The following is a 57,671-nucleotide window of genomic DNA, read 5'->3' on the forward strand; positions in this document are numbered from 1 at the left end:
TCAGTCAGTGGAACGTGAGCCGGAGTCAGCTCCGTCTGCGGTACAAATGCGGGTGTCAGTTCGGTCTGCGGCACAAATGCAGGCGTCAGCTCCGTCTGCGGCACTTCTGCTGGCGTCGGCGTAGTAAGCGGTGTCTCCACTACATGAGCCACAACTTCGGCCAGGGGAAGGTCATCAGAAATACTTAAGGAATCGTTTGCTGGAGAAATAAACGTATCAAATTGGTTGTGATCGTGAACAAGAGAACCGAGACCCGCTGTTGGAAAACCTGAAGTAGCATCAACTACTTCGCCAGTCAGCTCCACTCGTTCAATAAAATGCCCGCCGCCACCAGTTCCAGCTTCGATTGGCGCTTCATTACCCGCAGCAGTTGCATCCAGGGCTTTAGTCGGGTCAACACCATCTGTAATTGCCTGCTGTAGTGCTGCGACATCATCAGTCGCGTGCTCAGTATTAGCTGCGGCAGTTACGCCGCTTTGATCACTCCAGTGGCTATTACGCCCCATATCCATTGTATGACCATCGGATAAGTTCACCGTTAATGCGCCGTTAGCACTGGTTACGATTTCTTCTCCAGCGAAGATTCGATCCCCTTCATGCAGTTCACGCTGAGTTCCATCAACAGCAATAGCAAAAACCTGTCCAATGACTACTTTGACGATACCGAGAATGTTGTGCAAACCACTTGCCCCTGAATATTGATATTACATATACCCGTCATACTTCAAGTTGCATGTGCGTTGGCAATACTCGCTCCCACCAGTCACTTACTTGATTAAGCTCCCGGGGATTAATGAGAGACTCCTGTCTCTCACCGGAGGCCAGCCTTTGGCTGGTCAAATTCGTTCCCGACGAATTTGTCACTGCGTCGCCGCCTTCCTACAACTCGAATTATTTTGGGTATAGATGCAACAAAATAAAAATTTCGACGTGTCACTTTGTCTAAAAATGAACATCTTTCTTTAATTAAAATATTAGTATTAACTTTTTATTCACAATGAGTTCTGTATAAAATACGCGCTACAGCCAGCTACATAATAACTTACACTAAAAAATATAGTGAGGAACATCTCAAATAATAAAAAATTCATTTCCCAGAAAGAAATCAGGCTGATTCATATGCAAGCCTATTAAAATAAAAAACAAAACATCCACTTTTGAATAATCATGGCATTTATTATGCAAAATCGCTCTAAGTGCATAAATAACACAGTGATATTATATATTTGTATCCATGGTGTTAAGATGTTATCACTAAAGAAATAATGTCCATTATTCTACATTCCAAATCAAACTCACTCAGATTTATCGTAGGCAATAAATTAAACAGCAGTTTTAAAACCTACAAAGATATAACTAATAAGATATTCACTCTGTAATTATCTAATTTAAAAGTGCTTCGTTCACTGCCAATATTGATGGTTATTTCAACACCTGTCGCATAACCTTGATTACAGTATAAATAATTTCATTCTCTCTCTTGCCGGTGAACTAAACTTTGCAAGAAGCCCGTACAACAGCAGCCCCATCATTTACATAATGAAATTATCTGTAAAGATTTGAACGGGACAGACATTTTGGCAAGAATGAGAATACCCACGCGCTCACCACTTTTGGGAAACTAGATGAGACCAGACCGACAGTTTGCTGCACTCTGCTCCCTGCTGTTAATAAGTACATACGCGAAAGCCGAAGTTGATCTTGGCTCCTTAGACTTATTCGCCAAGGACAATGTCACCAGCCCCATCCCTAAAGGCCTGGTCCTGGGCGGGGCTGTCATTAGTGGCACGCCACGTTACGAGGCGCAGAAAAATGATACTTATATCATCCCCGGCGCTGTCTATTTTGGCGAACAATTTATGTATCTGGGCGACCGTGCGCGCTACTACTTTCACCTGGACGATAAAGTAGCTGCTTATGCATATGGCAGGTTCCGCTTTGGTAACCTTGACCCCGATGATGAAGATGCATTCGACGGGATGAACAAGCGAAAATCAGAGTTAGAAGCTGGTGTCGGTGGAACTCTCATTACCCCTTACGCCCTGCTTAGTGCGCGAATTAGTTCAGATGTAACAGGCCGTAGTAATGGTCAGGAATTATTGCTGTGGGCTGATTTTCCAATCATTAAGGGAAATTTGTTGGTTATGCCCGGCATGGGGATGATGATTCGCAGCGATAAGATGGCGAACTATTACTTCGGCGGTGTCTCGAAAAGCGAAGCAACACCTGAACGCTCGGAATGGGATACCGGTACTACCTTCTCCCCAATGGCTGCAGTAATTACCAGCTATCGCTTCAATTCCAAATGGCTAGGAATGTTTGCTGCCAACTATGAATTTTATGACAAAGATATCGCTGATAGTCCAATCGTTCAGCATAACGGAGAGCTGTATGGGCTCCTTGCCGTCGGCTATATCTGGTAGAGATAAATATGCTGAGTCAGGTTCTAATAAATAAACTGACTCAGCAATAGTTTTTGCTTATATCTCAGCAACCGTGCAATTTATTATCTCCGGTTGATGATAATATTTTATAAACTTTAGCCTCTCAAATAAATGGCATTACCCATTGAGTTTGCAGCGTGATTTATTCAACGCAGAGGCCAGCACAAGGTATTGATATTTACTGGGTGCTTCGTGTGCTCAATGCCATTACCGCACTGGCTACGGTGAACAAGCCAATAATCCAGGCCATTGTCCACGGCGTTCCATCACTGAGCAGTGCCAACAGCAACGAAGAGATAATCCCGCTGCCGTACTGCAATGACCCCATAAAGGCGGATGCGGAACCAGCAACGTTTGGTACTGAATCCAGCGCGGCGGCGGTAGAGGTTGCGGCAATAATGCCGTTCATCGAGAAGAAGACAAAAACGGCCGCCACAATCAAAATCAACCCACCAATTTCTAGCTTCGCAGCAGCGGCCAGAACCAGAGCGGCAACGGCGGCAGTAACGACGGCGAATTTAAGCAACACTTCCAACGGATAACGCTGCACCAGACGGCGGTTTATCACGCTCATGCCCATCAGCCCAACAATGTTCAACGCAAATAGCCAACCGTAGTGCTGCGGCTCCACGCCAAAATAAGTGATGTAGACAAACGGCGAGCCGGTAATAAACGCGTAGGCCGCGACGTAATAGAAGGTCAGGCACAGGGTAAAACGCATGAAAGTAGTGTTCGTTAGTAGCGCGTAGTAGTTACGAAATGCGCTGGGTAACGAGGCTTTTACCCGCTTTTCTTGCGGCAATGTTTCAGGCAACCAGAACAGTGAAATAAACATCATCCCGCCAATCACTGCCAGCAACCAAAAAATTGCGTGCCAGGAGGTGATTTTAATCATCTGCCCACCGAGCAGTGGCCCGGCAATGGGTGCAATCGCCATAATGATCATTAATGTTGATAGCATTTGCGCGGCACGCGTCCGGCTAAACAAATCGCGGATCATCGCTCGCGCCAGCATCGGCCCGGTGCAGGCACCCAGAGCCTGGAACACGCGCCAGAAAACAATCTGCGAAATGTCGGTGGAAAGTGCGCAGCCTACTGAGCCAATCATAAACAGCCCCATACCAATAAATAAGGGCAGGCGGCGGCCAAAGTGATCGCTTAACGGCCCCCAAATCAACTGGGCGACACAAAAGCCCATTAAGAACCCGGTTATCGTCAGTTCTGCATTGCCGTGCAGGTCCTGGGCCATTAACGGCATGGCTGGCAAATAAATATCAGTCGATAAAGAAGTGAACGCCATTAACGCGCTAAGAATAATCACGAAAGAGAGGCCGGCCGTTTTACTGGCTGCGGTCTGCACGCGCGCCTGAGAGTCAATCATAGAATTTCGTACCCAAATAAGTCAGGCGCTTATAGTAACGACTGCGCGCAAAAAGATAATCCAGGATAATCGGATAGCCATTATGAATCGTGCTCATGAATGTATTTAACGCCAGGGGAAATCCTGGTTGCTCTCCAGCCTGCCGAGTTTGTCCTAAGCTTACTGTCTGCGTTTGAAATGCCAACAGGAGAAAAGTATGAGTGATAACAAAAACATACCCGCAAACCGTAACGAAACACACGCAGATCAATTCCCTACCCCACCCTTTCCCCATCAAAAACAGCCTTTCCCTGGGCTTGCCGGGAAAATGACGCCGCGCCCCGATCACGGCGAAACATCCTATAAAGGCAGTGGCCGTCTGGCGGGGAAAAAGGCACTGATAACCGGTGGTGATTCCGGGATTGGCCGGGCGGTAGCTATCGCCTTTGCGCGCGAAGGTGCGGATGTTGCAATCAACTATCTGCCTGAAGAAGAGGAAGATGCTAAAGAGGTTATCGAATTGATTCGCGAGGCTGGGCGTAAAGCGGTTGCCATTCCCGGAGATATTCGCGAAGAGTCATTCTGCCAACAGCTGGTGAAACAGGCTGCGCAAGAGCTTGAGGGATTGGATCTGCTGGTGAACAATGCGGGTCGTCAGCAGTATTGCGAGTCGATTAAAGATCTCACTACAGAAGCCTTTGATGCGACGTTCAAGACCAATGTTTACGCCATGTTCTGGATAACTAAAGCCGCGTTAGATTATCTGCCGCGCGGTGCATCTATTATTAATACCTCGTCGGTTCAGGCATATCTCCCCAGCGAAATTCTGCTCGATTATGCCCAGACCAAAGCGGCCATCGTGGCATTCACTAAGTCGCTGGCAAAACAGCTTGGGCCAGAAGGCATCCGGGTGAATGCGGTCGCTCCCGGCCCTTACTGGACGGTTTTGCAGTGTTCCGGCGGTCAGCCACAAGAGAAAATTGAAAAATTCGGTGAGTCCGCGCCGCTTGGCAGACCAGGGCAGCCTGCAGAAATTGCCGGGATGTATGTGACGCTTGCCTCGCCTGAGTCGAGCTTTACGTCAGGCCAGGTGTGGTGTTCAGATGGTGGTACCGGGACGCTGTAAAGTGCGGCCACAGAACGGGGATGCCTTTCTCCGTTCTGGCACTTTATTTGGATTCTGGGACGATGGAGATATGACCGTTGGTTTCCAGGATCGCAAACTTAATTTCATCAAGCCGGGTAATGCCGTGGTCAACTCTCGCCATTAACAAAATATCGTCGCAGGAAATATCGGCTTTTTTCATTTTGTCCTGAAAAAGGTAGCCATTTTCCACCAGAATAACCGGCGTTCCATCAAGTAGATCATCCGCTCCCGGCAGATATTTTTTAATCATGCCAAACAGAATATCCACCACAATTAAAGTGACGATCGTAATCATCGCGCCGGTCACTGAAAAATCATTTCCCAGCAGTGCCTGTTGGGTGGCCTCACTAATAATCAGCAGTAATATCAGGTCAAAAGAGGTCATTTGCAGCAGGGCACGCCGACCCGCAATCTTAAAAACCACCATCAATATCAAGTAAATGGCAAGAGCCCTTAATACCATATCCATTGTCTGGCCACCTCAGGGATAGATAATTTGCCGGAATGTAATATCCGGTCCGCCATCAACCGCTATCGTGCTTTTAATCAGGCCTGCTTTCATCGGGGTAAGACTTAGCCACAGTGTTTGCTGCGCACCTGCTGTAGGTTTGTCATATTCAACGATCATTTCTCCATTAAGGCTGTACATTTTATCCGGCTGCGGTTGCAGAGAATCAACGCGAAAACTCTCCATAAAATCACCGCCAAAAATAATACGGTTGTGATCACCAAGGGATGAGACTGAAACAATTTTCATGTCAGCATCACTCATCAGCCGATTGAATTTTTCATAATGAAGGGAAAGCGAGCCATTGGTATTGGAAAGGTGAGAATCACTCAGATATCCCTTTGAAAATATCCCGCACAAGGCGGCAACAACAATCAGCAACAGCAGGACAAAACCATAGCGCCGCACCTGAAAGTCAAAGTTAAGCCAGAACGGTTTTTCGACAACGGGTGAAGATTTATCGGCGGGTGTTATTTTCATTATTTCAATCCAGCCAGAAGAAAAGATTTAGCCACACCATGATGAAAGTAACATCACTCAATTGAGCTTAGTCAAAGGGAAGAACCTCCGCCATGATTCGGAAAACGGAGAGTCCCTAAGTGGTTCATTTTTTAACCAGAACTGAACATAACTCTTGTAATGGAAGCGGTCGGTGAAATAAGAATCCCTGCGCATAGGATACACCGGCAGAGAACACTTTTTTTCTCTCGTCCTCAGTTTCAACGCCTTCAATAAGAACCATTGCATTTGTTCCCTTGCAAAGAGTCACAACATTTTTTAGAAAGCAAAATCCATTATCTTTATTAAGATTTTGCACTAAGCTTCTGTCTAATTTTATTTTATCAAGATCATATTCATTGATATATGAAATAGTTGAGTAGCCAGAGCCAAAATCATCAAGAGAAATTTTAACCCCCAAGGCTTTAATTTCGCTCAAACACTTTGAAAGCATTTTCGGATCACTTATTTTTTGCGATTCGGTTATCTCAAACTCTAACACCCATCCATTTGGCAAAGGCTCACTTAAACATTTTTTAATGATAGAGTGTAGTCGATTATCACTCAATGTTTGTGGCGACATGTTAATACACATTGTATAGCCTTTGAAGCCTAAAAGCTGGGTGCGGATTATATTAACCACAGTCTGTAAAACCCAAAAATCTATTTCAGGCATTAAATTTAAACGTTCATAATATTCAAGAAAAACAGGAGGTGTTATTGTGCCATCTTTAGCTTTATGACGAATAAGTGCTTCGCAACCAATGATTTCATTTTCAGGGAGTTTCACCTGAGGTTGAAAATATAAAATGAAATCACCATTTTTTCTGAGATTATTTATTTTATCTTGTGCAATGAAATGATCATTCATTTCTGCCAGGTAGTTATTGCTACGGACGGAATTAAATTCAGCGGGATGATTAATCACTTCATTTTGTGATAACAGACTGACATTTAAATCTTGCAGTATCTTATCATTAAAATTAATTCGAGACTCCATGACCTTCAGAAAAGCGTGATAAATTTTCGCACCAATAGCAATAACCATTATTTGTAACACGACCATTCTTACCGACCCTCCGCTTGCCAGCCATGCATTCATCAGTGGTGGCGTAACCCATGAAAATTGACTCTGCAAAGGTGGAATGAGCCCGACGATGGTTGCTACATAGGCCACTGTATAGTTCATCATAGGCACTAAAATAAAGGGGATAATCATTATCGGATTGAGGACGATGGGCACGCCAAACAGTAGCGTGTCATTGGTGTTAAATATTGATAAAGGCGCAGAAACGCTGAGTAGTTTACGATAATATTTTTTATCGCTGAATAGCATCGCTGCAGCAAGGCTAAGCGTTGAACCACTGCCACCAATATTGCACCAGACGTTAAAAAACATACTACTGATCACATTTAACGTTGCATGGCCTGCATGCCAGGCAGCAATGTTATTGTTAGTGGAAAGGACTAATGAGTGTAATTGTGTTTCTAATAAATTTTCGCCGTTGAGGCCAAAGAACCAGGAAGCCCCACAGAATAATAAATATATCAACCCGTGAAAATAATCACTCGGGTATAAAGAGCGCGCCACTCCACTAACAATAAAATATAAATCCCCTTTCCATAACTTGATAAGCGAACCACATAAATAAAGCAGTATAAATGCCAGCGCAGCGCCACAAAATAAATACCATGCGAAAAACCTTTCATGTTTACGATCATGAATATAGTTAATTGTTTTTTCGCATACTATACCGGTTGTCGCACCAAGAAGCATGGATGCAGAAATATTAACATCCAGAAAGAAGTAAGGTGACTCGCTAAAAAAGCTACTCACTATAATTAACACACCTAAGTTAATTAAAGCCAAACTCATTGGGGGTATTCTGTTACGCCTTGCAAAGTGCATAGATAAGAAGACATTCAACATTATTGGAGCTATTTTTACCAAACCTTCTTTTAAAAGCGACAACCATGAATATATATTTTCGAACCCAGCAATTAAGGAGACACTTGAAATAAGCTCTAGCATACCGCATGCAACGAAAAGCGGGACCATTGCCATGGTGCTTGAGGCGATAGCATTAAAAAGTCTGCTATTAACGATACAACTCACCACCTGCGAGCCCGCCCCCTCTTTACAAAAGATAAAAAACTTTCTCACTACCACCTCAAAGAAAAACAGGCTGAACACCTAGCTGTCAGAATAATTTATATAAATTAAACAATCAGATTATTCGTAAAACATTAATGATATTTCGTTGTAAGCTACTCATTAATCTGGTTAATTTAGTGTTTGTTTTTTGTTAATTTAATTTTAGTCAAAAACACTTTTTTAGTCTTGAACGATTAATCATGACATATAACTCTTGAACAACGATCGACAATTACCGCAGTATAATACAATATTATTTAATATTCAGACACACTCTAAAATAGCCAATAAAATACAATCCACTCTTTAATGTCAATGTTAAGCACAAATTGAGAAAGCAAAAAAAATTTTATTAGAATGTTTTTTTGCTTTCCATATTGCTGAGTGAGTTGTGATTTTACGTAGCTAACTACTTCAAGAGAGTTTTCGGGATTTATTTCAAACGATAAATGAATGGATAGCAATGCCCTTCTCTTCCAGAAGGTTACGAATCTGACGAGCCATCTCGATAGCGCCTGGGCTGTCGCCATGTACACAGATGGAGTCGGCTTTGATAGGGGTAAACTGGCCTTCGATGGATGTCACGCCACCCTGGGTAATTAGTTGCAGCATACGTTGTGCTATGAGCTTCGCATCATGCAGTACGGAGGCGGCCTCACGGCGAGAAACCAGCGTACCATTAGCGTGATAGGCCCGATCGGCAAAGGCTTCAGCAATAGTTCGTAGCCCTTTTTCCTGTGCCAAATCCAGCACACGGGAACCCGCAAGGCCCACCAGCGGTAAACGAGGGTCAATGGCAAGGATAGCGTCGATGACCGCTAAAGCCTGCCGCTCGTCCTGGGCAATAGTGTTATAGAGCGCACCATGTGGTTTTACATAACGCACTTCGGTGCCCGCCGCTTTCGCCAGGCCTTGCAGTGCGCCAATCTGGTAAATCACATCAGCGATTAATTCATCTCGGGCAACGTCCATATTACGACGACCAAACCCCACCAAATCAGGATAGGAGACGTGCGCACCGATTGCCACGCCTTGTTGGGCTGCCTCTCGCAGTGTTAATAACAGCGCAGCCGGTGAACCAGCATGGAAGCCGCAGGCAACGTTGGCACTGCTAACAAGTTTCAGAATCGCGGCGTCATCACCCATCGTCCACGCGCCAAAACTCTCTCCTAAATCGCTATTTAAATCTATCGCTGTGACCATCGCTGCCCTCTTCGCCCAATCACTTATCTATTGATAATTAGCATACATTATTTGCGTAGCGGGACATCTTTCATCAGCAATGAGAGCACAAATGCGAGCACTACTACACACGCCGAAATCATGTACACCGAGTGCAAGGCCGAACCAAATGCCTGCAAATAATCATTCTGCAGCGCTGCCGGAAGTTCATGTACCGCTTTCGCACCCAGTTGGTGTGGCAGTTGGACATCCGGTGGGATCAGCTCAATAAGTTTGTTTTGCAGCACGTTAGTAAAAATCGCACCGAAAGCCGCGACACCTATCGAGCCACCAATCTGGCGGAACAGCGTAGTACTGGAGGTCGCAACCCCAATCAGTTTCTGCTCAACGCTATTTTGTACCGCCAGTATCAGCACCTGCATCACCATCCCGAGGCCAAATCCCAGCAGTGCGATATACATATAAAGAATATGAATCGACGTATCTATTTTAAGCGTACCGAGCAATGCCATGGCAATGAACGTCACCAACGTGCCAAGAATGGGGAAGATACGATAACGCCCAATTTTGCTGATGATGCGCCCGCTAATAATCGAAGTCAGCATGAGTCCGCCCATCAGCGGTAACAACTGAATCCCCGCTTCCGTCGGCGTGGAAGACTTCACCACCTGCAAATAGAGCGGCAGGAAAGTCATCGAACCAAACAGCGACATGCCGATGATAAAACCAATCAGGCAACTTAATAGGAAGGTACGGTCGCGAAACAGGCCGAGCGGAATGATTGGCTCAAAAGCCCGCTGTTCTTCATAGATAAAACCACCAAGCGTCACCACGAAGAAAGCAAATATGCACCACAATTGGGGATCGGACCATGCCATTACCGTGCCGCCCTGGCTGGTAAACAGAATCAAACAGGTCAGCGACGCCGCAAGATAACCTGCGCCGAGGAAGTCAATTTGGTGGCGAATACGTGCCGTTTGCGGTTTTAACACAGCTCCAATCACCAGCAAGGCGAAAATACCCAACGGCAAGTTGATGTAAAAAATCCACCGCCAGGAAAAATGCTCTACCAGAAAACCGCCAATCAGCGGACCAATGACCGTAGCGAGCCCAAATACCCCGCCAAACAAGCCCTGATATTTCCCACGCTCAGCCGGAGGGATGACATCACCCACTGCCGCCATTGTCACGACCATCAGGCCACCGCCGCCCAACCCCTGCAATGCACGCATTAGAATCAGTTGCGTCATATTCTGCGCCAGGCCGCACAATGCCGAGCCAAGTAAGAACAGTACAATAGCGACTTGCAGGACGATTTTCCGCCCAAGCAAGTCGCCAAATTTACCGTATAGCGGCACCACAATTGTTGAAGAGAGCAAATAAGCCGTCACCACCCAGGAGAGTTTTTCCAGCCCACCCAACTCGCTGACGATCGTCGGCAAGGCGGTAGACACGATGGTCTGGTCGAGTGCCGCAAGCAGCATGACCAGCATCAGCGCGGAAAACAGCAAACGAATCGATGTCGTTTGCTGTTGCGTTTCTGTCTGGGGCGTTTCGGTGACTGTCATTTTATCTGCCGGGTTGTAATTAATTAACTGGGTAATTAATATAGATGGAATAGTTTCATACGGTCAATGGAGTGCGCACAAAATGTCACCTGTAAACGGCCCTGATAAATCCGAAAATAATATTGATAATGGCCAAAAACGTCGCCGCCCTGGCCGCCCAGCAGGCACCAGTAACAACACCGATAAGCGTGAGCACTTGATTGATATCGCGCTGAAGCTATTTTCAAATCAGGGGATTGCACAAACCCCTCTGAGCGCCATTGCCGCGGCTGCAGGCGTGACACCAGCCATGCTGCATTACTATTTCAAGACCCGCGAACAATTGCTGGATGTATTAATTGATGAGCGTTATATGCCGGCGCGGGCATCAATGGGTGGCGCTTTTGAGCTACACCCAAACGACCCGGTGGGTGCGCTGACCGCGTTGACGCAGAAATTCATTGATGTCTCGTTGCTTTACCCGTGGTTTGCTCCGCTTTGGATAAGAGAAGTATTGAGTGAAACCGGGTTATTGAAGCAACGAATTGATGCCCGTTTCGGCACAAAAGAGAAACAGTCGGCGGTGAACTGGATTCACAAATGGCAGGATGAAGGCCGCTTAAACCCAGATCTCGACCCGGAGTTTCTCTTTATTTCGCTGTTCGGTTTAACGCTAATGCCTGTTGCCCGCTTGCAACAGGAAATTCGTAATGGCGATTCCCGCCTGAGTGCTGAAAGGCTTTCACGCCATATTGCTGCACTGCTGAAATCTGGGGTGGGTAATCAGCACCTGGATTAAAAATCAAATATTTCCGGCACCATTCATAACTCATATCAATGATTAGGCTTTTTCTTAGTTTACCCGTATTAAAAATGATGGATTATGCTCGCGCCAGATTATGGCGTTTCGCTTCGGCGGCTTCTTCTCAATTTTGGGTTAAACAGCAATGAAAAAAGTAATGTTGATGTTGGTTATGGCCGCAGCACTGGCTGGTTGTAGTTCTCCTGCTCAGCGCATGGCTGAATGCCAGGCACAGGGAATCAGTAAAGATACCTGTTATCTTTCTGAGCAGAACCGACAAAACTCAGTTAATAACGCAGCGATGAAACAGGCAATGGAAAATGCCCACGACGCAGTAAAATAAGTCTGATAACCATCGTTAATACAGGCTCAAAAGAGCCTGTTCTTCATCTCATCCCCGCCAGACACCAACCCACATAACCAATTGAATTTAGTTGACTTTATAACCACTTATTTATGTGAAATGTAAAGTTTAAAAAATGAATGTCTTAGCCGTTTGTTGACGCTTGTATTTAGCCTGATATGGGGAGTACATTAGCGCCGGCGAATCGATGAATCGTTATCAAAATGCAATATGAAACGGCTTTATCGAGTGAAGTAAATCCCAAAACACCCGAACTGCGGTTTCATCTTTCTATACTGAATTTTTAGCACGATTGCGCGGAAACACGCGCGGAGCAATGTAACGTGAAATATTTCATGATGGGCTTATCGTTCATTTTGTTAGTGTGGGTGGGTACGTTTGTGATGATGGTTGAATAACCTGAATATCAAACTATCAAACAATGAGAGACAGGAGCCATAAGGCTCCTGTTTTCGTTTTTATTCGGCTAAATCTGAAGAAGATTTCTGCGTGGTTGGTAATAAACCGTCCGCACGGAACATGGCTTTAATGCCTCGTACTGCCTGGCGAATGCGGTCGCGGTTTTCAATCAGAGCAAAGCGAACATGCGTGTCGCCGTAATCACCAAACCCAACACCTGGCGAAACGCACACTTTCGCATCCTGAAGCAGCTTTTTAGCAAACTCCAGTGACCCCATCTGCGCGTACTGCTCAGGGATTTTCGCCCACACATACATTGACGCTTTTGGGCACTCAACCATCCAGCCAGCTTCATGCAAGCCCTTAACTAAGACATCACGGCGGCGTTTGTACTGCTCGGCGATATCACGTACACACTGCTGATCACCTTCCAGTGCCGCAATTGCCGCGACCTGTAGCGGGGTGAATGTGCCGTAGTCATGGTAGCTTTTGATCCTGGCAAGCGCGTTGACTAACTCTTTATTGCCCACCATAAAACCAATGCGCCATCCCGCCATATTGTAGCTTTTCGACAGCGTGAAGAATTCAACGGCCACATCCCGTGCACCTGGGACTTCCATTATTGACGGGGCTTTCCAGCCGTCATAGACGATATCGGCATAGGCCAGGTCATGCACCACTAGCACGTCGTAGCGTTTTGCTAAAGCGACAACCTTTTCGAAAAACTCCAGTTCAACACACTGTGCTGTTGGGTTCGACGGGAAGCCGAGGATCATCATTTTCGGTTTTGGATAGCTTTCGCGAATAGCTCGTTCAAGCTCGGCAAAGAAGTCGACGCCTTCCACCAGCGGCACCGAACGAACTTGCGCACCGGCGATGACCGCACCGTAAATATGAATGGGGTAACTTGGGTTTGGCACCAGTACCATGTCGCCATGATCAAGCGTTGCCAGCATCAGGTGTGCCAGTCCTTCTTTCGAGCCGATAGTGACAATAGCTTCGCTTTCAGAGTCGATTTCGACGTCATAGCGGTCTTTGTACCAGCGCGAAATCGCGCGGCGCAAGCGCGGTATGCCTCGGGAAGTCGAGTAACCGTGGGTGTCTTCACGCTGTGCGACGGTGCAGAGTTTCTCAACGATGTGCGGCGGGGTTGGGCCGTCAGGGTTGCCCATACTGAAATCGATAATATCTTCGCCGCGACGACGCGCCGCCATTTTCAGCTCAGCGGTGATGTTGAATACATACGGAGGGAGACGATCGATACGCGAAAAACGACGCTTTGGACTGGAGTCAGCCATAAATTCCTCAGATTAACGTTAGCGCCCGGACCGTCCGAGCGACGCTGCCACGCGATATGGCCTGATTAGAAAATAGCCTGAATAAAAAACATCTGTCGAGAGGAAAAACGAAATATTTTTATGATGCACAAAAAGAGGATACTTCATTTGAAGCTAATCCCTATTTTATTTGATAACCATCGATTACATTAACCATGTCGCAACATTCATATAACCTCTTTCTAATAGACGTGGAGTTTCGCCATGACCCTACACATTGATGACTTACCGCGTGCAATCCGTGAGATAAAACAAAAGCTTCGCCACGAATTGCCGGACTACAAAGCTGTGTTTGAACAACTCGAAGGCGATATGCAGCACCAGATTGACGCAATCCGTGATGAGATGGCCCGTGGTGAAAACCCGGTACCACAAATCAACGCCGACGATATCGTCAACAATCGCGTCAGTGATCAGCAAAAAGCCCTGATTCGCCAGCGCGGTTGCTGCACTGTAAAAGGTGTATTCCCACAATCCCAGGCTCAAGCCTGGAATGAAGAAGTAGGAAATTACCTGGAGCGGAATAACTTTGTCGAAAAACTAAAGAATGCTGCAGAAGATAACTACTTCGGCAATCTTGCCGCCAGTAAGCCGCAAATTTACGGTATTTACTGGTCTAAACCACAAGTTGAAGCTCGCCAGCATGCCCGTATGAAAGCGGTACAGGTTTTCCTGAATAATTTATGGGAAACCGAAAGCAACGGTAAGCAACATTTCGATCCGAATCGTGTTGTGAGTTACGCTGACCGTACTCGCCGCCGCCCGCCGCGCTCTAACTCTTTGGGCCTCTCGCCACACGTCGATGGCGGTTCAGTTGAGCGCTGGCTGGATGAGAATTTCCGCCATGTTTACCGCCATGTGTTTACCGGTGACTGGCAAAATTACAATCCCTTTGCTGCGGAAGGCCGTACCGAAGTGCGTGAGTTCCCATCCCCAGCAGTGTGTTCCATGTTCCGTACTTTCCAGGGTTGGACGGCACTTAGCCCGCAACGCAAACATGGTGGCACGCTAACACTACTGCCGATCGCAAATGCAATGGCCTATATCTTACTGCGCGCACTTCAAGACGATGTGCCGGAAGAATCCTTATGTGGAGCAAAGCCAGGGCGAGCACTATCCATTAACGAGCAATGGCATCCCCTTTTATTAACAGGGATTTCCTCAATTCCAGATATGGAAGCAGGTGATACCGTGTTCTGGCACTGCGATGTGATCCATGCCGTTGAAAATGAACACCTTGGAGAATTCGACAGTAACGTGATGTATATCGCTGCAGCTCCGTGGTGTGAGAAAAATGCCGCCTATCTCGAGCGCCAGTGGCCAGCATTTGTTGAAGGAAAATCACCACCAGACTTCGCGGCCGATGATTTCGAAGTGGATTTCACGGGGCGAGCCACGCCTGCGGATTTAACTGACGCAGGGCGGGAGCAATTGGGCGGGAAGTAATCGATTCAGTTGTCGGATGTCACTAGCTTAATCTGACCGACAAAAAGCTGTAAGACCGTTGTGGGGGGGATTAGCGCAAGCGACATCCACCCTCTTTTCACCAAAAGATACCTTTCTGGTAACCGCTGGGTAATTTCCTTATCATTGCCTTTCCATTCTTTGTCACGCGAGTCACCCGTGCACGAAATTTTTAACATGCTGCTGGCGGTATTTGACCGGGCGGCGTTGATGCTTATTTGCCTGTTCTTTCTAATTCGCATCCGCCTTTTCCGCGAGCTTCTGCATAAAAATGCCCACACGCCCAAAGAGTTATTAGCAGTCACCGCTATTTTCTCCATGTTTGCTTTGTTCAGCACCTGGTCTGGTGTACACGTTGAAGGCTCGCTGGTGAACGTGCGTATTATTGCCGTCATGGCCGGCGGGATCTTATTTGGCCCTTGGGTAGGTATCATCACCGGTATTATTGCTGGGACACACCGTTATCTAATTGATATTGGTGGCATAACGGCTATTCCCTGCCTGATTACCAGCATCGTTGCGGGCATTATTTCAGGGTGGATAAACCGTAAAATACCCAAAGAGAAACACTGGAGTGTCGGCATAATCGCCGGGATGCTGTGTGAAACTATGACCATGATTCTGGTGGTGCTATGGGCGCCATCTGTCGGGCTTGGAATAGATATCGTTTCGAAAATTGGTATTCCGATGATCCTCGGAACGGTCTCTATTGGCCTGATAGTGGTGCTGGTGCAAAGTGTTGAGGGTGAAAAAGAGGCCAGTGCCGCACGCCAGGCCAAACTTGCACTAGATATTGCCAACAAAACACTGCCACTGTTCCGCAACGTTAACAGCGAGTCATTGCGCCAGGTCTGCAATATCATTCGCGAAGATATTAATGCCGACGCGGTGGCGATTACCGATATAGACAAAGTACTGGCCTACGTCGGGTTTGGAGAGAATAACTATAAACAGAACGACGATGGTATCAGCCCAAGAACGCAACTCGCGATTCGAGAAGGCAAAATCATTATCCGCAATGATGATGAGGCTTATCGCACCCCGGAAATTCACTCGCTGATAATTATTCCGTTATGGGAAAAAGGTGTCGTCACCGGCACGCTTAAAATCTATTACCGCCACGCGCACCAGATCACTTCCACATTACAAGAAATGGCGGTCGGGCTTTCGCAGATTATTTCCACCCAACTGGAGGTTTCCCGCGCCGAGCAGTTACGCGAAATGGCAAATAAAGCTGAGTTACGCGCTCTACAAAGCAAAATTAACCCTCATTTCCTGTTCAACGCGCTAAATGCGATTTCATCCTCTATTCGTATGAATCCAGATACCGCGCGCCAGCTTATCTATAACTTGTCGCGCTACCTGCGTTACAACATTGAATTAAAAGACGATGAGCAGATCGACATTAAAAAAGAGCTGTATCAAATTAAAGACTATATCGCTATTGAGCAGGCGCGTTTTGGCGACAAGCTGACGGTGATTTATCACATTGATGAAGAGGTTAACTGCCTGATTCCAAGCCTGCTGATTCAGCCGCTGGTTGAGAACGCGATCGTGCATGGCGTGCAGCAATGCAAAGGCAAAGGTGTCGTCACCATCAGCGTGGAAGAGAGCGGGAATCGTGTGCGTATTGCGGTGCGCGACACCGGGCATGGTATCGATCCGCAAGTTATTGAACGCGTAGAGGCCAACGAGATGCCAGGCAATAAAATTGGTCTGTTAAATGTGCATCATCGCGTAAAATTACTCTATGGAGAGGGGTTGGTTATCCGACGCCTTGAGCCGGGGACGGAAATTGCGTTTTACATTCCTCACGCCGCTACTGTCGTTCCGCCGTTATTGTCGCAGCAAGGAGGAAATGCATGAAAGTTCTCATCGTAGAAGATGAAGTGCTGGCGCAGCAGGAGCTTAACTGGTTGATAAAAGAACATAGCCAGATGGAAGTGGCTGGTATCTTTGACGATGGTATGGATGTACTGAAATACCTGCAACATCACGAAGTTGACGCTATTTTTTTAGATATAAACATCCCTTCTTTAGATGGCGTGTTATTGGCGCAAAACATCAGTAAATTTGCCCATAAGCCGTTTATTGTGTTTATCACTGCCTGGAAAGAGCACGCAGTGGAGGCCTTTGAACTCGAAGCGTTCGACTACATTCTGAAGCCTTACCAGGAATCGCGCATTATCGGCATGCTGCAAAAACTGGAAGCTGCTTACCAGCAACAGAATGCCCCTGCCTCTGCCAACAGCCCAAGCCGTGAAGCGCTAACCATTAACCTGGTGAAAGATGAGCGAATTATCGTCACCGACATCAACGATATTTATTACTCCGAAGCGCACGAGAAGATGACGTTTGTCTATACGCGACGCGAAGCCTATGTGATGCCGATGAATATCACCGAGTTTTGCCACCGATTGCCAGAAAGCCACTTCTTCCGCTGCCACCGTTCGTATTGCGTTAACCTGAGTAAGATCCGCGAGATAGAACCGTGGTTTAACAATACTTATATTTTACGTCTGCGGGATTTGGATTTTCAGGTGCCGGTGAGTCGCAGCAAAGTGAAAGAGTTTCGCGCGTTGATGCGCTTGTAGAGCGTAATGTCGGATGTCGCTTGCGCTAATCCGACCTACGAAAGCCGTTAGAGGATTTGCCCCAGCGTCTGACGCAAATGAGCGCCAGCGCCGAGCAGCCCTGGTTGATCGTGAACAATCAGGTACACCGGGATGTTCTGCACGTACTCTTTGAAACGCCCTTTATCCTCAAAACCGCCACGGAAACCGGAAGCTTTAAAGAACTCGAGGAAACGTGGCACGATGCCGCCCGCGATATATACGCCGCCGAAGGTTCCCAGCGTCAAAGCGAGGTTGCCCCCAAAGCGCCCCATGATCACGCAGAACAGCGACAGCGCACGGCGACAATCGGTGCAGCTATCTTCCAGCGCTTTTTCAGTGATGTCTTTCGGCTTGTAATTTTCCGGCTCGCGTTGGTCAGACTTGACAATAGCGCGGTACAGATTCACAAGCCCTGGGCCTGAAAGCACACGCTCCGCAGAAACGTGGCCGATTTCGGTGCGCAGTTCTTCGAGAATAATCCCCTCTTCTTCACTGTTTGGCGCGAAGTCAACGTGTCCGCCTTCGCCAGGCAAGCTCACCCAGCGTTTATCGACGTGAACCAGATGTGCGACCCCAAGACCGGTGCCTGCACCGTAAACCGCGATAGGTTTGCCTTCGACCGGTTCATCACCGCCAAACTTGATCAGGTGCTCTTTTTTGAGCGCCGGAATAGCCATGGAAACGGCGGTAAAGTCGTTGATAATTTCCAGATGTTCAAAGCCGAGATTCTTTTTCATCTCCGCCGTGGAGAATGCCCAGCTATGGTTGGTCATCGCCACCCAGTCACCGGTAATCGGGCAAGCAATGGCGATACAACCATCGGTTACACTGACATTGTGCTCTTTGAGATAATGCACCACGACCGCTTCCAGGCTTGGAAAATCGAGGCCCGAGTAAGTTTTTGCCTGGGTGATGTCACCATTTTCAACGTTGCACAGTGCCAGACGTGCATTGGTACCGCCTACATCTCCTACCAAAGCATATTTTGTCATTCTTCCACTGCTCCGCTAAAGTCAAAATAAGTCCTGACAACACTGTAAAATTAGCTAGCCTAAACAACAACGACCAGATGAGAAGTGCCTTGGGATTATAGATCTTCGTCACAGATTAGCTTGAGCGTTTCAGCCCATATTGCTGAAAGGCAAGATGTGTTATCTGGCAGACTGTATGTCGTGGCGATTTTGCGTTAAAAAAATTTCAGTTAAGGAAAAATCATGCTCCATCCGCGAGCCAGAACCATGCTGGTGCTTTCCATTCCGGCACTGGTCATTGGGATCTGTTCCAGCCTGGTATTAATTGTGGTGATGAAAGTTGCCGCTGTCTTACAAAAATATTTATGGGTGTCACTGCCCGCCCGTTTCGATCTCGATATGAATTCACCGATGTGGATTTTATTGATGCTGACCTTCACCGGGATTGCAGTTGGGTTGGTGATTCGCTATATGCCAGGACATGCAGGCCCTGACCCTGCCACTGAACCGTTGATTGGTGCGCCAGTTAGCGTAATCGCGTTGCCGGGTTTGATTATTGCGCTATTGCTAGGGCTTGCGGGTGGTGTAAGCCTCGGGCCTGAACATCCTATTATGGCGGTAAATATCGCGCTGGCGGCGGCTATTGGCGCACGCTTGTTGCCAAAAGTCGGGGCGCTCGACTGGACGATTCTTGCCGCAGCCGGAACCATTGGCGCATTGTTCGGCACGCCGGTGGCAGCGGCGTTGGTATTTTCCCAAACGCTCAACGGCAGCAATGATGTTCCTTTGTGGGACCGACTTTTTGCACCACTTATGGCAGCAGCAGCCGGAGCAATGACCACAGACTTGTTCTTCCACCCTGATTTCTCTTTGCCTTCTTTGCAATACACGGAACTGCGCCTGGTGGATATTTTCAGTGGCGCCGTGGTGGCAGCTATCGCTATTGCATTGGGTATGGTTGCCGTCTGGTGCCTGCCACGTATGCATCGTTTAATGCACCAGCTCAAACACCCGGTGTTAATCCTTGGTGTAGGTGGCTTCCTGTTAGGCGTATTAGGGCTGATTGGTGGTGAAGTCACGCTATTCAAGGGGTTGGATGAAATGCGCCAGCTCGCCGCTGGGCAGCATTACTCTGTAGCAACATTGCTGATGTTTGCGGTGGTAAAACTGGCTGCATTGGTGATTGCTTCTGCATGTGGATTCCGTGGCGGACGCATATTCCCAGTGGTATTCGTTGCGGTCGCACTTGGGATGATGCTCCACCAGCATGTTGAAGCGGTTCCGGCTGCCATTACGCTATCTTGCGCCATCCTTGGCCTGGTGTTAGTCGTTACGCGCGATGGTTGGCTCAGCCTGTTTATGGCAATGGCCGTGGTGCCCGACATCAAACTACTCCCACTGCTGTGCATCGTGATGTTGCCAGCCTGGCTGATGCTTGCAGGTAAACCGGTAATGATGGCGGAGAAGCCTAAGGTTTAATCCTTAGCGGCATTGCGCTTAGCAAGCGCTGCCGTAACGGCCTGCAATAGTTCGGGTATATCTTGTTTCGGCAGAACGACCTCCACAAGCGTAAGTCGTTCTGCCAACGCCACCTTCTCCATCACTTCTTCAAGCTGCACTTGCTCAGTCACTCGCCAACATTGCGCAGGGTTGTGAATATTCATCGCCTGCGGAATTTGCGTCCAGTTCCAGGACGCTATGTCGTTATAACGCTGCTCGGCACCATGAATTGCACGCTCAACGGTGTAACCGTCGTTATTGAGCAAGAAGATCACCGGGCGTTGTCCATCGCGCATCATCGAGCCAATCTCCTGAATCGTAAGCTGCGCCGACCCATCCCCCACCAGCAATACTACGCGACGATTGGGGCAGGCGGTTTGCGCCCCAAACGCGGCCGGGAGGGTAAAACCTATCGAACCCCACAACGGCTGGCTGATAAAAGTCACCCCGGCGGGTAGGGTCAGCGTCGCCGCGCCAAAAGCGGCGGTTCCCTGGTCTGCAAGGATGATATCTCCCGCCCGCAGGAATTTTTGAATTGATTGCCAGAACGCATGCTGGTCTAGTTTTCCGCTAGTCGCTTCGGGCAGTGCTGGCGGCTTTTGCTCTGACCCGGGCCAACCGGAAACCTGGTGTTTGCACAACTGATGCAAGACCGACACGGCTTGTGCCATCGCAATGCCGCTGAACCAGCGTTCACCGATTCGGGTGGCATTTAGTTGAATGTCGATAGTCTGCTGAAGGGTAAGATGCTGAGTGAACCCAGCGGTAAGCGTATCGGTAAACTTAACGCCCACACAGATAACCAGCTCGGCCGTTTCAATCGCCTGAATCACCTTTGTATCGCTGGCAGCGGCACTGTAAGTGCCTACAAACCCCTGCTGACCTTCATCAAATAATCCTTTGCCCATTAGCAACGTTGCGTGAGGCATCGGAGTGTCATCCATCCACTGTTGCAAGGCTTTTTGCTGTCCAAAACGTAGCGCCAGAAAATCCGCCAATAAGGCCACACTGCGGCTTTCAGCCAGGCGTTCTTGTACACAGGCACGAAATTCCGCCAGTAACGCGGGATCGGTTGACGGTTGCGAAGTAAGTAACGGTTTTGTTGGGCGAGTAGCTGGGGCCTGAGAGACATCGCCAGGTAATAACAAATAACCTGGACGGCGTTGGGTCAAAGCTTGCTGCAAAACGCGGTCGATTTCATAGCACGCATTTTCTACAGTGAGTGAAGCCTGGGCCACTGTCACTTCCTGCGCCATGCGCGCAAAGTGCCGGAAATCACCGTCGCCTAATGTGTGGTGCATTAACTCACCGCGCTGTTGCGCCCCAAGGCATGGCGCGCCGACGACATGGATAACCGGTAAATATTCAGCGTAACTTCCAGCGATGCCATTAATAGCACTTAGCTCTCCTACCCCAAAGGTAGTGAGCACAGCCGCAGCACCATTACAGCGCGCGTAACCATCCGCAGCATAGGCTGCATTAAGTTCGTTGGCGCAACCCACCCATGCCAGGGTTGGGTTATTAATGACGTTATCCAGAAACTGTAAGTTGTAATCACCGGGGACACCAAATAGATGGTTAATCCCAACCTCAGTGAACCGGTCCAGCAGATAGTCCGCAACACAGTAAGACATGAGTCATTCCTTCTCAGAGGGCTTACAGTGAGTATTGGACATCTGTGATCGCTGTCGAGGAACGAGGAGAATAAGGCCGTGGAAAGAGGGATTTACACTTAACCGCGGTGTAGTCTGAAGCCCGTAATGTTGTGAAAACGTATACACTAAGTTGGCATTATTCACTTACCGGGAAACTAATATGGTCTATCAGGCAAATCCTGCGCGTTATGAATCAATGGAATATCGTCGTTGTGGGCGCAGCGGACTCAAACTACCCGCCATTTCTCTAGGTTTATGGCACAATTTTGGCGACAGCACGCTACTGGACAACAGCCGCCAGTTGTTGCACCGCGCATTTGATTCCGGGATTACCCATCTGGATCTGGCCAATAACTATGGGCCGCCTCCGGGTTCTGCTGAAGAAAACTTTGGCCGTATCCTGCGTGAAGATTTCCTTCCATATCGTGATGAATTGATTATTTCCTCCAAAGCGGGGTACACCATGTGGGATGGGCCGTATGGAGATTGGGGCTCGCGTAAGTATCTAATTTCAAGCCTTGATCAAAGCCTGAAGCGTATGGGGCTGGAGTATGTTGACATCTTCTACCACCATCGCCCGGATCCAGAAACACCACTTGAAGAAACCATGCGCGCACTGGATACCGTGGTGCGTCAAGGTAAAGCACTCTACGTTGGCGTCTCAAATTACCCAGCCGAACTCGCCGCTCAAGCCATTGATATTTTGAACGACCTCGGTACTCCATGTCTTATCCACCAGCCACGTTACTCGATGTTTGAGCGTTGGGTTGAAGGCGGTTTACTGGACGTTCTGCAAGAAAAAGGCGTGGGTAGCATTGCCTTTTCTCCCCTGGCTGGCGGCCAACTGACCGATCGCTATCTTGATGGTATTCCTGCTGATTCCCGTGCCGCAAGCGGCAGCAAGTTCCTTAATGCTGACCAGCTCACAGATGAAAAACTGGAGAAAGTTCGTAAATTGAATGATATCGCGCAACGTCGCGGGCAGAAACTTTCCCAAATGGCGCTCGCATGGGTGCTGCGTGGTGACAAAGTTACATCAGTGCTGATTGGCGCCAGTAAAACCAGCCAGATTGATGACGCAGTCGGCATGTTAGCCAATCGTCACTTTACGGCAGAAGAACTGGCTGAAATTGAAGCCATCTTAGTGTAACCGTTATCACTATCTGATTTAATTACGAACTAAATTAGCAAAAAGTGCTCTCCTCAGCGAATTAGGAGTTGTGGTGATGAAACACTTAGTTACCACAACTTACTATACCGCTAACAAGCCGCTCTGGCGGTTACCGTGTAAGGGGAGAGAGTATGTTCAGGTCACTGATTCTTGCGATAGCATTACTGGCATCTGCACCAATGATGGCGAATGCGGGCGAAATCACCCTGCTGCCGTCAGTTAAGCTTCAAATTGGCGATCAGGATTATCGCGGTAATTACTGGGATGGCGGCGGCTGGCGCGACCGTGATTACTGGCATCGTAATTATGAATGGCGTGACCGTGGCTGGCATCGCCATGATAACGGCTACCATCGTGGCTGGTATAAAGACCGCGGCCGTAACAGCTTTGAGAAAGGCTATCGCGCGGGCTGGAATGATCGTGACGATCATCGTGGCCGAGGCCGTGGCGATCATGGACGTGGGCACGGTGGTGGCCATCGCCATTGAGGCTAATGATTTAAAAATGGGAGCTAAGGCTCCCATTTTTATTACAGCAATCGATAGTTTTTATCCGGGGTGATTTTTCCAGGAAGCCTCCCATCATGGATCATTTCCCGTAAATCAATTTCAATGGTGTTGCAGATAGCATTCAAGGGTAAATCATTATCTTCCCGGCCAAAGGGGTCCTCAAGCTCAGTTGCAATCGCATCGAGCGCAAGGAGTGCATAAGTGGTAAATAATGAAAAAAGCAGTGAAAGAAACCCAAAGCTGTCGATGATCAGCAATGGATAAATCGCACAATAGATATAAATAGTGCGATGTAAAATTAAAGAGTATGCAAATGGGATTGGCGTATTACTGATACGTTCACACCCCCCCTGAATAGTGCTGATATTATTGAGGTAATGATTAAAGTTCTGGTAATCCAGGGAATTTCGCTTATAGCGAAAAAGCCATTTGCCAATCTCCTGAAGCAAAGCATTACATGGAGTGGCAACATTTAGCCTCTCAAGCATAAATGGGGCTTGCGATGTAATCTCCACAGGCATTTTTTCATGCCGCAGCATCGATTTTAATATGTTGCAATAACATACGATAAAATTGAGCACGATTCTCATCTCATCTTGGCTAGCTTCTGTTGTGCTTTTTATTTCTCGCATTAAAGATCGAGTGGTAATCAACAAGTCTCCCCAAAGCTTTCTGGCTTCAGAATAGCGGAGCCATGCTGCATTGTTACGGAAGCCAAGAAAAATCGAAATAGATATCCCAATAAAACCAATTGGATTTTCTTTTGCTTCAATACCATGCATATGCAAGAGCGGGAGTAGAAATAGATAAGCCATATTCAACATAGCGAAAAAAAGCAACTGGCGAGAAATCTTCCTCATAATAGACCCTCTCCATGAGAACAATCTTCTAAACCAGTGTTGCTCAGGCCTGACTATCATTCTTTATCCTTTACACACAAATTTGCCATATATTCATAAACGGGAAGCAATTTTTGCAAATAATGCTCAAAAACCTGTTTTTTATCAGAAAGTGGTATCACTCCGTCAAGGAGGCCTTGTTGATTAATATATGAAGAGGGTATATCTATAATGCTATCCCCTTGTATAAGAGGATGATAGCTAATCATAACAGGACCTAAAAAAACGGTGCGGATAATATTTAGTTGCATTGTACCAAAAAGCTTTATAGATAAATTATTACTTTGGCAAATTGCCACCTGGTGATGATATAAACGCTCAGTTAATGTAATATTCTTCAGCAAAACCAATGTATAGTTATTCCATAAACTATCCATACTTGTTTTTTTACTATGAATATCAGAAGCGTACTCTTTTAAAGATAGGTATTGCGGCATACAAAAAGCTCTCCCACTTAAAATTGAGATTAAATATGGCTAATAAAAGGTAATGAATAATGAATTAACTAGTCAGTATTTCCTGTTTTGCTTAGTGCTTTGATGACATCATTATGAAGAATAAAGTCAATGTAATTACGCAGCGTTAAAGTGTTATTTTTATTACTGGGATAAATCATCCACAATTCAATTTTCTGCACACTCCAGTCGGGAAGAGCAATTTTAAGCTGACCATTTTTTAGATAAGACTCCACAATGTACTCAGGCAAAATTGCCATCCCTGTACCTTGTAAAGCTTGTTGCAATATATAAGTCAGATTATCGCTGGTATGCCGAGAGGTCATTACCAATTTATAACTGCTAGTTTCTTGAGAAAGAGTGACGCTTTTCCATGTTTTATGAGTAATTAAATCACATGTAAGCAATTCATCAGGTGAACTGACATTATGCTTTTCTGCATACTCCGGCGTCGCAACAATAAATCGGTTAAAGGTTCCCAGGAAGCGTCCAATGAAAGAGTCATCTGAGGGCTTACCTATTCTGTAAGCGACATCAAAAGTATCGTTAACCGAACCAAAGAATGAGTCCGCAGTGACCAGTTCAAGTTCAACCTGCGGATTTGCTTTCAAAAACTCATGGTGAGGAGCAGGTAAGGCACTGTACATGAACCCCGGAGGCGCTATTATTCTTAATTTGCCATTTGGGCTTTCACGTAATAGCTGAATGAGTTCATCAGCTCTAAATGCAACATCTATCACTTCCTGACAGTATCGCAAATAACTTTCACCTGCATATGTCAACGAGATCTTTCGCGTTGTTCGATTGAGCAAACGTAAACCAAGATATTCTTCGAGTTCACTTATTTGCTGGCTGACGCGAGATTTCGTCATATTCAATTCTTCAGCGGTTCTTGTAAAATTGCCGTTTTTTACCAGCGCGGCAAAAAGAGCCATATGATTAAAGTGCTTGAACATGACAAAACCCTGATGTTTCTAAACGTCAGCATAAATCATACATAACATAATGCGGGATGGACAGTGCTGATTGTTCAACAAATCACACCTATTTGTTCTTAAAGTAGTAACTAATCAACAGAGTCTTAATAGGTATGATTACCTGTGCTCGGGGACCAATATACAGGGGGGTTTATAAATAATGTGGACCACGATAGCGAATAGAAAACTACTGAGCATTCCGCTTTTTGGAATATTAGTGCTCAATACGATTATTGACATTTTCTTAGGTGCTATTGCACTAGGGCATCACAACTTTATGATTGTCGGTGTATTGGCAATCGCATTTGCGATTCAGGGAATGTTTATGTTTCGAGTTAACAGGAACATATTCTTTTAACTCATCAGGGGAAGCGATATAAATAAACGCAACTACATGAATGAACTTATAAAGATGTAACCCGCGACCACAAGTGTGTGGCCGCAGAGCACTATAAATCTACAGTCCCAAAGCCGTACCAACTAGCAGCCACAGGTTAAGCGCCACCACTATAGCCACAATCACCCACCCCACATGTTTTACCAGCCGGGTATTGACGAGATCGCCCATCAATTTTTCATTGCTGGTGAAAATCAGTAGCGGCACCAACGCCAGTGCGATACCAAAACTGAGTAGTACCTGGCTCATCACAAGGACGCGGGTTGGGTCAAGCCCCATCAGGATGACAATAAATGACGGTGCCATAGTGACTGAGCGGCGCACCCACAGGGGGATGTAGAAGCGAACAAACCCCTGCATCACAACCTGCCCTGCCAGAGTACCGACAACGGTTGACGACAGACCCGCCGCGACCAGACTCAAACCGAATATAGACGCCGCTGAATGACTCAAAAGAGGTTCCAGCGTGAGGTATGCCTCATCGAGATCGGCAACGCCGGTATGACCTGTGAAGTGAAACGCCGCGGCGGCGGTTGCCATCATCGCCAGATTTACAAACCCGGCGATCGTCATTGCGATACCCACATCCCATTTGGTCGCGCTGTAACGTTCGGCGCGATTGCCTTCGTGCATATGTTGGGTCAGCGATGAATGAAGATAGATCACATGCGGCATAATTGTCGCCCCCAGAACCCCGGCGGCCAGAAACACCGCTTCGCTGGTCGGCAAGCTTGGGATCAGCATCCCTTTACCTAGTTCAGCCAGTTTGGGCTGCGAGAAAATCAATTCAACAATGTAAGCCGCAGCCACAAACAGCAGCAAACCACCGATGACTTTTTCCAGCGGTTTCTGGCCGCGCCGTTGCAGCATCAGTATAAGGAACGTTGCAATCCCGGTCAGCACTGCGCCCTGGAGTAACGAAACGCCCAGGATCAATTTAAAACCAATCGCAGCACCAATAAACTCCGCCAGATCGGTCGCCATGGCAATGATTTCGGCTTGTATCCAGTACAACCACACCACCGGGCGCGGATAGTGGTCACGGATCTGCTCCGCGAGGTTCTTGCCGGTGGCAATCCCCAGTTTTGCCGAGAGAATTTGGATAAGCATCGCCATCAGGTTTGCCCACACCACTACCCATAGCAATTTGTAGCCAAAACTTGCCCCGGCCTGGATGTTGGTCGCAAAGTTGCCGGGATCGATATACCCGATAGCAGCGATAAAAGCCGGCCCCATCAACGCCAGGCGTAATCTGCGCGCTGTGCGGGTACCACTGTTGTCAACGCGACTGTTTGTCATCATCTGCCTCTGAGATATAGCCTTTGCTATGTTTCAAGCTATCAAAAATGAGAATGATTATCAAATCCATTTAAAATGCTTAAACCGATTATTTTGATAGACGGAAACAATGAGGAATTTGCAGTGACAATTTTATTGCCAGTTAACTTTCATGAACTGCGGCAAGCACTATGTTAGAGATATGTGCGTTGACGCAACTTTTACCTTCTTTACTTAACATAGCAGAAATGTATGGTTGATCACTAATTTTGAGTTTGGTCACAGGACATCACTATAGTGTGCGATTAGTCTCGTTTTCTTATTGCTTGTTTCATAGAATGTGCAACGAAATTAAACCTGCCTCATGTTTGGAGCAAATATGTCCCGCGTTCTTCACTTTGTCTTAGCGCTTGCCGTGGTAGCGCTACTTGCTTTATTGCTAAGTAGCAACCGTAAGCAAATTCGTATTCGCTTTATCGTTCAACTGTTAGTGATTGAACTCATTCTCGCCTGGTTCTTCCTGAACTCAGAAATCGGTCTGGGCTTTGTGAGAGGTTTCTCAGAAATGTTTGAGAAACTGCTGTCGTTCGCTAACGAAGGGACAAACTTTGTATTCGGTAAGATGAATGACGAAGGACTCGCCTTCTTCTTCCTGAAAGTACTCTGCCCAATCGTCTTTATCTCCGCGCTGATCGGGATATTGCAGCACATCCGTGTTCTGCCGATTGTTATCCGCTTTATCGGTACCGTTCTGTCTAAAGTGAATGGTATGGGTAAACTGGAATCCTTTAACGCCGTAAGCTCGCTGATTCTGGGACAATCAGAAAACTTTATCGCCTATAAGGATATTCTCGGCAAGATGTCGCGCAACCGCATGTACACCATGTCCGCTACGGCCATGTCTACCGTGTCCATGTCGATTGTCGGTGCTTACATGACGATGCTCGAGCCAAAATATGTGGTCGCCGCGCTGGTGTTGAACATGTTCAGTACCTTTATCGTACTGTCGCTGATTAACCCTTATCGCGTTGATGAGAGCGAAGAAAATATCCAGATGTCTAACCTGCACGAAGGCCAAAGCTTCTTCGAAATGCTCGGTGAATACATTCTGGCAGGTTTTAAAGTTGCGATTATTGTTGCAGCGATGCTGATTGGCTTCATTGCCTTGATTGCCGCACTGAACGCACTGTTTGCAGCAATCTTCGGCATCTCCTTCCAGGGCATCCTGGGTTACATCTTCTACCCGGTAGCCTGGGTGATGGGTGTTCCGTCGCATGAAGCATTGCAGGTTGGTAGCATCATGGCCACCAAACTGGTTTCCAACGAATTCGTTGCGATGTTGGATCTGCAAAAACTGGCCGGTACGCTTTCCCCACGTGCGGAAGGTATCCTGTCAGTGTTCCTGGTGTCGTTTGCCAACTTCTCTTCTATCGGGATCATCGCTGGTGCGATTAAAGGCCTGAACGAAGAGCAAGGTAACGTGGTTTCTCGCTTCGGCCTGAAACTGGTTTACGGCGCAACTCTGGTGAGTATTCTGTCAGCATCTATCGCTGGTCTGTTCTTGTAATTCTCACAATAAAAAGCCGGGGCAATTTGCCCCGGCTTTTTTATGCCTAATTTCTATGCCTGGCTAACACCATCATCCTGCCAGCAGACCTGGTTTCTGCCTCGTTGTTTAGCGGTATACATCCGCATATCTGCAAGCGACTGGATTTGCTCAAGCGAGCACTCTGGAAGCTCACTGTAGGCCGCAACCCCTAACGAGGCAGTGATTTGTAACTGCGTACCGTCATCGAGGAGCAGAGGCGATGATTCAAGCTCCCACTTAATTCTTGTCGCGACCATAATCCCCGCTTTGAGGTCGGAATTTGGCAGGAAAATGCAGAACTCTTCACCGCCGATACGCCCCAGAATATCCTGGCTGCGAACCGCACGCTGAATGCGCTGAGTCGCATGCACCAGCACATTGTCACCGACCTGATGCCCGTAAACATCGTTCACTTTCTTGAAGTGGTCGAGATCTAATTGCACAAGTGTGTAATCTACATAATCAGGGCTAATTTGTGATGTTTTCTCAAAGAAGCCACGGCGGTTAAGTGCGCCGGTCAAGTCATCGTGAAGCGCATGGTGCTGCATTTCACGCTGCAAGTTCCCCATATTGCGCACCAGGCGGCAAATAACTCGGTGCGATCCCCAAAGGAAAAGCACGAATATTCCCCACATCGCGATCAACAGGATACTGAAACGGCCAAAATCTTCATGTAAACCCTGGCTTAGGGTTTGGGTACTGATCAGTACCGAGCGCGTGCCAACAACTCTGCCAAAAGTGATGAATACCGACCCATCGCGCATCGTGCCGCGCGATGAGACTTCAAGCATCTGGCGAATAGTTTGTAGATGCTTAGCAGTGAGTTGAAATTGATTGCTCGACCCAACGGTACCGGTGAGTGGGATTAGCCGTTCATCAAACAGTTGGTAAGCACTCTGCGTATCTTCCGGTAATGACGCCGCAAGGAATTTTTGCACCGCATCATTTTCAAACGCAATCCCCAGAAGACCTATCCATTCACCACGAAAATCGACAGGAATGGCGGCATTAACCAGAGTGTCATCAGTTTTAGCGATATTCTGCCGTGTCCAGAAAGGTTCTCGCTGTGGATTGAGCAATGGCGAAGCCAGCACGAAACTACCCTGCTCTACTTGCGGGTTGTAACTGCTCACTAATAGTGAATTCATCTCCTGGGATAGCGAGACAATAAATTCGCCATCGCGTGAGATGTAGTACAAATCTGCAGTCAGTTCATTGGCCCCTGTCGCTAACGGGAAAAGACCTTGAATCTTCCGCAATGCATAGAGCTGCTGGCGGACTTGTAGCGCGTCCTCGCCGTGAAATGCGCTGTCTTCGGTAAGCGTATCGGGCAAAGGTAACTCGCGGATCCACAATGGTGAATCACCAACATCACCTGTAATTTCCGAAGGAACAGTTGCCACACCAGGGAACAAAGGATCGTCCATCGCTTCAATAAAAATTCGTTTTAGGTAGCGAAGGTTATCAACTTTGTACTGTGCTTTACTTTCGATTCTGGCAATCACACTTTCGAGGTGACTAAGCTGGCTTGTACGGTAGCCATGGCTAAATAGCTGTCCTTGCTGCCAGAATAAAAAAGTGGTCAGCGCAAAAACAAAAATGAAAACCAGATGGATAACCCGGAGTGTTTTTGCCATTGGCAGGCGAAATCTATTCGCTAAAGAAGTGCTCACAAATCAGCCCCTTGATTATATGCTCGCAACATACTGCTACCTTAATGTATGGACTAAGGCCAGAGGCTCTGGCTTGCCTATCAGATACCCTTGTAAAAAATGTACGCCGAGTTCGCATAACAGCCTGCGCTGCTCTTCCGTTTCAACAAACTCAGCCACAACAATCAATTGCTTCGCTCGAGCCATATCACATATAGATTTAACAATCAGTGGGTCAAGCGAGTCGGTGGTGATGTCTTTAATGAAGCAACCATCAATCTTAATAATGTCCGCATGCAACCTTTTCAACCGCTCGTAGTTCGCATAACCGGTACCAAAGTCGTCGATGGCAATTTTAAACCCATAATCACGCAGTAATGTAATGTTCTGCATTGAAGTTTCTGAGTCTGAAAAAGCCTGTTCCTCGGTGACTTCAATAATCACGCTGCTGGCTGGCACCTGAAATTGCGTAAACAATGAAATAATATTCTGCGCAATATCCTTTTGCATCAAGGTCAACGGCATAAGGTTTACCGAGAAACGTGACTGCTCGCCCTTCTCTGGGTGAAGATACAAATAATTCACCAGCTTCTTCACCACTAACATATCGAAGTGCGTGCTGAGGTTAAACTCGGCAATAACAGGAATAAACTTATCCGGGGTAATTAATTCATCATCAAAAGTGATGCGGCTCAGTATTTCGTGATATCCATGTCCCATCTTATTCACAATAGGTTGTGCATAGAGAGTGACAGGTTCTTCTTCATTTAAGGCCCGTTTGATTTTTTGCAGTAACAAAACACGCTCTGTCGTTTTGTCAGAGACATATTCAACTCTGGTATTCAAGCTGAGCACGCGTAACGATTCACTCGCCTGTTCGGAAAGAAAACTTAATTGCCCTAAAGTGTGGTGTAATTCTTCAAGGCTATTGTCGATAACGCTATAGGATGCGCCGTACTCAATTTCCAGCATGGTGTTATGCCATGTTATTTTTTTGCTATTGAGTAAATCAACAATATGTTCGAGTCGCGCATCGGTATGTTGTCCGCGGAGGAAAATTAATAATTCACTGCCGGGTAACTGAAATATTTGTTCGCCTTCATGCAGGAAAGGCGTTATCTGGCTGGTAACCATGCGCTTACAATGAATTCGCATCATCATGCCGTAATGGCGGCTTAAAAATTCCAGGTTCGACATCCGTAGGCAGCAAAGCGTCCCTTCCGGATAACATTGCACATGATGTTCCAGCGCACGTAAATTTGGTAATTGTGTTAACGGATCGGTTAGTGACTGCGAATGATAAATGCGTTTCATCCATTCGTTTTTCTTAAACATCATCGTCATGTACAACATACAGACGGAAAAAGAGATGAAAACAGAAAGAATGAATGACAGGGCAAATTCTGTATTAACCCCGTAAAGGAAACCATCGTTATATGTCAATAGTAGCCATACGGATATAGCCCATAACAGCCCCATTAAACGCGGGCCAAAATGGCGGATACCCAGCGTAAATAGCACAAAAATAGCGGGCACGAGGTAACCTGAAACCTGCAACATGCCCCACGACGAGCACAGCACAACCAGCAGAGTTATCAGGCATAACATCCAGGTCAAAGAATAAAAACGGCGTGGACCAATGAAATCGCGCATCACGCAACGACGCCAAAAGGCTCGGACGTAATTTGGATTCAGGATCATTCTGAGTGGATAGTAAAACAGGAAAGTAAATATCAGCGAGGCGGCAATTAAATTTTGAAAATCCACTACCATAAACATGAGTGAATTGTCACCAAAGTACGCAGCCACTGCTTCTGGAAATTGAATATATCGTCCCGCCAGATACATCAATAATTTAGTGCTAAAAGGCGCGACAAACCCTAGCCAGAATATCCGAGTCCCCATTCCTTTATCGGTCAGAGCATAGCGCCACCTCGTCCCAAGATAATGACGGGCAATTATGCTACAAACTATTATTGGAAATATCAGGCAAAAAACAAATGATACTAACGCCACAAATGACAGATGTAGTACGCATGAGAATGTCACTGCTGATGAAATTATTAGAGGAATAATCGCAGTCCGGCCATAGATAAACACCATGGCTATCAACAAACCCATTGGGAGATAAGCGAGATAAACCTGAACACCATCAATTGTCGTTAACGGTGAAATGTAGCGAGAAAAAGGGACAAGCAAGAGAGATAAAACCAGTGCTGTGACGAATTTCTTGATAGATTTTTGAAAAATCATAAGCCCTGGTCTGAGTATTCTGTAATGGCTTTGCAGCATTATTCGGTGATAAATAATACGTTTATTTGTTGCGCAAATCAAGTTTGCGAATTATTGCATGTAGTTAAATTTATTGGTTTTTTATACAACCCAACAAAGAGAAATAGTTTGATATATTCATATTGAGAATACATCGTATTTATATATTCACTAAATTGATGAAAATCGTGCTCAGATCACTATTTTGTGAAGTTATTCTGGCGCAGAAACGAAAAAACCCCCGCCATTAGGCGAGGGTTTCATATTTTGGTGGAGCTAAGCGGGATCGAACCGCTGACCTCTTGCATGCCATGCAAGCGCTCTCCCAGCTGAGCTATAGCCCCACGAATGGGTTTGGTTTAAACGATTCAAATCTTGCTGGTAAAGATTTGGTGGAGCTAAGCGGGATCGAACCGCTGACCTCTTGCATGCCATGCAAGCGCTCTCCCAGCTGAGCTATAGCCCCGTACCGTGAAACCGTGTCGTATCGACGGGCGGCATCATATGAAACCCATTCAATAGTGTCAACGTCAAATTCAGCTTCTGCGATTAATCGCCGAAAAAGCAAACAATACAAGTAAAAGCAGATGCATCTCGTCTTCCTGTAGTTAATCCTGTCACAGTTTCCAGTAAAATGATCCTCTAAAATGAACCACTAATAACCCCTTTGGATTTAAGGAAAAAACTGTGCTCAAGGAACGTATGACCCCGGAAGAGCTGGCGATGATTACTGGTTATAGTCGCCAAACAATCAACAAATGGGTACGCAAAGAAAGCTGGCTCACAACTCAAAAACCCGGTGTTCAGGGAGGTAAAGCTCGCCTGATTCATGTGGATGAACGTGTTCGCGATTTTATTAATAGTGCAAAACGCGTTTCGGAGAAACTCAGCAGCTACCACGTTAATGACACTTCACTGGAAGGGCTTTTGCTCAATTCGATGAAACAGATGTCTATCTCGGAACAAGAAAAGATGTCTGCATTGATTCTGCGAGAAGGCATTGCTGGGGTGTTAAAGCGTTTAGGTATTCGTGATGAGTAAAACGAGTATCAAAAAGCCGGCATAAGCCGGCTTTTTAGTCACAACACTTTATAACGCGGGGCGTTATTGTTGTGCTTCGCGCGCAGCAATGAATTCCAGAGCCTGATTAATACGAGCAATCGAACGTTGCTTACCAATCGCGTGAACAGTGACATCAAGACCAGGTGACTGCCCTGCCCCTGTAACAGCGACACGCAACGGCATACCAACTTTACCCATACCTACTTCCAACTCATCAGCGGTTGCCTGAATTGCATTATGCACATTCTCTGCAGTCCAGTCGGTCAATGCTGCCAGTTTATCGCGCACAACTTCCAGCGGCTGACGAGCAACCGGACGAAGGTGTTTCTTCGCAGCATCCGCGTCAAACTCACTGAAATCTTCATAGAAGTAGCGGCAAGTTTCAGCCATCTCTTTCAGCGTTTTGCAGCGGTCGCCCAACAATTTAACCAACTCAGCCAGTTGTGGGCCGTTGCGGGTATCAATATTTTGCTGCTCGATATGCCATTGCAGATGGGTCGCAACATATTCAGGAGCAAGGTGGTTAATGTAGTGGTGGTTAAGCCACTGCAATTTTTCAGTGTTGAATGCACTGGCCGATTTGCTAACGGAGTCCAGTGTGAACAATTTGATCATCTCTTCACGAGTGAAGATTTCCTGATCGCCATGAGACCAGCCCAAACGCACCAGGTAGTTCAACAGAGCTTCTGGTAGATAGCCATCGTCACGATACTGCATGACACTAACTGCACCATGACGTTTGGACAGTTTTTTACCGTCGTCACCATTAATCATGGAAACATGCGCATAAACCGGAACTGGCGCATTCAATGCTTTCAGGATGTTGATCTGACGCGGAGTGTTGTTGATATGGTCTTCGCCACGAACAACGTGGGTGATTTCCATATCCCAGTCATCCACTACAACACAGAAGTTGTAGGTTGGGGATCCATCGGTACGGCGAATGATCAGATCATCCAACTCCTGGTTGCTAAATTCGATTGGGCCACGGATCTGGTCATCGAAAATAACAGAACCTTCTTGCGGGTTGGCAAAACGCACAACACATGGTTCATCAGCAGTATGATGCTCATGGCCATGACGGCAGCGCCCGTCATAACGCGGCTTGTCGCCGTTCGCCATTTGTTCTTCACGCAAAGCTTCAAGGCGTTCTTTAGAGCAGTAGCATTTGTAGGCTGTACCAGCTTCCAGCATCTCGTCGATAACCGCGTTATAGCGATCAAAACGCTTGGTCTGATAGTACGGGCCTTCATCCCACTCAAGGCTCAGCCAGTTCATGCCATCCATAATAGCTTCGATAGCTTCTGGTGTTGAACGCTCAAGGTCTGTGTCTTCTATACGAAGCACGAACTCACCGTCGTGGTTACGAGCAAAAAGCCATGAATAGAGAGCAGTACGAGCACCACCAACGTGCAAATAGCCTGTTGGGCTTGGCGCGAAGCGAGTTTTGATTTTCATTAAACGGCCTTAATTACGCAAAAGTACCGGGGAACCGGCAAATGCCAGGGAATATAGAGTGGGCAACATTCTACCACTGTGTACTGATTCCTCAATGTCGATACCCTTTCTTGTCTTCAATCCACATATTTTGATGACAAATCAATCACCAATGCGTAATTCGCGATCGCATTGTTTATTTTTACGACGAACGAACAAAATCTTTAGAAAAGGCGTTGACTCATTTTCAACTCTCCCTATAATGCGACTCCACACAGCGGGGGTGATTAGCTCAGTTGGTAGAGCACCTCCTTTACACGGAGGGGGTCGGCGGTTCGAGCCCGTCATCACCCACCATTCATTAGTGAGTGATTCCGCAGTGTAGCAAGAGATAAGATTTGGGTGATTAGCTCAGTTGGTAGAGCACCTCCTTTACACGGAGGGGGTCGGCGGTTCGAGCCCGTCATCACCCACCATTATCTACTCTTGCAATAGAAGTACCGAAGTTTGGGTGATTAGCTCAGTTGGTAGAGCACCTCCTTTACACGGAGGGGGTCGGCGGTTCGAGCCCGTCATCACCCACCATTCGGGGCGTTAGCTCAGTTGGTAGAGCAGTTGACTTTTAATCAATTGGTCGCAGGTTCGAATCCTGCACGCCCCACCAAATTTAGACAAAAGCGCCTTCGGGGCGCTTTTGTCGTTTCTAAGGCTCGATCTTTTTCATGCTGGGTTCGAACCTGCTGCAGGTTTGACAAAATCGTCGGGAACGATTTTACATCACCGCTTGCGGTGAACCTCAGGGCGAGTCTCAGGATGAGACGAGTGATATCCTGCACGCCCCACCAATGTATAAAGGCGCCTTTTTGCTATGCGCGTTTCTAATACATCACCTGGCGCCCTGCCAAAATTAATGAATACCACCTTCTTCTCTCAAGATTTTCCCGCGTTTAGCCGATAACTGCTTCATCTAATCCCTCGAGGAACTATTATGAGCAACACTATCAACACCTCTACACCTTCACCGCAAGCCAGCACAGGCAGTTCTTCAGCAAGTTCTGGTAACAACCTGGCTTCACAAATCAGCCGTATCACCCAGCAAATAACTAAACTAACTCAGCAAGCGAAAGATATTGCCAATGGCAGCGGCACAACAGAAGAAAAGCAAAAACAGCAGGAACTGATTCAGGCACAGATTAAAATGCTGCAGGCGCAACTTGCACAACTACAGCGCCAGCAAGTAGAAGCTGCAGAGAAAAAACAGGAACAGCAACAATCCCGAGTGGAAGGTGTGAATAAACCATCCGAAGATCATCAGATCGATATCTACGTCTAATCTTTATTAAACAGTGGGTCGCTCAGGCGAGCAGTAGTTAACTGCTGCGCCTGTTGACGAACAACCTGCCAGATAGCCTCAGCAGCACGAGAAAGTGAGCGATTTTTCCGCCGCACCAACATTAATTGCCGATCGACAACCGGAACTAGCGGCCTGACAACCAGAGGGCGCTCTTTAGGTAACGGCAATGCAAGTGCTGGAAGAACGCTAATGCCAATTCCGGCCTCAACCATTGGAAACAGTGTTGCCGGGTGGCCAATCTGCTGAACAATATTGGCCTCAATACCCTGACGCATTAACGCATCATCGATCAACGGGCGGCTGCCTGATGCGTAATCCTGTAGCACCAGGTTTTGACCTTGTAATGCCTGCCACGAAACACACGACTGAGCGGCAAACTGATGGTCATTACGGCAAAGCAATAAAAACGGCTCGGAAAGCACGACTTCACAATCCAGATCATTTGCCTGAATAGGGTCGATAACCATGCCAAAATCGACTTCCCCCTGACGAATGCTTTGCAGCACCCACTGTTGCGGGCGGTCGTGGAGCACAAAGCGGATCGCGGGAAACTCAAGCGCTGCCGCAGCGATAGATTGCGGCATTAAGTGGGCTGAGATAGTCTGGCTCGCGGCGACCCGCACAATTCCGCTTAGCTGATGGCCAACGCTACGTGTATCCAAAAGTGTGCTGGTCAACTCTTCCAGCAGCCGCTCAAGCCTGGACGCCAGTTGTTGGCCCGCATCCGTCAGCACGACTTCTCGTGTTGTGCGGTCAAGCAGCTTTACGCCTAGCTCACTCTCTAACTCTTTTACGCTATGGCTAACCGCCGATTGGCTCAAACCAATTTGCTCCCCTGCCCGGCTAAAACTCCCGGCATGAGCTATGGCGACAAACACTTTTAACTGACGCAGTGAATAATTCATCTATTAAATTCATTAATGCATTCAATAAATCAATTTTATTTCTAAAACTAATGAAAGCACAATAGCCCTACAACAGTTTGAGGAATGATGATGAAACTCTTTCGCGTACTCGACCCCTTCACGCTGACGCTAATTGTGACCGTATTACTGGCGTCTTTCTTCCCCGCTCAAGGCAGCTTTGTTGGCTTTTTTGAAGGGCTAACGACCGCCGCAATTGCACTGTTATTCTTTATGCACGGCGCAAAGCTTTCGCGCGAAGCGATTATTGCTGGCAGCAGCCACTGGCGTTTACACCTGTGGGTAATGTGCAGCACGTTCGTGCTATTCCCGGTGCTAGGCGTGTTGTTCGCCTGGTGGGCACCAGTCAATGTCAGCCCTGAGATTTATACAGGATTCTTGTACCTGTGTATTTTGCCTGCCACGGTGCAGTCCGCTATTGCGTTCACTTCGCTTGCAGGAGGCAACGTGGCAGCAGCCGTGTGCGCCGCATCGGCTTCTAGTCTGCTTGGTATATTCCTGTCGCCACTTTTAGTGGGCATGGTGATGCATGTTCATGGCGCGAGTGGCAGCTTGCAGCAGGTCGGCAGCATTATGATGCAGCTACTGGTGCCGTTTGTGGCGGGTCATCTTTCTCGCCCGTGGATTGGTAATTGGGTCGCAAAACATAAAAAATGGATTGGTAAAACGGATCAGACTTCCATTCTGCTCGTCATTTACACGGCATTTAGCGAAGCGGTAAGGCACGGAATTTGGCACAAAGTCGGCCTGGGTTCACTGCTGTTTATCGTGGTGGTAAGTCTGGTATTGCTGGCTATTGTCATCACCATCAACATGTTTGTGGCAAGGCGTCTGGGCTTTAGCAAAGCTGATGAAATTACCATTGTGTTTTGCGGTTCGAAGAAGAGTTTGGCGAATGGTATTCCGATGGCAAATATCTTATTCCCGGTCGCAACAGTCGGGATGATGGTGCTGCCGCTTATGATCTTCCACCAGCTGCAGTTGATGATATGCGCGGTGCTAGCCCGCCGTTATCAGAAAGAGACGCAGGTGGCAGCCAAAGCCGCCACCGATAACACTTAGTTAATGCCTTTTGAGGGGCTTCACCAGCCCCTCCAACCCTTCGGTCTTAATCAGCAAAGTAAGCCTCATTAGCTCACCAAGATGCCCTTGAGGAAATTCATCTTTACGCGCAAACCACAGCAAGTACTCTTCCGGTACATCAATCAATACGCGACCTTTATACTTGCCGAACGGCATTACTGTATTAGCTATCTCAATAAGCTGCTCTTTATCCATCTCATTCACCTAACAAGCGAATCATTTCAGCTTCATCAATCACGTCGATACCCAATTCCTGTGCTTTGACGAGCTTAGAACCAGCCGCCTCACCCGCAATCACCAGGTCAGTTTTCTTCGATACGCTGCCCGCAACTTTCGCGCCTAATGCGACCAGGCGTGCTTTGGCATCGTCACGAGACATAATGGTCAGTGAACCTGTGAGTACCACCGTTTTGCCGGCAAATGGGCTGTCGATCTCTTCCGCTTTGATAATCACCGGAGCAGGCCAGTGAACGCCCGCTTCTTCAGTCAACTGGCGAATCACTTCACGGTTGCTCTCTTCAGCGAAGAAGTTGAACGTATGAGTAGCGACCACAATTCCCACGTCAGGTACTTTTTGCAGATCTTCGATGCTTGCCGCAATCAGCGCATCCAGCGTAACAAAGTGCGCCGCTAAACCGGCGGCTGTCGCTTCGCCGACTTCGCGAATGCCAAGTGCATAGAGGAAGCGTGCAAACGTGGTTTCTTTTGCTTTCTCAAGCGCAGCAACTACGTTTTGAGCAGACTTCGGGCCCATACGGTCAAGCCCGGTAAGTTTACCGGCAGTCAGACGGAAAAGATCCGCAGGCGTATGAACGTATTCTTTCTCAACCAACTGGTCGATTATCTTATCGCCCATGCCATCAACATCTAGCGCGCGACGAGAGACAAAATGTTTAAGTGCTTCTTTACGCTGCGCACCGCAAATCAGGCCGCCGGTACAACGCGCAACTGCCTCGCCTTCCACACGTTCAACGTCAGAACTACAAACCGGGCAATGCGTCGGGAAGACAATCTCGGTGGTATTTTCCGGGCGTTCAGACTCCACAACACCAACAACCTGCGGGATAACATCGCCCGCGCGGCGGATAACCACGCGATCGCCAATTCTTAAACCCAGGCGCTCAATTTCATCAGCATTATGCAATGTGGCATTGCTGACCAGCACACCTGCAACCTGAACCGGCTCCAGACGAGCAACAGGGGTAATCGCCCCGGTGCGCCCAACCTGGAACTCAACGTCACGAACAAAGGTCATTTGTTCCTGAGCCGGGAACTTGAATGCCACCGCCCAACGCGGTGCACGGGCAACAAAGCCCAGAGTTTCTTGCAGCGCGAGCGAGTCAACTTTGATAACAACACCGTCGATATCAAAACCTAATTTCGGGCGATCGGCTTCAACCTGGTGATAAAACGCCAGCACTTCTTCAGGTGTATTACACAGACGAATGCGGTCGCTCACCGGCAACCCCCACTCTTTAAACTGCTGCAAACGCCCATGATGGCTGGCAGGCAATTCGCCGCCTTCAAGCAAACCCACGCCGTAGCAGAAAAAGGTTAATGGGCGCTTTGCCGTAATGCGAGGATCGAGCTGACGCAGAGATCCGGCTGCAGCGTTACGCGGGTTAGCAAAAATTTTCCCGCCTGTGCGGCGCGCTTCTTCGTTAATCTTTTCAAATCCCGCCTGAGGCAGGAATACCTCGCCACGAACTTCCAGGCGGCGGGGGATGTTCTCACCACGCAGTTTTAGAGGGATAGAGCGGATGGTGCGCACGTTAGCAGTGATATTTTCGCCCGTCGTACCATCGCCACGAGTTGCGGCGCGAATCAGTACTCCATCTTCGTACAGCAGGCTCACCGCGAGGCCATCGAGTTTCAGCTCGCAGCAAAAAGTAATGGCTTCTGGGCTTTTTAAACGGTCCTGAACTCGCTTGTTAAAGGCCAGGTAGCTAGCTTCATCAAAGGCGTTATCAAGCGACAGCATCGGTACTTCGTGGCGAACCTGGGTAAATTCACTTAAAGGTGCAGCACCTACGCGCTGTGTCGGTGAATCAGGGGTGATGAGTTCAGGATGCGTGTCTTCCAGAGAACGCAATTCAGCCATCAGGCGGTCATACTCCGCATCCGGGATTTCCGGAGTATCAAGCACATGGTAAAGGTATTCATGATGGCGAAGCGTGGTTCGCAGTTGAGTAATTTTTTGTTCGATTGTGTCCATATCGCACCATCAATATAAAAAACCCCCGGAATCCGAGGGTTCAAAGAAAAACATGTTCAGAGCGCGTATCAATGGCTGATGTTAGCTTCAACCACTTCGCGGATACGGTCCTGGTACTCACGCATTTTTTGCGGCGTCATCATACGACGTTGGTCATCAAGCACAACACCACCGACTTCATCGGCAATGTGCTGAGCGGACTGCAGCATCAATTTAAAGTTTTGCGTTGGGTCGCCGTATGACGGTACTTGCATGAAAATTGTCACGCCAGGCGTTGCAAAATTCGTCATGCTTTCTGGGTCAAAAGAACCTGGCTTAACCATATTCGCAAGACTAAAGAGAACCGGACCACTGCCATCAGGACTGAGATGACGGTGGAAAATGTTCATTTCGCCAAAGATAAAGCCCGCTTGCTGAATACTGTTTAACAGCACATCACCGTTAATCATGCTGCCAGCATGAGCCGATACGTTCAGCACAATCACCGTCTCTTTACGACGTGCCGGAGGTTCCGGTGTCAGAGCAGGTTGTACCGCAACTGGCTCAGACGCAGGTTCAGAATGCTGCACCGGTTGGACCGGCGCTTGCGGTGCCACTGGCTGAGGCGGTTGAACAGGCTGTTGTACCGGTTGATGGACAGCAGGTTGCTGTGGCGCTGGCTGATGTGCCGGCGCAACAGGAACTTCCTGACGTGGAATAACCGGTTCAGGCTGACGCACTGGCGCACCCTGACGCGGCTCCGCAGAGGCGTAAGGTGGCTCATACTGATGTTGAGGAGCTTGCGGCTGCCGAGGCATTTCTGGCTCGCGAGTCGTTGTTTCTGGCGCAGGATTAACCCGACGCACACGCACCTCACCTACTCCATCATCTTGTTCATCGTCAGCCTCGTCGTCATCCGATTCGTATTCGTCACGCTTAGACTTCAGGCGCTTCATTGGACGATCACGAAAAATGGAAGAACGCTCCTTACGACTTGTCCACAGGCCGTGAACCAGTAAGGCTATTATGGCGATCGCGCCAACAATGATTAATATCAGACGCAAATCCTGCATCATTATATTCTCTGTTGTTCTAACACCTTGCCACCGCGGCAAACATTTACTCACTAAGAGTATTTGCCCATCTGCTCAAGTGCAAGTCCGCACACTGTTTTCTCAGCATAAAGATGTACCAAAATCGATTTTTCGCTGTTTTTTCGACCATTTCTTAATAAGTTTTTCTCCTGGCACTCAGTTATGATAACTCTGCACGTCATTGTAATGACCAAAAAGGAGTTCGTTCAGATATGGTTTCAACTTCAGGAGCCGGGCCACGTAGTGGCGTTTATTACTTTTCGCAAGGCTGGAAGCTGGTACATCAGCCAGGGATCAGGCGCTTCGTGCTCTTGCCATTGTTGGTCAATATTTTATTAATGGGTGGAGCATTTTGGTGGTTGTTTACTCGCCTGGATGTTTGGGTTCCCACACTTCTTTCTTACGTTCCAGATTGGTTACAGTGGTTGAGCTATCTCATTTGGCCACTGGCAGTCGTGTCTATCTTGCTGGTGTTTGGCTACTTCTTCTCAACCATAGCCAACTGGATTGCTGCCCCCTTCAACGGATTACTGGCAGAACAACTCGAAGCTCGTCTGACTGGCGCAACACCGCCGGATACCGGCGTGTTAGATATCATGAAAGATGTTCCACGTATTATGAAACGCGAATGGCAAAAGCTCTCCTGGTACCTACCGCGAGCGCTTGTATTGCTGGTTCTCTACTTTATCCCTGGCATCGGCCAAACCGTCGCGCCAGTTTTATGGTTCTTATTTAGCGCCTGGATGCTGGCTATCCAGTATTGCGACTACCCATTTGATAACCATAAAGTGCCATTTAAAGAAATGCGCATCTCACTGCGTGAGAAGAAAATCATTAACATGCAGTTTGGCTCACTAGTCAGTCTGTTTACGCTTATCCCATTCCTGAATCTGGTTATCATGCCAGTCGCTGTATGTGGTGCTACCGCCATGTGGGTCGACTGCTATCGCCCTAAACACGCCATGTGGAAGTAAATTTGCAGGAGCGGCTTATGCCGCTCCTTATTCCTTCTGGCTTCTGCTTATTTCCCTTCTACATATAGATATGCGATTTCTTTACTTCCGCATAACTTCTAAGCAGGTATGCTGGAGAGGTTTCCCAAATTTCATACAGTTAAGGACGGGTTATGAGCAAGATCTATGAAGACAACTCTCTGACTATCGGTCATACGCCGCTGGTTCGACTGAACCGCATCGGTAATGGACGCATCCTGGCCAAGGTAGAGTCCCGTAACCCGAGCTTTAGCGTAAAATGCCGTATCGGGGCCAATATGATTTGGGATGCCGAAAAACGCGGTGTGCTGAAGCCTGGTATAGAGTTAGTTGAGCCAACCAGTGGTAACACCGGCATTGCACTGGCATATGTCGCCGCAGCACGTGGTTATAAGCTGACGCTAACCATGCCTGAAACCATGAGTATTGAACGCCGTAAGCTGCTCAAAGCCCTGGGTGCTAACCTGGTATTGACTGAAGGCGCGAAAGGCATGAAAGGCGCGATTCAGAAAGCAGAAGAAATTGTTGCCAGTAATCCTGAGAGATTCCTGTTACTGCAACAGTTTAGTAATCCAGCAAACCCTGAAATCCATGAAAAAACTACTGGCCCAGAAATCTGGGAAGATACCGATGGTGAAGTGGACGTATTCATCGCTGGTGTTGGCACCGGTGGTACGTTGACTGGTGTTAGTCGCTATATTAAAAACACCAAGGGCAAAACAGACCTTATCAGTGTGGCCGTTGAGCCGACTGACTCCCCGGTTATTGCTCAGGCTTTGGCGGGCGAAGAACTCAAACCTGGCCCACATAAAATTCAAGGTATCGGTGCTGGTTTTATCCCTGGAAACCTCGATCTGAAACTTATCGACAGAGTTATCGCTATCACTAACGACGAAGCAATTTCTACTGCACGTCGTTTGATGGAAGAAGAAGGTATTCTTGCGGGGATTTCATCGGGTGCAGCAGTAGCTGCAGCGTTAAAACTTCAGGAAGATGAAGCATTTACCAATAAAAATATTGTGGTTATACTGCCTTCTTCCGGGGAGCGTTACCTGAGTACCGCCCTGTTTGCCGATCTTTTCACTGAAAAAGAACTCCAACAGTGAAGCCAATCAGGTAAATCAGTGTAAAAAAGCACCCGAATGGGTGCTTTTTTGTGGCATACGTCAAACTTTTAGGCACCCTGCCATTGCGTCACTCCGCCAGGTCTGGTATCTATCCAGCAAATTATTTTGATGCGCGAAATTAATCGGAAAATGTGATGTACATCTGCTGAATCGATTTAACGATTTGGTGCAAAATCACATTTCACGGCATAATGATTAATGACGAGCGAGCCGCGAAGCGCATGGTCGATACCAAAGCACATTTCGTGGTTCCAGAAAGCATCCTGTGTCGCGTAGAGTTACAATTAACACGGCGCTAACTATACAGGCTAAAGTTTTGCCACCAGGCTAGACTTTAGTTCCACAACACTAAACCTATAAGTTGGGGAAATACAATGTTCCAGCAAGAAGTTACCATTACCGCTCCAAACGGTCTGCATACCCGCCCTGCTGCTCAGTTTGTTAAAGAAGCTAAAGGCTTCACTTCTGAGATCACTGTGACCTCCAACGGCAAAAGCGCAAGCGCGAAAAGCCTGTTCAAACTGCAAACTCTGGGTCTGACCCAAGGTACTGTTGTGACCATCTCCGCTGAAGGCGAAGATGATCAGAAAGCAGTTGAGCATCTGGTAAAACTGATGGCTGAACTCGAGTAAGTTCTGGGTTCTTCGTAAATATCAGTCACAAGTAAGGTAGGGTTATGATTTCAGGCATTTTAGCATCCCCGGGTATCGCTTTCGGCAAGGCACTTTTGCTGAAGGAAGATGAAATTGTCATCGACCGGAAGAAAATTTCTGCCGACAAAGTTGCGCAGGAAGTTGAACGTTTCTTAAGTGGGCGCGCTAAAGCGTCGGCACAGTTAGAAGCGATCAAAATTAAAGCTGGCGAGACCTTCGGTGAAGAAAAGGAAGCTATCTTCGAAGGCCACATTATGTTGCTGGAAGACGAAGAGCTTGAGCAGGAAATCATAGCCCTTATCACCGATAAGTTAGTGACTGCTGATGCAGCTGCTCACGAAATTATCGAAGGCCAGGCGATCGCGCTGGAAGAATTAGACGATGAATACCTGAAAGAACGTGCGGCTGACGTACGTGATATCGGTAAGCGTCTGCTGCGCAATATCCTTGGTCTGGCAATTATTGACCTTAGCTCCATCCAAGATGAAGTTATCCTGGTCGCTAAAGATTTGACTCCGTCAGAAACCGCACAGCTTAACCTGCAAAAGGTTCTGGGTTTCATCACCGATATCGGTGGCCGTACCTCCCACACCTCCATCATGGCGCGTTCTCTTGAACTGCCTGCGATTGTTGGTACCGGTAGCGTGACCAGCCAGGTGAAGAACGGTGATTACCTGATCCTCGATGCTGTTAACAATAAAGTTTACGTTAACCCAACCAACGAAGAGATCGAAGCTCTGCGTGCTGTACAGCAGCAAGAAGCTTCTGAGAAAGCTGAACTGGCAAAACTGAAAGATCTGCCAGCAATCACTCTCGATGGTCATCAGGTAGAAGTATGCGCAAACATTGGTACTGTTCGTGATGTCGACGGTGCTGAGCGTAATGGTGCAGAAGGTGTAGGTCTGTATCGTACAGAATTCCTGTTCATGGACCGTGATTCACTGCCAACTGAAGATGAGCAGTTCGCGGCGTACAAAGCTGTTGCTGAGGCCTGTGGCTCACAAGCAGTTATCGTACGTACCATGGATATCGGTGGCGACAAAGAGCTGCCGTACATGAACTTCCCGAAAGAAGAGAACCCGTTCCTGGGCTGGCGTGCAGTACGTATCGCCATGGATCGTAAAGAGATCCTGTACGCTCAGGTTCGCGCTATCCTGCGTGCTTCTGTATTCGGTAAATTACGTATCATGTTCCCAATGATCATCTCTGTTGAAGAAGTGCGTGCACTGAAAGCTGAGATCGAAATCATGAAGGCGCAGTTGCGTGAAGAAGGCAAAGCGTTTGACGAAACTATTGAAGTTGGCGTGATGGTTGAGACTCCGGCTGCGGCCACGATTGCTCGCCATTTGGCTAAAGAAGTCGACTTCTTCAGTATCGGTACCAATGACCTGACGCAGTACACCCTGGCAGTTGACCGCGGTAATGATATGATTTCACATCTTTACCAGCCAATGTCACCGTCTGTACTGACTCTGATTAAGCAAGTTATTGATGCTTCTCATGCAGAAGGTAAATGGACCGGTATGTGTGGTGAGCTTGCAGGCGACGAACGTGCTACACTTCTGTTGCTGGGAATGGGTCTGGACGAATTTAGTATGAGTTCCATTTCTATCCCGCGCATTAAGAAGATTATTCGTAACACGAACTTCGAAGATGCGAAGGTGTTAGCAGAGCAAGCACTTGCTCAACCGACAACGGACGAGTTAATGATGCTGGTTAACAAGTTCATTGAAGAAAAAACAATCTGCTAATCCACCGGATGCGGCCCAATTTACTGCTTAGGAGAAGATCATGGGTTTGTTTGATAAACTGAAATCTCTGGTTTCTGATGATAAAAAAGACACCGGAACCATTGAGATTGTTGCCCCACTTTCTGGCGAAATCGTTAACATTGAAGATGTTCCAGATGTGGTTTTCGCCGAGAAGATTGTTGGTGATGGTATTGCAATTAAACCGACTGGCAACAAAATGGTTGCTCCGGTTGACGGCACCATCGGTAAAATCTTCGAAACTAACCATGCTTTCTCTATCGAATCCGATAGCGGCATTGAGTTGTTCGTCCACTTCGGTATCGACACTGTTGAACTGAAAGGCGAAGGCTTCAAACGCATCGCAGAAGAAGGCCAGCGCGTTAAGAAAGGCGACGTAGTTATCGAGTTCGATTTGGCCCTGCTGGAAGAGAAAGCGAAGTCTACCCTGACTCCGGTTGTTATCTCCAACATGGACGAAATCAAAGAGCTGATCAAACTGACTGGTAGCGTGACTGTGGGCGAAACCCCGGTAATCCGCATCAAGAAGTAAGATTCACGCGGCAGGTCATCTCCCTGCAATGAATAAAAAAACCGGAAATGTCTATTTCCGGTTTTTTTTCGTCTATGTCTGGCACTGAATTTTATGCGCGCAGATATTCGACCTTATAATCTCCCGATCCTACCTCTGCAAATCCGCTATTCTCTTGCAGCTTAAAGACCATATCCCGAGCTGACAGCAGCTCTCCGATGCCCGAAAGTTTTAGGGTCGCATGTGTGTTATGTGGAACCTTAACGTCCAACGTCACAATATCCCCCACTCTGCTTTGTCTCACTTGCCAGCGAACCTTAATTTCACCGTAAACGGAGTCATAAGCCGCATCTACCCAGGAAACGTTGCCGCCAATCGTCGGTGCGATAATCACATGCTTAAAGCCTGGTTCATCAGCGTCTGCCTCAATACCCGCAACGGAGCGATACAGCCACTCCCCTACCGCGCCATACGCATAATGGTTAAACGAGTTCATATTGGCGCTCCACATCGAGCCATCAGGCTTCATACCATCCCAGTGCTCCCAGATGGTCGTTGCACCTGCTTTTACTTGATACAACCAGGAGGGAAAATCATCCTTAAGCAGCAGTTCCCACGCCTCTTGTTCCCGCCCATTCTGGCTCAGTGCATGGCAAAAATAAGGGGTACCCACAAAACCGGTCACCAAATGGCCATCATGCTCGCGCAGGAGTTCCACAAGCGTATTCACGGTACGTTCCCGGAACGATTCTGGCACCAGGTTAAAATAGAGCGCCAGAATATGCGCAGTCTGCGTTCTGGCCGCAAGCCTGCCTGAGGGAGTGAAGAACTCATCCTGAAAACGCTGAACGATTTGCTGATGCAAAGTGCTGTAGCGCTCAAAATCTTCTGTTCGATTGAGTGCTTTGGCGGCCTGGCTGAATAGTTGTGTGGAGTAAGCAAAATAAGCCGTGCAGACAAGATCCGTTGGCGTCGCGCCAAAATAACTCCCCTCTTTCGCATCCAACGCAACCCAATCGCCAAACTGCAATTTATAACGCCAGATCAGGTTCTCGGAATGCGTGAGCATAAAATCCACCCAACCTTTCATGCTCTGATACTGGTTTTCCAGAACGCGAGTGTCGCCATACATCAGGTACATCGTCCACGGATTGATAACCGCGGCATCTGCCCACGCCGCTGCTGAGTGCGTTCCTCCCTCGGCCAGGTTGATATCATTCGCGCAATGCCCGGTGAGAATATCAGGAATGACGTGCGGCACACCGCCTTCTGGCGTCTGGTCGTGTTGCAGATCCCGGAGCCATTTCGCAAAGAAATTACGCGTATGCATCAGGTAACTGGCCGTGCGGCAAAATATCTGTGCGTCCCCTGTCCAGCCCAATCTTTCATCGCGCTGGGGGCAGTCGGTCGGGACATCAATGAAATTCCCTTTTAACCCCCACAGAATGTTGTGATGAAGCTGGTTTAAATCTTCATTTGAACAATTGAAATGACCGGTTTGAGTCATATCTGAATGCAGCACCACAGCTTTGAAATTCTCAGGGCTGACATTTCCAGGGTAGCTTTCGACTTTTACGTAGCGAAAACCCTGCCAGGTAAAGCGAGGGTGATAAACCTCCGTCTCCCCGCCTTTTAAAACATACTCCACACGTTGTTTCGCTGAACGCAGATTATCCAGATAAACATTTCCCTGAGCATCCAGCGTCTCGAAATGGCGCAGAATAACTTTGTCACCCCGATTGCCATTTACTTTGAATTCAACCCAGCCACTCAGGTTTTGCCCTAAGTCGATAACCGTATCGCCCTGCGGCGTCGTGATAATCGAAGTGGGTTCCAGCGTGGCTATTTTTTTTACTTTGCAGGCGCCCTGCGCGGTGAGCACTTTTTTATCATAAGAAACCAGGCTGACAGGGCGCCAGTGAGCGTCATCAAATCCCGTTTTATTCCAGCCTTCTTGCTCAAAGCTTGCATCGCAAATTTCACCGTCGTAAATCTCAGAGAACATAATCGGTGAATCTTCGCCACGCCAGGAATTATCGCTGACCACAATCTGCCGGGTTCCATCCTCATAATGAATCACCAGTTGGCAGATAAGTGCGGTCTGTTCGCCGTAATAATTCCTGTCGCGGGTAAAGCCCATATCACCTTTATACCAGCCAGCCCCCAGCTCAGCGCCAATAGCGTTCTCACCCGGCTTGAGTTGCTCGCTCAAATCGTAAGTTTGATAAAGCAAATGGTTGTGGTAGCTCGTCCAGCCTGGCGTTAGCTCATCATTACCGACTTTGCCTCCATTAAGATAAAACCGATAAACCCCTAAAGCTGATACATGCAAATAAGCGGAAACCACCGCACTGTCGTTGTTGAGTGAAAAGGTTTTTCTTAATAGTGTGACTTTTGAATTATCTTTATCTGCAAGAGTTTCAGCAGATATAAAATCCCCTGACCAGGGGGTATCCAGCAGCCCAGTAATAAATTCTGCGGCGGTACTCCACAGGCTTTCCTCACCATGGTTATCTTTAATTTTCACACGGACAAAATAACGTGTTGAGGGATGCAGTAAAATTTCATTAATATTCACATTCACCGAAGCGTCACTACTGATTACTCCGCTATCAAATAAAACAGCATCGAAGTATTTATCATCACTCACCTGTAACTGATAACAAACTTGCTTCACATTCCTTTGGTTACTTTCAATCTCCCAACCGATGACTGGAAAAGCATCGATACCCGATAAAGATAACTCATAGTCAAGCGTGACCTTTTTGACTGACAGCATAATGACAGGCTCCTTTGATAACTCAATATTTTGCAGATCCGATATTTATTTTATCCGCATCGCTTCGGCAGGTAATAAAGGGACTCTGGGATATTTTTCCACTACCATTTCGCCTTCACTGGAAAATTCATTTCTTTGTTGGCGATGAAAACACAGCCAACCAATAAACATACCTAGAGCAACAATTGCAGAAAAGATGGAGTAAAGTGCTACCGGTCCAGCATCGAGTAAAACGGGAGTGACAAAGGCTAATAATGCACATGATAAACGTGCCACACCCACAATCGCCCCCTGAGCAGTTGAACGAAGCATGGTCGGAAATGATTCCTGCGACCACACTTTCATAATACCTTCAAAAGCCATACCACTGCCGGTAGCAGTAAATAAAAGGAAGCAGAACCACGATAATGGCGAGAAATTAAGTAATACGGGCATAAAGAAACCGCCAGCGAAGAAGAATGCGCCAATAATAAAAACCAGCATTCTTTTTGAGGTGTCTACCATCTTCATAAAGAGCAAACCAGATAATACTCCTACGGGCATCAACAATAAATTCCACAGAGAATTTTCCTCAACCGTAATGCCGACTACATTCACGGCAACATAAGTCCCGAATTGGCCGCCGGTATTTGCCGCCAGATTCACCAGCGTATAAAAAAAGCATAACGCTACAAACGGCCATAAATATTTCCCATGCAGTAAATCTTTAAACGACGATTTCTGTGCGCGAACCGTTGTCGCCCCACGGCGATTCTCGTCACGAGCAAGTAACCACATTGGCGATTCAGGAATCGTCCAACGTAATAGCAGCAACACGGCGGCGACAATGCCCACATGAAGGTACATAATTTGTGCACCCAATTGCCCCCAACCCCCGACGACGGCTGAAATTCCCATGGTGGTGCTGATACCTACCAGCCACAACAGGTTAGATAATCCGATAATCTTGCCACGGTTTTTATCACAGGCCGCTTCAGCAATCGTTGCCAAAGAAACCGGCAAATCGGCTCCTGTCGCCAGGCCAACAAACATCGTACCGGCCAGCAAAATGACAAAGACCTTGCCAAACGCCAGCATCAGCGATCCCAAAACAATCATTGCCATAGTGGCAATAAACACTTTTCTCCTGCCGAGGCGGTCGCCCAACCTGCCACCTAAAAATGCGCCAATTGCAATGCATAGAGTTAATACGCCGGAAAGTACACCAATATCAGCCGAAGTAATGCCAATCGCTTTCTGATAAATAACTAACGCTGTGCCATTGGAAACAATGGCGGCCGAGTCGATATAAGATGCCATTCCCGAAACAACCCCCACATACCAAGGGTTAATGATTTTTGTTTTATCCATAATATTGACTCCATTAAATTATTGTTTACGTCATGTATTACTTATTCCCATAAAAAATGATGAATATGAAAAATATGGCTATAATTCTGTAATTGAATAACTTAGATGTCTTTCCTGCGAGGGTGTACGAGAAAATCTCTTTTTATACACATCGGTTAAACGTGAGGCGTTAATAAAGCCGCAAAATAATGCCACATCTTTAATCGGCCGATCGGTAGTCCGTAAAAGTTCCTGAGCCTTTAACAAGCAACAAATTTGCTGGAATTTCTCGGGTGTGGTACCGGTCATCTCTTTAAAGAAACGAAACATCGTGCGTTTCGCCATCCCACACTCTTCGCACAAAGCGTCCCAATTTATATGTCGGCAATAGTTCTGGCGAACATAATTCAGTATTTTTTGCCCGCTACTTTCACGGTGACGATTTCTTTCTCCCCGGCGGGCAATGCAGCGACACAGCAAAGAGACAATTTCCAGAATGGCTGCTTCTGTAGCAGAAAAGTAAACTGCATCAAAATGATCATCTCGCCTGGCTGTGACTTCTTCCGTTAACCCGACGATTTTCTGCAGTTCACTTTCGTTTAAAGTGAGCAGTTCTCTCACTGAAGGTTGAGTCGTCTCTCGGACAACATCCAACAATGCATCAATATTATGTATGAAACCAAAATGCCGGTCTTTATGAAATAAGAGATTAATAAGGGAAAGATTATTAGTCGACTCGTAATAATGAGTGTCATTCGCCGAAACAAAAAAGAAGTCACCTGTATAAACCAACTCCACCTGATCGTTAATAATATGAAAACCGCTGCCGCTACGCACAATAACCAGCTCATCAAAATCATGGCCGTGGGCATCTGCCATTTCCTGGTTATCCAACATAAATAAGCAGAAGGCGTGTGCCTCTGAAAGAAAAAAATCTTGTGGTTGTTTAATTTCCATCTATTCACCTGCCAGTTATTTATTACATCGTGGTGATAGAGATATTAGAACTTAATATTAATGACAAGTCATTATGGCAAGATGGCACTGCGGCGTAAGTCACCGTGACGTTACTATCATTTTTTCTTAATAAGTCAGATTAGAGGGGGGATGGCGAGGTAACGATTTTGTAGGGCGTGGCTTATCACCCTACACGATTAATATTCTGAAATTATATTCCTGAGCCTTGCGAATAACTCTCTTCGCCAAATACTCCCGTCGATAAATATCGATCGCCGCGGTCGCAGATAATTGCTACGACAACAGCCCCCGGATTTGCCTGTGCAACACGCAATGCACCCGCGACTGCACCGCCGGAACTCACGCCGCAGAAAATCCCCTCTTCACGGGCAAGTTTGCGCATCGTTCTCTCGGCTTCAACCTGTGACATATCAATCACTTCATCAACCAAAGCAGGGTTGAAGATCTTCGGTAGCCACTCTTCTGGCCAGCGGCGAATCCCCGGAATACTGCTGCCATCTTCAGGCTGTAAACCAACAATTTTGACTGGTTTGTCTTGTTCGCGCATAAACTGGCTGACGCCCGTGACTGTACCCGTGGTTCCCATACTGGAAACAAAATGCGTAATACGACCCTGTGTCTGCTGCCAGATCTCCGGCCCGGTTGTGCTGTAGTGCGCGTATGGGTTATCCGGGTTGTTGAACTGGTCGAGGACTTTGCCTTCGCCTCGTTCATCCATCAAACGTGCCATTTCGCGTGCGCCTTCCATGCCCTGCTCTTTGGTCACCAGAATCAATTCTGCGCCATAAGCCTGCATCGCCGCTTTGCGTTCCATACTCATGTTGTCAGGCATTAAAAGCTTCATTCGGTAGCCTTTAAGCGCTGCAATCATCGCCAATGCAATCCCGGTATTGCCGCTGGTCGCTTCAATGAGCGTATCTCCTGGGGAGATTTCACCGCGAGCTTCTGCGCGTACAATCATCGAAAGTGCAGCTCTGTCTTTAACCGAGCCTGCGGGGTTGTTCCCCTCAAGCTTCACCCAAATTTCACTGCCGTTATCAAGGCCGGTGCGCTGCAATTTAACCAGAGGTGTATTGCCAATCGTGCTTTCTAAGGTGTTCACTTGCCTGTCCAGAAAATAAGAAAAGCGGCCACGTGGGCCGCCTTTGCGTGTCGTGTTGTTCAGTAAACTTATCAGGCGGATTGCGCGAGGTCTACCTGGCCATTATAAGTACTGTGAATTCTGTTCTTCCCATCATACAAGCGCGCATGTTGCAGGCCGACAAACAGACGCTCACCACGCACAGGAACATAGTCTTCGCGCAGCACAACCGTTAACGGTTCGTCATACCAGCCCAACGGCTGCACAACCAGCTGCATGTAATGCCCACGTGGGCTGATTTCCAGCACCTGAACTGGCAGTGGCGAATCCAGATTAGTACGGCGGCTGACGTCCACTTCCCATGGGCGTAAGAACAAATCGACAGGCCCCTGGTGCGCAGGTGTAAAGCCAAGCGGCCAACGGTGTGCGCCAACATGGAACTGGCTGCCGCGCACAACGCCTTTCATACGGTTCACTTCACCAAGGAACTCCAGCACGAAACGAGTCGCGGGTTCGCGCCATACCGCTTCCGGCGTATCAACTTGTTCAATATTCCCCTGGCTCATGACCACCACGCGGTCCGCGACTTCCATCGCTTCTTCCTGGTCGTGGGTCACGAATACGCTGGTGAATTTCAGCTCTTCATGCAACTGGCGCAACCAGCGGCGCAACTCTTTACGTACCTGTGCATCCAGCGCACCGAATGGCTCATCAAGCAGCAAGATTTGCGGTTCAACCGCCAGCGCACGTGCCAACGCCACACGTTGCTTCTGCCCACCGGAAAGCTGTGCCGGGAAACGATCTGCCAGATGGGATAACTGCACCATCTCCAGCAAACGAGTGACTTTCTGTTTAATCGCTGCGGAAGAAGGACGTTCGCGGCGCGGCAGAACCGTCAGGCCAAAAGCGATGTTGTCGAACACCGTCATATGGCGAAACAGTGCGTAATGCTGGAACACAAAGCCCACTTTGCGGTCACGCGCGTGAATGCGGCTCACATCGGTGCCGTGGAAACTAATGCGCCCGCTGTTCTGGTGCTCAAGGCCCGCGATAATACGCAGCAGCGTGGTTTTACCGGAACCTGACGGCCCAAGCAATGCCACCATTTGGCCAGAAGGGATATCCAGCGAGATATCATTCAACACCTGGGTGCGACCAAAAGATTTCTTAATATTGGTAATATCAATGCTCATGATTCCCCTCCTGTTGCAGGCGTTTTTCCTGGCTATTCAAACGCCACTGCACCGCACTCTTTAAGAACAACGTAACGATTGCCATCAGGGTTAATAACGCCGCAGCGGTAAACGAGCCAACGGTGTTGTAGTCCTGCTGTAGCAATTCAATTTGTAACGGCAGTGAGAATGTCTCACCGCGGATAGAACCGGAAACCACCGACACGGCACCAAACTCACCAATGGCGCGAGCATTGGTTAACACCACGCCGTACAGCAGCGCCCAGCGGATATTGGGTAATGTAACGCGTCTGAACATCTGCCAGCCCGAAGCGCCGAGCAAAATCGCTGCTTCGTCTTCCTGGCTGCCCTGGCTCAACATCACTGGCACCAGTTCGCGCACCACAAACGGACAAGTCACGAAGATAGTCACCAACACCATGCCCGGCCAGGCGAACATAATCTGGATGTTATGCGCATCCATGAAGCCTGCCAGCGGGCCATTCGAACCGTAGAACAGCAGATAAACCAGTCCTGCGACTACGGGTGAAACCGCGAATGGAATATCCAGCAGCGTCAGTAACAACTGGCGGCCAGGGAAATCAAAGCGTGTCACCAGCCATGCCAGCAAAATACCGAACACCAGGTTCACCGGCACGGTAATCAGCGCAATCATTACGGTGAGCCAGATGGCGTGCAGCATATCCGGGTCAACAATATTGCGCAGCGCAGGCATCAGCCCTTTCGAGAAGGCCTGAGCGAAAATCGATGCCACTGGCACCACCAGCAGCAAAAACGAAATCAGTACGCCGAGGCCTATCAGCGTCCATTTGCCCCAGTTAAATCCAGTACGGCGATAGCTTTTCAATTCAGTTACGTCCGTCATCAGTGACCTACCACGCGCCGACCAAAGCGACTTTGCAACGTGTTAATGGTAAACAGCAGCAGCAGTGAAGCGGCAAGGATCACCGAGGCAATCGCACTGGCTGCCGGGTAATCAAACTCCTGCAAACGCACAAAAATCATCAGTGAGGTGACTTCGGTCTTCCAGGCGATGTTGCCGGCAATGAAAATTACTGCGCCGAATTCACCCAGGCTACGGGTGAATGAAAGTGCTACACCCGCCATCAGCGCCGGAGAAAGCTCCGGTAAAATCACGCGGCGAAAACTCTGCCAGCGCGTCGCACCCAGCGTTTCCGCAGCTTCTTCATATTCCGGGCCTAACTCTTCCAGCACGGGTTGAATGGTTCGCACTACAAACGGGATACTGGTAAATGCCATTGCCACGGCAATACCCAGCCAGGTGTACGTCACTTTAATGCCAAACTGCGCCAGCCATTCGCCGTACCAGCCGTTAACTGAAAACAGCCCGGCAAGCGTTAAACCCGCTACGGCAGTGGGCAGAGCAAAGGGTAAATCCATTAATGCATCAAGCAGGCTACGGCCCGGAAACTGGTAGCGCGTCAGGATCCACGCCATCAACATGCCAAAGAAACCGTTGAAGATAGACGCCACACCCGCAGACAGCAGCGTGACTTTATATGCCGCCACCACCTGCGGGTTGGTGATCACTTCCCAATACTGCGCCAGCGTCATCTCAGAGAGTTGCATCACCAGCGCACTTAACGGCAGCAGTAAAATCAGGCAAACAAACAGCAAACTGGTGCCGAGGCTTAAGGTAAAGCCCGGCAGCACCCGCTTGGAGGCAACAGAAAACATTACTCACGCCCCTTGCCGAGCAACTGGTCAAACTCACCGCCGCTGGCAAAGTGGGTTTTCATCGCTTCTGGCCAGCCACCGAACTCATCTTCCACACGGAACAATTCGGTCTGAGGGAATTTATCTTTCAGTTTTGCCATCACTTCCGGGTTATTCACACGGTAGTAATAGTCAGTGATGATGGTTTGTGCCGCCGGGCTATACAGGAAGTTCAGATACTCTTTTGCTGCTTTTTCAGTGCCGTTGGCTTTGACGTTTTTATCGACCCAGGCCACCGGGAACTCCGCCAGAATGTTGACCTTTGGCACAACCACTTCGTAGCCATCTTTCTCGTACTGTTTGCTAATGTTGTTAACTTCGGACTCAAAGCTAATCAACACATCACCCAGGTTACGCTCAACAAACGTGGTGGTTGCACCACGGCCGCCGGTGTCAAACACTTCAACGTTTTTCAGGAACTGGGTCATGAACTGTTCTGTTTTGGCTTTATCGCCGCCGTCAGCTTTGTTGGCTGCACCCCATGCACCTAAGTAGGTGTAACGGGCATTACCTGAAGTTTTTGGGTTAGGGAAAATCAGCTTTACGTCCGGGCGAACCAGGTCGCTCCAGTCGTGAATATTTTTAGGATTGCCCTTGCGCACCAGGAACGCCATGGTGGAATAGAACGGCGAACTGTTGTTTGGCAAACGGGTCTGCCAGTCGGCGGGAATCAGGTTGCCTTTGTCATGCAGGATCTGCACATCCGAAACCTGGTTATAAGTTACAACGTCTGCTTTTAAGCCCTGCAAAATCGCCAGCGCTTGTTTTGATGACCCGGCATGAGATTGTTTAATCACCAGCTTGTCGCCGTTATTTTCCTCAGCCCACTGTTTCTGGAAGGCAGGATTGAGCGCGGCAAAAAGCTCGCGAGACACATCATAAGAGCTGTTCAGCAGTTCCGTGGCATGAGCTGAACCTGCCAGCAACGCAGAAACAACCAAAGCACTCCAGACTTTTTTAACCGATGTCATTGCCATTGGGCACCCTTATAAATGTGATAACGATCGAGCTTTATGGTTACCAGTGTATTTATAACGAGTGTCAAAGCTGTAACGGTTTTATATATCGTTTGGTGATTTGCAATAAGAAAGGGATATATACCCGCCAGCCCTCAAGTTACGGCTGTGTTGGGTCTAATTATTTCAGGTATCAAAGGTAGGGCGTTAGCGGTGAAGGCAGTCTGACGACGGCCAGCGCGCAAAAACCGGAGCGTACATGAAGTACGTGAGG

The 57,671-nt window shown here is 47.8% G+C and carries 50 protein-coding genes and 6 tRNA genes; 24 read left to right on the forward strand and 32 right to left on the reverse strand.

Annotated features, from left to right (window positions below):
* Positions 1 to 680, reverse strand: a 680-nt coding sequence (locus tag M977_RS05115; protein ID WP_157092039.1) for a retention module-containing protein, incomplete at its 3' end; no start/stop codon positions are given.
* 945 nt (positions 681 to 1,625) lie between these two features.
* Between M977_RS05115 and M977_RS05120 the strand changes: the two genes are divergently transcribed.
* Positions 1,626 to 2,423 (forward strand): MipA/OmpV family protein, encoded by a 798-nt coding sequence (locus tag M977_RS05120; RefSeq protein ID WP_064512835.1) that lies wholly within the window; start codon positions 1,626 to 1,628, stop codon positions 2,421 to 2,423.
* A 199-nt stretch (positions 2,424 to 2,622) separates the two neighbouring features.
* Here M977_RS05120 and M977_RS05125 read toward each other — a convergent pair whose 3' ends face one another.
* Entirely contained in the window at positions 2,623 to 3,825 is a 1,203-nt protein-coding gene (locus M977_RS05125) for a multidrug effflux MFS transporter (RefSeq protein WP_064512837.1), read from the reverse strand.
* Positions 3,826 to 4,021: 196 nt separating this feature from the next.
* On the opposite strand from M977_RS05125, the gene M977_RS05130 reads away from it, so the two are divergent.
* Positions 4,022 to 4,930 (forward strand): SDR family oxidoreductase, encoded by a 909-nt coding sequence (locus M977_RS05130; RefSeq protein WP_064512839.1) that lies wholly within the window; start codon positions 4,022 to 4,024, stop codon positions 4,928 to 4,930.
* Between the two features lie 43 nt (positions 4,931 to 4,973).
* Here M977_RS05130 and M977_RS05135 read toward each other — a convergent pair whose 3' ends face one another.
* From M977_RS05135 to M977_RS05155, 5 genes are all read right to left on the reverse strand, one after another.
* Positions 4,974 to 5,420, reverse strand: a complete 447-nt coding sequence (locus M977_RS05135) for a DUF421 domain-containing protein (RefSeq protein ID WP_064512841.1) — start codon at positions 5,418 to 5,420, stop codon at positions 4,974 to 4,976.
* A 12-nt stretch (positions 5,421 to 5,432) separates the two neighbouring features.
* Positions 5,433 to 5,939: a hypothetical protein gene (locus M977_RS05140; RefSeq protein ID WP_064512843.1), complete on the reverse strand. Its 507-nt coding sequence runs from the start codon at positions 5,937 to 5,939 to the stop codon at positions 5,433 to 5,435.
* A 124-nt stretch (positions 5,940 to 6,063) separates the two neighbouring features.
* A complete protein-coding gene (locus M977_RS05145; RefSeq protein ID WP_157092040.1) occupies positions 6,064 to 8,121 on the reverse strand; it encodes an EAL domain-containing protein in 2,058 nt (685 codons plus the stop codon).
* Positions 8,122 to 8,550: 429 nt separating this feature from the next.
* A complete protein-coding gene (locus M977_RS05150) occupies positions 8,551 to 9,315 on the reverse strand; it encodes a LamB/YcsF family protein (protein ID WP_064512847.1) in 765 nt (254 codons plus the stop codon).
* A gap of 47 nt (positions 9,316 to 9,362) precedes the next feature.
* The gene (locus M977_RS05155; RefSeq protein ID WP_064512849.1) at positions 9,363 to 10,862 is read right to left on the reverse strand and encodes an MDR family MFS transporter; all 1,500 of its coding nucleotides are present in this window, start codon (positions 10,860 to 10,862) and stop codon (positions 9,363 to 9,365) included.
* 82 nt (positions 10,863 to 10,944) lie between these two features.
* Between M977_RS05155 and M977_RS05160 the strand changes: the two genes are divergently transcribed.
* The 3 genes from M977_RS05160 to ypdK all read left to right on the forward strand — a co-directional run bounded on the left by M977_RS05160 (position 10,945) and on the right by ypdK (position 12,405).
* Positions 10,945 to 11,640: a TetR/AcrR family transcriptional regulator gene (locus M977_RS05160; protein ID WP_064512851.1), complete on the forward strand. Its 696-nt coding sequence runs from the start codon at positions 10,945 to 10,947 to the stop codon at positions 11,638 to 11,640.
* Between the two features lie 148 nt (positions 11,641 to 11,788).
* On the forward strand, positions 11,789 to 11,986 hold the full coding sequence (locus tag M977_RS05165) for a putative periplasmic lipoprotein (protein WP_064512853.1): 198 nt from the start codon (positions 11,789 to 11,791) through the stop codon (positions 11,984 to 11,986).
* Between the two features lie 344 nt (positions 11,987 to 12,330).
* Positions 12,331 to 12,405: a membrane protein YpdK gene (ypdK, locus tag M977_RS26080; protein ID WP_115631778.1), complete on the forward strand. Its 75-nt coding sequence runs from the start codon at positions 12,331 to 12,333 to the stop codon at positions 12,403 to 12,405.
* Positions 12,406 to 12,465: 60 nt separating this feature from the next.
* Here ypdK and alaC read toward each other — a convergent pair whose 3' ends face one another.
* Positions 12,466 to 13,704: an alanine transaminase gene (alaC, locus tag M977_RS05170; protein WP_064512855.1), complete on the reverse strand. Its 1,239-nt coding sequence runs from the start codon at positions 13,702 to 13,704 to the stop codon at positions 12,466 to 12,468.
* A 243-nt stretch (positions 13,705 to 13,947) separates the two neighbouring features.
* On the opposite strand from alaC, the gene M977_RS05175 reads away from it, so the two are divergent.
* From M977_RS05175 to M977_RS05185, 3 genes are all read left to right on the forward strand, one after another.
* Complete coding sequence (locus M977_RS05175) at positions 13,948 to 15,189, forward strand: DUF1479 domain-containing protein (protein ID WP_064512857.1); 1,242 nt, start codon at positions 13,948 to 13,950, stop codon at positions 15,187 to 15,189.
* Positions 15,190 to 15,366: 177 nt separating this feature from the next.
* Positions 15,367 to 17,073 carry a sensor histidine kinase gene (locus M977_RS05180; RefSeq protein ID WP_064512859.1) on the forward strand — a complete coding sequence of 569 codons (1,707 nt, stop codon included), beginning with the start codon at positions 15,367 to 15,369 and terminating at the stop codon, positions 17,071 to 17,073.
* On the forward strand, positions 17,070 to 17,801 hold the full coding sequence (locus tag M977_RS05185) for a LytR/AlgR family response regulator transcription factor (protein ID WP_064512861.1): 732 nt from the start codon (positions 17,070 to 17,072) through the stop codon (positions 17,799 to 17,801). The genes M977_RS05180 and M977_RS05185 overlap by 4 nt, the downstream gene beginning before the upstream one ends.
* A 47-nt stretch (positions 17,802 to 17,848) precedes the next feature.
* Here the strand turns inward: M977_RS05185 and glk are convergent, their stop codons facing one another.
* Positions 17,849 to 18,814 carry a glucokinase gene (gene glk / locus M977_RS05190; protein WP_064512863.1) on the reverse strand — a complete coding sequence of 322 codons (966 nt, stop codon included), beginning with the start codon at positions 18,812 to 18,814 and terminating at the stop codon, positions 17,849 to 17,851.
* Positions 18,815 to 19,036: 222 nt separating this feature from the next.
* Here glk and M977_RS05195 point away from each other — a divergent pair, with 222 nt between their 5' ends.
* Positions 19,037 to 20,272, forward strand: a complete 1,236-nt coding sequence (locus tag M977_RS05195) for an ion channel protein (protein ID WP_064512865.1) — start codon at positions 19,037 to 19,039, stop codon at positions 20,270 to 20,272.
* Here the strand turns inward: M977_RS05195 and M977_RS05200 are convergent.
* Positions 20,269 to 21,927, reverse strand: a complete 1,659-nt coding sequence (locus M977_RS05200) for an alpha-keto acid decarboxylase family protein (RefSeq protein ID WP_064512867.1) — start codon at positions 21,925 to 21,927, stop codon at positions 20,269 to 20,271. The two genes, M977_RS05195 and M977_RS05200, sit on opposite strands and share 4 nt — an antisense overlap.
* A gap of 181 nt (positions 21,928 to 22,108) precedes the next feature.
* Between M977_RS05200 and mgrA the strand changes: the two genes are divergently transcribed.
* Positions 22,109 to 23,098, forward strand: coding sequence for an L-glyceraldehyde 3-phosphate reductase (gene mgrA, locus M977_RS05205; RefSeq protein WP_064512868.1), 990 nt, complete (start codon positions 22,109 to 22,111; stop codon positions 23,096 to 23,098).
* 152 nt (positions 23,099 to 23,250) lie between these two features.
* Positions 23,251 to 23,607, forward strand: coding sequence for a DUF2502 domain-containing protein (locus M977_RS05210; RefSeq protein WP_064512870.1), 357 nt, complete (start codon positions 23,251 to 23,253; stop codon positions 23,605 to 23,607).
* Positions 23,608 to 23,648: 41 nt separating this feature from the next.
* Here M977_RS05210 and M977_RS05215 read toward each other — a convergent pair whose 3' ends face one another.
* The 5 genes from M977_RS05215 to M977_RS26085 all read right to left on the reverse strand — a co-directional run bounded on the left by M977_RS05215 (position 23,649) and on the right by M977_RS26085 (position 27,725).
* Positions 23,649 to 24,488: a bestrophin family protein gene (locus tag M977_RS05215; RefSeq protein WP_245163486.1), complete on the reverse strand. Its 840-nt coding sequence runs from the start codon at positions 24,486 to 24,488 to the stop codon at positions 23,649 to 23,651.
* A 56-nt stretch (positions 24,489 to 24,544) separates the two neighbouring features.
* A complete protein-coding gene (locus M977_RS05220) occupies positions 24,545 to 24,964 on the reverse strand; it encodes a hypothetical protein (RefSeq protein ID WP_064512874.1) in 420 nt (139 codons plus the stop codon).
* Between the two features lie 68 nt (positions 24,965 to 25,032).
* Complete coding sequence (locus M977_RS05225) at positions 25,033 to 25,938, reverse strand: LysR family transcriptional regulator (protein WP_064512876.1); 906 nt, start codon at positions 25,936 to 25,938, stop codon at positions 25,033 to 25,035.
* A gap of 478 nt (positions 25,939 to 26,416) precedes the next feature.
* Positions 26,417 to 27,655 carry an Nramp family divalent metal transporter gene (locus M977_RS05235; protein ID WP_064512880.1) on the reverse strand — a complete coding sequence of 413 codons (1,239 nt, stop codon included), beginning with the start codon at positions 27,653 to 27,655 and terminating at the stop codon, positions 26,417 to 26,419.
* Positions 27,636 to 27,725: a hypothetical protein gene (locus tag M977_RS26085; RefSeq protein WP_425339038.1), complete on the reverse strand. Its 90-nt coding sequence runs from the start codon at positions 27,723 to 27,725 to the stop codon at positions 27,636 to 27,638. The genes M977_RS05235 and M977_RS26085 overlap by 20 nt, the downstream gene beginning before the upstream one ends.
* A gap of 288 nt (positions 27,726 to 28,013) precedes the next feature.
* Here M977_RS26085 and M977_RS05240 point away from each other — a divergent pair, with 288 nt between their 5' ends.
* On the forward strand, positions 28,014 to 29,201 hold the full coding sequence (locus tag M977_RS05240; RefSeq protein ID WP_034458999.1) for a NupC/NupG family nucleoside CNT transporter: 1,188 nt from the start codon (positions 28,014 to 28,016) through the stop codon (positions 29,199 to 29,201).
* Positions 29,202 to 29,254: 53 nt separating this feature from the next.
* Here the strand turns inward: M977_RS05240 and M977_RS05245 are convergent, their stop codons facing one another.
* The 4 genes from M977_RS05245 to M977_RS05260 form a co-directional block, all read right to left on the reverse strand.
* Positions 29,255 to 30,895, reverse strand: coding sequence for a diguanylate cyclase (locus M977_RS05245; RefSeq protein ID WP_064512882.1), 1,641 nt, complete (start codon positions 30,893 to 30,895; stop codon positions 29,255 to 29,257).
* 36 nt (positions 30,896 to 30,931) lie between these two features.
* Positions 30,932 to 33,127, reverse strand: a complete 2,196-nt coding sequence (locus M977_RS05250) for an EAL domain-containing protein (RefSeq protein WP_064512884.1) — start codon at positions 33,125 to 33,127, stop codon at positions 30,932 to 30,934.
* Between the two features lie 286 nt (positions 33,128 to 33,413).
* Positions 33,414 to 33,489: transfer RNA gene (locus M977_RS05255), tRNA-Ala, on the reverse strand.
* 46 nt (positions 33,490 to 33,535) lie between these two features.
* Positions 33,536 to 33,611: transfer RNA gene (locus M977_RS05260), tRNA-Ala, on the reverse strand.
* A 221-nt stretch (positions 33,612 to 33,832) separates the two neighbouring features.
* Here M977_RS05260 and M977_RS05265 point away from each other — a divergent pair.
* On the forward strand, positions 33,833 to 34,186 hold the full coding sequence (locus M977_RS05265; protein ID WP_064512886.1) for a YfeC-like transcriptional regulator: 354 nt from the start codon (positions 33,833 to 33,835) through the stop codon (positions 34,184 to 34,186).
* Between the two features lie 63 nt (positions 34,187 to 34,249).
* On the opposite strand, the gene gltX is transcribed toward M977_RS05265, so the two are convergent.
* Entirely contained in the window at positions 34,250 to 35,665 is a 1,416-nt protein-coding gene (gene gltX, locus M977_RS05270; protein WP_064512888.1) for a glutamate--tRNA ligase, read from the reverse strand.
* A 260-nt stretch (positions 35,666 to 35,925) separates the two neighbouring features.
* On the opposite strand from gltX, the gene M977_RS05275 reads away from it, so the two are divergent.
* From M977_RS05275 to M977_RS05295, 5 genes are all read left to right on the forward strand, one after another.
* Positions 35,926 to 36,001 (forward strand) — tRNA-Val (locus M977_RS05275).
* Positions 36,002 to 36,044: 43 nt separating this feature from the next.
* Positions 36,045 to 36,120 (forward strand) — tRNA-Val (locus tag M977_RS05280).
* A gap of 33 nt (positions 36,121 to 36,153) precedes the next feature.
* A tRNA-Val gene (locus M977_RS05285) sits at positions 36,154 to 36,229 on the forward strand.
* Positions 36,230 to 36,232: 3 nt separating this feature from the next.
* A tRNA-Lys gene (locus M977_RS05290) sits at positions 36,233 to 36,308 on the forward strand.
* Between the two features lie 324 nt (positions 36,309 to 36,632).
* Positions 36,633 to 36,977, forward strand: a complete 345-nt coding sequence (locus tag M977_RS05295; protein ID WP_064512890.1) for a FlxA-like family protein — start codon at positions 36,633 to 36,635, stop codon at positions 36,975 to 36,977.
* Here M977_RS05295 and M977_RS05300 read toward each other — a convergent pair.
* Positions 36,974 to 37,903, reverse strand: coding sequence for a LysR family transcriptional regulator (locus M977_RS05300; protein WP_064512893.1), 930 nt, complete (start codon positions 37,901 to 37,903; stop codon positions 36,974 to 36,976). The two genes, M977_RS05295 and M977_RS05300, sit on opposite strands and share 4 nt — an antisense overlap.
* A gap of 90 nt (positions 37,904 to 37,993) precedes the next feature.
* Between M977_RS05300 and M977_RS05305 the strand changes: the two genes are divergently transcribed.
* A complete protein-coding gene (locus tag M977_RS05305; protein WP_064512895.1) occupies positions 37,994 to 38,983 on the forward strand; it encodes a bile acid:sodium symporter family protein in 990 nt (329 codons plus the stop codon).
* Here M977_RS05305 and M977_RS05310 read toward each other — a convergent pair whose 3' ends face one another.
* From M977_RS05310 to zipA, 3 genes are all read right to left on the reverse strand, one after another.
* Positions 38,984 to 39,199: a DUF3820 family protein gene (locus M977_RS05310; RefSeq protein WP_034459012.1), complete on the reverse strand. Its 216-nt coding sequence runs from the start codon at positions 39,197 to 39,199 to the stop codon at positions 38,984 to 38,986.
* Position 39,200: 1 nt separating this feature from the next.
* A complete protein-coding gene (gene ligA / locus M977_RS05315; protein ID WP_064512897.1) occupies positions 39,201 to 41,219 on the reverse strand; it encodes an NAD-dependent DNA ligase LigA in 2,019 nt (672 codons plus the stop codon).
* 68 nt (positions 41,220 to 41,287) lie between these two features.
* Positions 41,288 to 42,274, reverse strand: coding sequence for a cell division protein ZipA (zipA, locus tag M977_RS05320; protein WP_064512899.1), 987 nt, complete (start codon positions 42,272 to 42,274; stop codon positions 41,288 to 41,290).
* A gap of 230 nt (positions 42,275 to 42,504) precedes the next feature.
* Here zipA and cysZ point away from each other — a divergent pair, with 230 nt between their 5' ends.
* The 5 genes from cysZ to crr all read left to right on the forward strand — a co-directional run bounded on the left by cysZ (position 42,505) and on the right by crr (position 47,365).
* The gene (gene cysZ, locus M977_RS05325) at positions 42,505 to 43,266 is read left to right on the forward strand and encodes a sulfate transporter CysZ (protein ID WP_064512901.1); all 762 of its coding nucleotides are present in this window, start codon (positions 42,505 to 42,507) and stop codon (positions 43,264 to 43,266) included.
* 152 nt (positions 43,267 to 43,418) lie between these two features.
* Positions 43,419 to 44,390 (forward strand): cysteine synthase A, encoded by a 972-nt coding sequence (gene cysK / locus M977_RS05330; protein WP_064512903.1) that lies wholly within the window; start codon positions 43,419 to 43,421, stop codon positions 44,388 to 44,390.
* A gap of 395 nt (positions 44,391 to 44,785) precedes the next feature.
* Positions 44,786 to 45,043, forward strand: coding sequence for a phosphocarrier protein Hpr (gene ptsH / locus M977_RS05335; protein WP_034459025.1), 258 nt, complete (start codon positions 44,786 to 44,788; stop codon positions 45,041 to 45,043).
* Between the two features lie 44 nt (positions 45,044 to 45,087).
* Positions 45,088 to 46,815, forward strand: a complete 1,728-nt coding sequence (gene ptsI / locus M977_RS05340; RefSeq protein ID WP_064512905.1) for a phosphoenolpyruvate-protein phosphotransferase PtsI — start codon at positions 45,088 to 45,090, stop codon at positions 46,813 to 46,815.
* 40 nt (positions 46,816 to 46,855) lie between these two features.
* A complete protein-coding gene (crr, locus tag M977_RS05345; RefSeq protein WP_034459029.1) occupies positions 46,856 to 47,365 on the forward strand; it encodes a PTS glucose transporter subunit IIA in 510 nt (169 codons plus the stop codon).
* Between the two features lie 91 nt (positions 47,366 to 47,456).
* Here the strand turns inward: crr and M977_RS05350 are convergent, their stop codons facing one another.
* The 8 genes from M977_RS05350 to M977_RS05385 all read right to left on the reverse strand — a co-directional run bounded on the left by M977_RS05350 (position 47,457) and on the right by M977_RS05385 (position 57,418).
* Positions 47,457 to 50,123 (reverse strand): glycoside hydrolase family 78 protein, encoded by a 2,667-nt coding sequence (locus M977_RS05350; RefSeq protein WP_064512908.1) that lies wholly within the window; start codon positions 50,121 to 50,123, stop codon positions 47,457 to 47,459.
* 45 nt (positions 50,124 to 50,168) lie between these two features.
* The gene (locus M977_RS05355) at positions 50,169 to 51,473 is read right to left on the reverse strand and encodes an MFS transporter (protein ID WP_064512910.1); all 1,305 of its coding nucleotides are present in this window, start codon (positions 51,471 to 51,473) and stop codon (positions 50,169 to 50,171) included.
* A gap of 78 nt (positions 51,474 to 51,551) precedes the next feature.
* Complete coding sequence (locus M977_RS05360; RefSeq protein ID WP_064512912.1) at positions 51,552 to 52,409, reverse strand: helix-turn-helix domain-containing protein; 858 nt, start codon at positions 52,407 to 52,409, stop codon at positions 51,552 to 51,554.
* A gap of 211 nt (positions 52,410 to 52,620) precedes the next feature.
* Positions 52,621 to 53,532, reverse strand: coding sequence for a cysteine synthase CysM (gene cysM, locus M977_RS05365; protein ID WP_064512914.1), 912 nt, complete (start codon positions 53,530 to 53,532; stop codon positions 52,621 to 52,623).
* 71 nt (positions 53,533 to 53,603) lie between these two features.
* Positions 53,604 to 54,704 carry a sulfate/thiosulfate ABC transporter ATP-binding protein CysA gene (gene cysA, locus M977_RS05370; protein ID WP_064512916.1) on the reverse strand — a complete coding sequence of 367 codons (1,101 nt, stop codon included), beginning with the start codon at positions 54,702 to 54,704 and terminating at the stop codon, positions 53,604 to 53,606.
* On the reverse strand, positions 54,694 to 55,569 hold the full coding sequence (gene cysW, locus M977_RS05375) for a sulfate/thiosulfate ABC transporter permease CysW (protein ID WP_064512918.1): 876 nt from the start codon (positions 55,567 to 55,569) through the stop codon (positions 54,694 to 54,696). Before cysW ends, cysA begins: the two co-directional genes overlap by 11 nt.
* Positions 55,569 to 56,402: a sulfate/thiosulfate ABC transporter permease CysT gene (gene cysT / locus M977_RS05380; RefSeq protein WP_064512920.1), complete on the reverse strand. Its 834-nt coding sequence runs from the start codon at positions 56,400 to 56,402 to the stop codon at positions 55,569 to 55,571. The genes cysW and cysT overlap by 1 nt, the downstream gene beginning before the upstream one ends.
* A complete protein-coding gene (locus M977_RS05385) occupies positions 56,402 to 57,418 on the reverse strand; it encodes a sulfate ABC transporter substrate-binding protein (protein WP_064512922.1) in 1,017 nt (338 codons plus the stop codon). Before M977_RS05385 ends, cysT begins: the two co-directional genes overlap by 1 nt.
* Between the last annotated feature and the right edge of the window lie 253 nt (positions 57,419 to 57,671).

The organism is Buttiauxella gaviniae ATCC 51604, from assembly GCF_001654835.1.
GTDB classification, from domain to species: Bacteria; Pseudomonadota; Gammaproteobacteria; order Enterobacterales; family Enterobacteriaceae; genus Buttiauxella; species Buttiauxella gaviniae.

What these genes read in the sequence shown, in the direction of transcription:
- M977_RS05120 (WP_064512835.1), top strand. Translation starts at nt 1,626, where the DNA reads ATGAGACCAGACCGACAGTTTGCTGCACTCTGCTCCCTGCTGTTAATA.
- M977_RS05125 (WP_064512837.1), bottom strand. Translation starts at nt 3,825, where the DNA reads ATGATTGACTCTCAGGCGCGCGTGCAGACCGCAGCCAGTAAAACGGCC.
- M977_RS05130 (WP_064512839.1), top strand. Translation starts at nt 4,022, where the DNA reads ATGAGTGATAACAAAAACATACCCGCAAACCGTAACGAAACACACGCA.
- M977_RS05135 (WP_064512841.1), bottom strand. Translation starts at nt 5,420, where the DNA reads ATGGATATGGTATTAAGGGCTCTTGCCATTTACTTGATATTGATGGTG.
- M977_RS05140 (WP_064512843.1), bottom strand. Translation starts at nt 5,939, where the DNA reads ATGAAAATAACACCCGCCGATAAATCTTCACCCGTTGTCGAAAAACCG.
- M977_RS05150 (WP_064512847.1), bottom strand. Translation starts at nt 9,315, where the DNA reads ATGGTCACAGCGATAGATTTAAATAGCGATTTAGGAGAGAGTTTTGGC.
- M977_RS05155 (WP_064512849.1), bottom strand. Translation starts at nt 10,862, where the DNA reads ATGACAGTCACCGAAACGCCCCAGACAGAAACGCAACAGCAAACGACA.
- M977_RS05160 (WP_064512851.1), top strand. Translation starts at nt 10,945, where the DNA reads ATGTCACCTGTAAACGGCCCTGATAAATCCGAAAATAATATTGATAAT.
- M977_RS05165 (WP_064512853.1), top strand. Translation starts at nt 11,789, where the DNA reads ATGAAAAAAGTAATGTTGATGTTGGTTATGGCCGCAGCACTGGCTGGT.
- alaC (WP_064512855.1), bottom strand. Translation starts at nt 13,704, where the DNA reads ATGGCTGACTCCAGTCCAAAGCGTCGTTTTTCGCGTATCGATCGTCTC.
- M977_RS05175 (WP_064512857.1), top strand. Translation starts at nt 13,948, where the DNA reads ATGACCCTACACATTGATGACTTACCGCGTGCAATCCGTGAGATAAAA.
- M977_RS05185 (WP_064512861.1), top strand. Translation starts at nt 17,070, where the DNA reads ATGAAAGTTCTCATCGTAGAAGATGAAGTGCTGGCGCAGCAGGAGCTT.
- glk (WP_064512863.1), bottom strand. Translation starts at nt 18,814, where the DNA reads ATGACAAAATATGCTTTGGTAGGAGATGTAGGCGGTACCAATGCACGT.
- M977_RS05195 (WP_064512865.1), top strand. Translation starts at nt 19,037, where the DNA reads ATGCTCCATCCGCGAGCCAGAACCATGCTGGTGCTTTCCATTCCGGCA.
- M977_RS05200 (WP_064512867.1), bottom strand. Translation starts at nt 21,927, where the DNA reads ATGTCTTACTGTGTTGCGGACTATCTGCTGGACCGGTTCACTGAGGTT.
- mgrA (WP_064512868.1), top strand. Translation starts at nt 22,109, where the DNA reads ATGGTCTATCAGGCAAATCCTGCGCGTTATGAATCAATGGAATATCGT.
- M977_RS05210 (WP_064512870.1), top strand. Translation starts at nt 23,251, where the DNA reads ATGTTCAGGTCACTGATTCTTGCGATAGCATTACTGGCATCTGCACCA.
- M977_RS05215 (WP_245163486.1), bottom strand. Translation starts at nt 24,488, where the DNA reads ATGAGGAAGATTTCTCGCCAGTTGCTTTTTTTCGCTATGTTGAATATG.
- M977_RS05220 (WP_064512874.1), bottom strand. Translation starts at nt 24,964, where the DNA reads ATGCCGCAATACCTATCTTTAAAAGAGTACGCTTCTGATATTCATAGT.
- M977_RS05225 (WP_064512876.1), bottom strand. Translation starts at nt 25,938, where the DNA reads ATGTTCAAGCACTTTAATCATATGGCTCTTTTTGCCGCGCTGGTAAAA.
- M977_RS05235 (WP_064512880.1), bottom strand. Translation starts at nt 27,655, where the DNA reads ATGACAAACAGTCGCGTTGACAACAGTGGTACCCGCACAGCGCGCAGA.
- M977_RS26085 (WP_425339038.1), bottom strand. Translation starts at nt 27,725, where the DNA reads ATGGATTTGATAATCATTCTCATTTTTGATAGCTTGAAACATAGCAAA.
- M977_RS05240 (WP_034458999.1), top strand. Translation starts at nt 28,014, where the DNA reads ATGTCCCGCGTTCTTCACTTTGTCTTAGCGCTTGCCGTGGTAGCGCTA.
- M977_RS05250 (WP_064512884.1), bottom strand. Translation starts at nt 33,127, where the DNA reads ATGATTTTTCAAAAATCTATCAAGAAATTCGTCACAGCACTGGTTTTA.
- gltX (WP_064512888.1), bottom strand. Translation starts at nt 35,665, where the DNA reads ATGAAAATCAAAACTCGCTTCGCGCCAAGCCCAACAGGCTATTTGCAC.
- M977_RS05295 (WP_064512890.1), top strand. Translation starts at nt 36,633, where the DNA reads ATGAGCAACACTATCAACACCTCTACACCTTCACCGCAAGCCAGCACA.
- M977_RS05300 (WP_064512893.1), bottom strand. Translation starts at nt 37,903, where the DNA reads ATGAATTATTCACTGCGTCAGTTAAAAGTGTTTGTCGCCATAGCTCAT.
- M977_RS05305 (WP_064512895.1), top strand. Translation starts at nt 37,994, where the DNA reads ATGAAACTCTTTCGCGTACTCGACCCCTTCACGCTGACGCTAATTGTG.
- M977_RS05310 (WP_034459012.1), bottom strand. Translation starts at nt 39,199, where the DNA reads ATGGATAAAGAGCAGCTTATTGAGATAGCTAATACAGTAATGCCGTTC.
- ligA (WP_064512897.1), bottom strand. Translation starts at nt 41,219, where the DNA reads ATGGACACAATCGAACAAAAAATTACTCAACTGCGAACCACGCTTCGC.
- zipA (WP_064512899.1), bottom strand. Translation starts at nt 42,274, where the DNA reads ATGATGCAGGATTTGCGTCTGATATTAATCATTGTTGGCGCGATCGCC.
- cysZ (WP_064512901.1), top strand. Translation starts at nt 42,505, where the DNA reads ATGGTTTCAACTTCAGGAGCCGGGCCACGTAGTGGCGTTTATTACTTT.
- cysK (WP_064512903.1), top strand. Translation starts at nt 43,419, where the DNA reads ATGAGCAAGATCTATGAAGACAACTCTCTGACTATCGGTCATACGCCG.
- ptsH (WP_034459025.1), top strand. Translation starts at nt 44,786, where the DNA reads ATGTTCCAGCAAGAAGTTACCATTACCGCTCCAAACGGTCTGCATACC.
- ptsI (WP_064512905.1), top strand. Translation starts at nt 45,088, where the DNA reads ATGATTTCAGGCATTTTAGCATCCCCGGGTATCGCTTTCGGCAAGGCA.
- crr (WP_034459029.1), top strand. Translation starts at nt 46,856, where the DNA reads ATGGGTTTGTTTGATAAACTGAAATCTCTGGTTTCTGATGATAAAAAA.
- M977_RS05350 (WP_064512908.1), bottom strand. Translation starts at nt 50,123, where the DNA reads ATGCTGTCAGTCAAAAAGGTCACGCTTGACTATGAGTTATCTTTATCG.
- M977_RS05355 (WP_064512910.1), bottom strand. Translation starts at nt 51,473, where the DNA reads ATGGATAAAACAAAAATCATTAACCCTTGGTATGTGGGGGTTGTTTCG.
- M977_RS05360 (WP_064512912.1), bottom strand. Translation starts at nt 52,409, where the DNA reads ATGGAAATTAAACAACCACAAGATTTTTTTCTTTCAGAGGCACACGCC.
- cysA (WP_064512916.1), bottom strand. Translation starts at nt 54,704, where the DNA reads ATGAGCATTGATATTACCAATATTAAGAAATCTTTTGGTCGCACCCAG.
- cysW (WP_064512918.1), bottom strand. Translation starts at nt 55,569, where the DNA reads ATGACGGACGTAACTGAATTGAAAAGCTATCGCCGTACTGGATTTAAC.
- cysT (WP_064512920.1), bottom strand. Translation starts at nt 56,402, where the DNA reads ATGTTTTCTGTTGCCTCCAAGCGGGTGCTGCCGGGCTTTACCTTAAGC.
- M977_RS05385 (WP_064512922.1), bottom strand. Translation starts at nt 57,418, where the DNA reads ATGGCAATGACATCGGTTAAAAAAGTCTGGAGTGCTTTGGTTGTTTCT.